Genomic DNA, 53455 nt, shown 5'->3' with positions numbered 1-53455 from the left:
CTCCCCGCGGCCCCCCCGGCCCCCCCCCCCCCCCCCCCCCCCCCCCGGGGGGGCGGCCCCCCCCCCCCGGGCCCCCCCCCCGGGCGGGGGGGCCCCCCCCCCGCCCCCCCCCCCCCCCGTCCCGGTGCGCGGATCCCGTGGGCTCAGCCGCGGCCGAGGACCCGGTCCACGGCGATCTCGATGACCACGCGGTCCGGGTTCACCCGCGGCTGGCGGTAGCGCTCGGCGTAGCGCCGCTCGGCGTCCGCGACCTGCTCGGGCTCGTCACGGACGACCGCGACGCCCTCCAGGGTCGCCCAGCGGGCGCGGTCCACCTGGCAGACCGCGACCCGCAGGCCCTGCGGCCCGGCCGCCGCGACGTTGAGCGCCTTGCGGCTGGTGCGGCTGGTGATCACCCGGGCGGTCGCCGTCTCCGGCTCGAACGTGACGCCGACCGGCACCACGTGCGGCGTGCCGTCCGGGCGGGTGGTGGTCAGGGTGGAGATGTGCCGTTCGCGCCAGAAGGCGAGCATGGCGTCGTCGAGGTCGCGCGGGTCATGGGCCATGATCGGGATCGTACGGCCCCCGGGGAACGATCAAGCCCCCGGGGGCCGTTCGCGTCGCACCCCGGTGTCCCCGGGGGCCGTACGGGCGGTGCCTCAGTGCCCGCGGGCGATCCACTCCGGCAGGGCCGGGGCCTCGGCGCCGATGGTGGTCGGGTCGCCGTGGCCGGTGCGCACCACCGTGTCGGCCGGGAGCGTCAGCAGGCGCTCGCGGATCGAGTCGATGATGGTCGGGAAGTGCGAGAACGACCGGCCGGTCGCGCCCGGGCCGCCCTGGAAGAGGGTGTCGCCGGTGAAGACGGTGCCCAGGTCGGGCGCGTACAGGCAGACCGCGCCCGGGGCGTGGCCCGGGGTGTGCAGGACGGTCAGCTCGGTGCCGGCCACCTCGATCCGCTGCCCGTCGGCCAGTTCGCCGTCCGGGAAGCGGTCGGGGTGGGTGAGCTTCCACAGCGGCAGGTCGTCCGGGTGCAGCAGGATCGGCGCACCGGTCCGGGCCGCGAGGGCCGGGGCCGCGTCGATGTGGTCGTTGTGCGCGTGCGTGGAGACGATCGCCCGCAGCCGGCGCCCGGCGAGCGCCGCCTCGATGGCCCCGGCGTCGTGCGCGGCGTCGATCACCACCGCCTCCTCGTCGTCGCCGACGATCCAGACGTTGTTCTCCACCTCCCAGCTGCCGCCGTCGAGCTCGAAGGTCCCGGCCGTCACCAGCCGGTCGACACGGGCGGTGGAGGTCACAGGATCACCACCGAGCGGAGCACGTCGCCCTGGTGCATGCGCGCGAAGGCCTGCTCCACCGCGTCGAGTTCGATCGTCTCGGTGACGAAGGCGCGCAGGTCCAGGCGGCCCTGGAGGTAGAGGTCGATGAGCATCGGGAAGTCCCGCGAGGGCAGGCAGTCGCCGTACCAGGAGGACTTCAGGGCGCCGCCGCGGCCGAAGACGTCGAGCAGCGGGAGCTCCAGCTTCATCTCCGGGGTCGGCACGCCGACCAGGACGACGGTGCCGGCCAGGTCGCGGGCGTAGAAGGCCTGCCGGTAGGTCTCGGGCCGGCCGACCGCCTCGACGACGACGTCCGCGCCGTTGCCGCCGGTCAGCTCCCGGATGGCCTCGACCGGGTCGGTGGTGCGGGAGTTGACGGTGTGGGTGGCGCCCAGCGTACGGGCGGTCGCCAGCTTGCGGTCGTCGATGTCGACGGCGATGATCTTCGCCGCCCCGGCCAGCCGGGAGCCCATCACGGCCGCCCCGCCGACGCCGCCGCAGCCGATGACGGCGACCGAGTCGCCGCGCCCGACGTTGCCGGTGTTGATCGCGGCGCCGATGCCCGCCATCACGCCGCAGCCCAGCAGGCCGGCGACGGCCGGCTCGGCCGCCGGGTCGACCTTGGTGCACTGGCCGGCCGCGACCAGGGTCTTCTCGGCGAACGCCCCGATGCCCAGCGCCGGGGACAGCTCGGTGCCGTCCAGCAGCGTCATCTTCTGCTCGGCGTTGTGGGTGTCGAAGCAGTACTGCGGACGCCCGCGCCGACAGGCACGGCACTGGCCGCACACCGCACGCCAGTTGAGGACCACGAAGTCACCGGGCGCGACCTCGGTGACGCCCTCGCCGACCGACTCCACGACGCCCGCGGCCTCGTGGCCCAGCAGGAACGGGAACTCGTCGTTGATCCCGCCCTCCCGGTAGTGGAGGTCCGTGTGGCAGACACCGCAAGCCTGGATCCGGACCACCGCCTCACCCGGACCGGGGTCCGGTACCACGATCGTGGTCACCTCCACGGGCGCGCCCTTGGCGCGCGCGATCACTGCCTTGACCTGCTGGGCCATCCGATTCCACCTCCGACGGCCGGTGCGGCTCTGCACCGGCGTGACCTGCGACGACACGACTGCAGTAGGACTGCAGAAGCACTGCCCACGAAGCGTAGCGCCCGCTCCGGCGGCCACCGGCGGAGCGGGTCGGCGATCCGGCGCGATCCGGCGTGATTCGCCTCACCGCACGTGCCGACGGCATGTTCCCGACGTTCCGGCAGCTCACGGCGCTTCATCCGGCACATGCCACGGGCCTACCCGCGGGACCGCCCGCCGACGGCCCGGCACGGCCCCGGAACGGGGGCGCACGGACGGCGCTGAGCGCTCGTCAGCGCGCCTCGAACCGCCCGGAAAGCACCGGTGTTGGCTGGAACTGCCGCAGACGGGCGCCCCGCGGCCCACGTACGGTCGTAGCTGAGACGGTCCACGCGACCACGCTCAGCACACCCGCCCCACCTGACGGTGCGCCACCGTGCACCGTCCGTGCCCGGCGCGCACCGAACGTACGCCCCCGCACATTTCGCGCCACCCCGCAGCAGATGCCCTACCCAGCCCCGGCACGTGTCGAGCCGCCAGCCGGCCGCACCACCCGTCCCCGCACCATCCTCCGATCCACCCCCCGTCGGGCCGCGCCGAGCGGCCCACCGCCCTGGAGTCTGGAGTACGGATGTCCACCGAGAACAGTGCGACCGGTGCCGGGCCCGGCACCGCCCCGCTCCCCCCGCTGCACTGCCTGCGCCACCTGGAACCCGGACCGCCGCGGCTCGCCGCGCTGCCCACCGGCACGCCGGTCTGGCTGGTCAGCCGGCACGCCGACGTGCGGCAGGTGCTGACGGACCCGCGCCTGGGCCGCGCCCCGCTCTACGCGCCGGACGCGCCGCCGGTCACGGTCACGCCCAACATCCTGGACGACCCGCAGAGCATGCTGAACATCGACGGCACCGAGCACCAGCGGCTGCGCCGCACGGTCCAGCGGGCCTTCACCCCGCGCGCGATAGCCCGCTGGAAGCCGTGGGTCGCCTCGGTCGTGGAGTCGCTCATCGACGAACTGATCGACCAGGGCTCCCCCACCGACATCGTCGCCGCCTACACCCGGCCGCTGCCGGTCGCGGTGATCAGCCGGCTGATGGGCCTGGACAACCTGGACACCAAGCGGCTCGCCCACTGGAGCGACCACGCGCTCTCCACCACCGCCTACCCGGCCGAGGCGATCGTCACCGCGATGAACGAGTTCTCCGCCTTCGGCGCCGGGGTGATCGCCGAACGCCGTGCCGAACCCGGCGACGACCTGGTCAGCAGCCTGCTGACGGCCGCCGCCGAGGACGGCTCGATCACCGAGGGACAGCTGGTCGCGCTGGTCGTCGGCCTGGTCGTGGCCGGCCACGAGACCACCATGACCAGCCTCGGCAACGCCCTGGTCTACCTGCTCCACGACGGCCGCGAGGCCTGGCAGCAGCTCGCCTCCGACGAGGCCAGCGCCGCCGCCGCGACCGAGCAGCTGCTGCGCGCCGTCCCGCTCGGCGACGCCCACGAGCACATGCCCGGACTGATGCGCCGCACCGTCGAGGACGTGGAGATCGGCGGGGTGGTCATCCCGGCCGGCAGCGTGGTCGCCGCCGACACCGCCGCCGCCAACCAGGACCCGGAGGTCTTCACCGGGGACCTGCGCACCGAGCTGTTCTCCCCGCTGGCCGCACCGATGCTCACCTTCGGGGCCGGGCCGCACCACTGCCTGGGCGCGTGGCTGGCCCGGATGGAGCTGGAGCTCGCCCTGCACCGGCTGGCCCGCCGGCTGCCCGCCCTGCGGATGGCCGACCAGGTCGAGCGGATCGACTGGCGGCGCGGCCTGCTCACCCGCAGCCCGAACTCCCTGCAGGTGACCTGGTGACGCGCGGGGCGGACACCGAGCCGGTCGTCGTCCGGGTCGACCGGGACCGCTGCATCGGCTCCGGGATGTGCGCCCTCAGCGCGCCCGACTCACTCGCCCTCGGCGCGGACGGACTGGCCGCGCCGCTGGCCGACTACGCCGACGGCGGTGCGGAGTTGACGGACGGGCTAGGCGAGGCCGTGGACTGCTGCCCGGTCGAGGCGCTCACCCTCCACTCGGCCCGCGGCGGCTACCGGATCGACCCGGCGGACTGACCCCGCCCCGGTGGCGCCCGCCGCCGCGACCCGCTCGGGCGGGTGCGCGGCAGGCGCCACCGGGAGCCGGGCCGCCGTACGCCCGGATCGATCAGCCGGGCTCATGGATCGATGCAGCCTCGGCGTCTCCGCCGGGGTCACCGGCCTCTCCCTCACCGTCGAACGGTCCTCCGGTCGCGCCGGGCGGGAATCCCCGCGACCGGCGCCGGTGCCCGGCGCTAGCCTGCCTTCGTGACGGAGCGATCGAGCACGGTGGTGCTGATGTGCGGCCTGCCCGGGGCGGGCAAGACCACGTACGCGCTGGGGCTGGTGCGGCGCGGCTACGTACGGCTGTCCATCGACGAGGCGGTGTGGCGGCGCCTCGGGGGGCGGGACGCCGGTGTGGTCCTGTCGGAGGAGGCGTTCGACCGGCTCAAGGAGGAGGTCCGCGCCGAACAGCGGCTGGAGCTGGTCGAGTTGGTGCGGGCCGGCACCGACGTGGTGGTGGACTACAGCTTCTGGAGCCGCGCCGCCCGCGACGACTACAAGGCGCTGGTGGAGAGCCACGGCGGCCGCTGGGAGCTGATCCACCTCAAGGCCGACCGGGCGACCCTGGAGCAGCGCCTCGCCGTCCGCAACGGCCGGGAGGGCGCCAACGCCGTCACCGTCGGCGCCGAGCTGTTCGCCCGCTACCTGGCCCACTTCGAGGAGCCGCGGGGCGAGGGCGAGCAGGTCCTGCTGCAGCCCTCGCCCTGACGGCACGCCGCCGCGTCAGCCGATCGCCACGCCCGTACCCGAGACCCGCACCCGCGGGTCCTCCGCCCGCAGTTCGACCCGCAGCACGCCGGGGCGGCCCAGGTCCTCGCCCTGGTTCAGCGTCAGCACCGTCGGGGCCTCCACCGCGCCCAGCTCCCGCAGGTACGCGCCGAAGGCGGCCGCGGCGGCGCCGGTGGCCGGGTCCTCGACCACGCCACCGACGGGGAACGGGTCGCGGACGTGGAAGACCTCGGGGGCCTCGCGCCAGACCAGCTGGAGGGTGGTGAGGTCCCGGGCCCGCATGTAGGCCGCCAGGCCGTCGAAGTCGTAGTCGAGGCGGGCCAGTCGGCCGCGGGTGGCGGCGGCGAGCACGAGGTGCCGGGCACCGGCGTAGGCGACCCGCGGCGGCAGGGCCGGGTCGAGGTCCGCGGCGGACCAGCCGAGCAGGCCGAGCGCCTCCTCGACGTCGGCCGCGGTGACCTCCTCGACCTTCGGCTCGACGCTGGTGAGCGTGGCCCGCAGCAGCCCGTCGGCGCCGCGCTCGACCTCGACCGGGACGTCCCCGGCCGCCGTCGCGAAGAGGTACTGCCCGGGGCCGGTGCGCTCGGCGAGCGCGACGGCGGAGGCGACCGTCGCGTGCCCGCAGAACGGCACCTCGGCCAGCGGGCTGAAGTACCGTACGCGGTAAGCCCCTTCGGCCGGTCCGGCGGTCAGGAAGGCGGTCTCGGAGTACCCGAGCTCGGCGGCGATGGCGAGCATCCGGCGGTCGGTCAGCCCGGTGGCGTCGAGCACCACGCCGGCCGGGTTGCCGCCCTCGGGGCGGGTGGCGAAGGCGGCGTAGCGGAGGATCTCGGGCGAGGGGGCGGCGGAGACTGCGGCGTCGTCGGTCATGCCCGGACGAACGCGTTCCGCCCGGCTGCTGTTCCCGGCCGCCCGGCGTTTGTTCCGGCTCGCCCGGTCACCGCTCCTGCCCGGCCGTTGTTCCCGCTCGCCCGGTCACCGCTCCTGCCCGGCCGCCGTCGGCCGTCCGCCCGGTCACCGCAGGACCGCCTCCAGGAAGTCCGAACCGAGACGGGCGCTGCCCGCCAGGTCGAGCTGGTAGAGCATGTACCGCCCGCGCCGCTGCGTGGTCAGCAGCCCCGCCTTCCGCAGCACCGCCAGGTGCCGGGACACCTCGGGCGCGCTGAGCTGCCAGGCGGAGGCCAGTTCGCCGGTGGTGTGCGGGCCGCGGGCCATGGTGCGGGCCAGCCGCAGCCGGACGGGGTGGGCCAGTGCCTCCAGGCGCTGCTGGACGAGGGCGAGCGAGACCGGTTCGGGCAGGCCGGCCTCGGCGACGGGGTACTGGAGGACGGGCCGCCAGCCGGGCGCGTGGACGACCAGGAGGTGGGGGCGGCCGAAGGCGGTGGGGATGAAGGTGACGCCCCCCTTGTCGGCGGCGCTGGTGGTGCTGTCCTGCAGCTTGTCGATGACGATCCGCCGCCGCCCGCCGCCCTGGTCGAGGCTGACGGAGGGTGAGACGGCCGCGAGCGTCTCACCGAGGCCCCGACGGGCCAGCAGGTCGGCCTTGCGCCGGGCGTCGGCGGCGAGGTCGGGCAGGACGCGCTGCCAGGCGTCGGCGAAGAACGCGGACACGCAGTCCTCCAGCATCCGCCGCACCAGCGCCCGCACGGCGGGCGGGTCGGCGAGCAGCCGGTCGGCGAAGGCGGCCTGCCGGGGGCCGCGGGCGAGGGCGAGTTCGCGGGCCCGCTCGCTCGCGGCGGGGTCGGTGAGCGGGGAGGTCTTCCGGAAGGTGAGCCGCGAGGAGCCGCAGGTGGTGATGAGGGCGCCGGCCACGAACAGCTCGTCGTCGAGCCGGTCGACGGCGTCGAGTTCCTCGGCGAGGGTCGCGCCGGGCAGGCCGGGGACGAGGAAGTCGGCGCGCGAGGAACGCCAGAGGAAGTCGGCCTCCAGCAGCCGCTCGGCCAGCTCCGGCGGGATCGCCGCGGTGGTGCTGCTCGCCCAGCCGCTCAGCGCCGGGTGGTGCGCCGGCTCGGCGAGGACGTGCAGCATGGCGTTCAGCTCGGCCAGCGGGGAGGGCGTGAAGAGCAGGCGCTCGTCGGACAGTCCGGTGATGTCGATGGTCACACTCACGCAGGAGATCCTGTCACCCGATCCGGTGACGCCTGCCGCCGATTGACGGGAACCGTCAATCCACGTGCCAGGCGGCCCGGCCAGGGCGGACGGTACCGGCCATGAGCCTGATCCAGGAGAAGTCCGTCCATGACCACGCCGCCGCCCGTACCGGCGAGCCGCCCGCCCTGCCGGTCGGCACCGGTCGCGGCGGCCCGTCCGCGCTGCTGAGCCTGCTGACCGCCGCCGGCGGGCCCCGGTACGCCGCCGCGCTCGCGGTGGACGCGGTGGGCGGCGGCATGCTGCGGCCGTTCCTGCTGCTGTACGGGATCGGCATGCTGCACCTGGGCGCGGGGGCGGTCGGGCTGGCGCTGTCCGCCGGGATGGTCGCGGGCCTGCTGGTGGTGCCGCTGACCGGCCGCTGGATCGACCGCGGCGCCCGGACCCTCCCCGCGGCCGTGACCCTGCTGCTGCGGGCGGCCGGCGCACTGACGCTGCTGCTCGCGGACGGCCTGCCGGTGTTCACGGCCGCGGCGGTGCTGTTCGGGGTGGGCAGCCAGTCCTGGCCGACCACGCACGCGGCGGTGGTGAGCACCCTGACGGAGGGTCGGCTGCGGGACGCGGCGCTCGCCGCCGGGCGGTCGGTGCGCAACGCGGGGCTGGGCCTGGGCGCGCTGCTGGCCACCGTGGCGGTGAGCGGCGGCGCGGGCGCGATCCGGCTGCTGGCCGGGGTGACGGCGGTGGCCTGCCTGGTCGCCGCCGCGCTGGTGGGCTCGCTGCGGGTGCGGGCGCACCGGGAGACGCCGCACAGGGCCGTACGGGCCGACGCCGACGCCCACGCCCACGCCGACACCGGGGAGCGGCGCGCACCGCTGCGCCGGATCAGCCTGCTGAGCCTGGCCAACCTGCCGTACGCGTTCTGCTTCGACGTGCTGGAGGTGGCGCTGCCCGCGCTGCTGGTGCTGCAGCTGCACGCCTCCCCGGCCTGGTCCTCGGGCCTGTTCGTGGGCAACACGGTGCTGGTGATCGCCCTGCAGCTGGCGCTGGTGCTGCGGCTGGCGGACCGTTCGCGGCGGGCCGTGCTGGCGGCCTCGGGCGCCCTGCTGTCGCTCTCGTACCTGGGCTTCTGGGCGGCCGGGGCGCTGGGCGGCACGCCGGGGGCGGCGGGCATCGCGGTGGTCTCGGTGCTGTACACGCTGGGCGAGATCCTCTACACCGGCTCGGGTACGGCACTGGTGGCGGCCGTCGCCCCGCCGCACCTGCTCGGGCGCTCGCTGGCCCGCTGGGAGCTGTCGATGGGCGTGGGCCGGGCGGCCGCGCCGGCCGTGGTGACGGCGCTGCTCGCCGCCGGTCCGGGCGCACTGTGGCTGCCGCTGGCCGCCGCCACCGCACTGGGGGCGCTGGCGGTGCTGCGGCTGGGCCCGGCGCAGTAGCCCCGGCCCGGTGGGATGATCGGCTCCATGGCCCTGACCCCGCACCAGCAGCACCTGCGCGACCGGATCCTGGCCGCCTCGGTGACCGCGCCGCCGGAGCCGTGGCGGCCGGTCGGCCGGGGGACGATCCCGGTCGGCGGGCTGCTCGGCATCGGCTTCGCCGTCCACCCGGAGAGCGGGCACGACCTGGTGCTGACCGTGTCGCACGGCGGGCACGGCCTGTTCGACGCCGTGACGGGCCTCAAGCTGGCGCGCGACCACGACCCGGCCGAGGACCCGGACGGCCCGGACCTCTGCTGCCCCGGGCTCGGCCAGGTCACCGATGTGCGGATCCCGGTGGCCGGGACGTGGGGCGGCGGCCTGCACGCCGACGCCGAGGGCGGCTGGCACGTCGAGGTCGCCGCCCCGGAGTGGCCGCACCACCGGGTGCTGCTCGCGACCGGCCGCGGGCCGTGGCAGGGCGAGCACGGCGAGAGCTGGTGGCAGGTCTTCGACTCCAGCTGGTCCACCCTGCGCGCCGCGGGCTTCTCCCCCACCGGCCGGACCCTCGCGGTGGCCACCAGCAGCGACCTCACGCTCTGGACCCGCGCCTGAGGTCCCGCCCTCCGGCGGCGGGCGCCGTACGGGCACGGATCCCGGGCGGACCCTGGCGCCGTACGGGCAGGGGCGCCGGCCGGCTGCGGCCGCCTTCCGGATGCGCCCGGGACGCCCAGCGCCGATGCTGGCGGCGAGGCGTGCCAGGCCCGAGGAAGGACACCCGATCCCATGAGTGCGCTCGACTTCGAGATCGTCGACAGCCCCGACAGCTCGCTCAACAAGACCTCCGTCCTGGTCACCGGCCCGCACGACGCCATGCTGGTGGACGCCGGGTTCACCCGCTCCGACGGCCGCCGCCTGGTCGAGCGGATCAGGGCCACCGGCAAGCGGCTGACCACCGTGTTCGTCAGCCACGGCGACCCGGACTTCTACTTCGGGGCGCAGGAGGTGCAGGACGCCTTCCCGCAGGCCCGGTTCCTGGCCACCACCATGACCGTCGACCACATCCAGGAGACGTGGGAGGACAAGCTGCGCGCCTGGTCCCACCTCGGCCCCGAGCTGGCCACCCGGCTGGTGCGGCCCGAGGTGCTGCACGGCGACGAGATCGTCTTCGAGGGCCACCGCTTCGAGGTGCGCGGCGCCGACTTCCACCTGCCGGACCGGCACTACCTCTGGCAGCACCACCACCGCGCCGTGCTCGGCGGGGTGCTGCTCTTCGAGGGCCTGCACGTGTGGACGGCCGACACCCCCACCGCTGCCCAACGGGCCGCCTGGATCGACCTGCTGGACGGCATCGAGGCGCTCCACCCGACCTGGGTGGCGGCCGGCCACCGGGTCGCCGACGCCCCCACCGACCTGAACGCCGTCGACCACACCCGCGCCTACCTGCGCGCCTTCGAGACCGAGATCGGCCGGGCCGCGGACGCGGCCGCCGCCAAGGAGGCCCTGGAGCGCCGCTTCCCGGAGCTGGGGCTGCGGATCGCGGTGGACATCGGCACCAAGGTCGTCATGGGCGAGATGGCCTGGGGGTGAGCGAGTCGTGATCGAGATCCCGAGGGACGTGGCCGGCTTCGCCGAGTCCTCCGCGCCCGCCGACGTGGTCCGCCGCCAGTACCTGGCCGCCGCCCGGGGCGACCTGGCCGCACTGCGCGCCACGCTCGCCGAGGACGTCGAGTGGACCGAGATGGCCGGTTTCCCGCTGGCCGGCACCTACCGCACCCCCAAGGGCGTCACCGCGAGCGTGATGGAGCGGCTGGCCGCCGAGTGGCACGACTGGACGGCGCACGACGACACCTACGTGGTGGACGGGGAGGAGGTGGTGGTCCTGGCCCGCTACACGGCCGTCCACAAGACCACCGGAAAACCGCTCGCGGTCCGGGTCGCCCACCACTTCACGGTGCGCGGCGGACGCATCGTCCGGTTCGAGCAGTTCACCGACACCGCGCTGGTCAGGGACGCGATGACGCCGTAGCGCCGCCCGGTCCCCCCGGACCCGCCGTTCACCCGTACGGGCGAGCGGGGCGCGACGCGCCCGCCACGGTCTCGACACACCACCCGGACGGCGTCAGGCTGACCCCGTTTCCACGGCCGGACAACGAGGAGTCGAGCATGGCGGGCACGGACATCGGCACCACCGGAGCGGGCGGCGGGCAGGACCGCCCGATCGTGATCGTCGGCGCTTCCCTCGGCGGCGCGAAGGCGGCCGAGGCGCTGCGCGAGGCCGGGTACGAGGGCGGCGTCGTCCTGATCGGCGAGGAGCACGAGCGCCCGTACGAGCGGCCGCCGCTGTCCAAGGGCTACCTGCTGGGCAAGACGCCCCGGGAGAAGATCTACGTCCACCCGCCGCAGTGGTACGCCGAGCACGACATCACGCTGCGCCTGGGCACGGCGGTGGCCGCGATCGACCCGGCCGGGCACACCGTGACGCTCGCCGACGACGGCCGGGTGGAGTACGCCAAGCTGCTGCTGACCACCGGCTCGGTGCCGCGCCGGCTGCCGGTGCCGGGCGCCGACCAGGACGGCGTGCTCTACCTGCGCCGGGTCGACGACAGCGACCGGATCAAGGCGGCGCTGCGGCCGGGCGCCCGGATCGTGGTGATCGGCGCGGGCTGGATCGGCCTGGAGGTGGCGGCCGCGGCCCGCGAGTCGGGTGCCGAGGTGACGGTGCTGGAGGCGCTCGAACTGCCGCTGCTGCGGGTGCTCGGCCGGGAGGTCGCCCAGGTCTTCGCCGACCTGCACCGGGACCACGGCGTGGACCTGCGCTTCGGCGTCAAGGTGGCCGAACTGACCGGCGACGGCACCACGGTGAGCGGGGTGAAGCTCGCCGACGGCACGACGGTGGCGGCCGACGCGGTGGTGGTCGGCATCGGCATCGCCCCCGCCGCCGGACTCGCCGAGGCGGCCGGACTGGAGGTCGACAACGGCATCAAGACCGACCGGCAGCTGCGCACCTCCGACCCGGACGTCTACGCGGCCGGCGACGTCGCGAACGCCTACCACCCGCTGTTCGACCGGCACATCCGGGTCGAGCACTGGGCCAACGCCCTCAACCAGCCGCAGACCGCCGCCCGCGCACTGCTCGGGCAGCCGGACGCGGTCTACGACCGGATCCCGTACTTCTTCAGCGACCAGTACGACCTCGGCATGGAGTACGTCGGCTACGTCGAACCCGACGGCTACGACCGGGTGGTGTTCCGCGGTGACCCGGCCGCCCGCGAGTTCATCGCGTTCTGGCTGTCCGGCGGCCGGGTGCTCGCGGGGATGAACGTCAACGTCTGGGACGTCACCGACCCGATCCGCGAACTGGTCCGCTCCGGTCGGGTGGTGGACGCCGACGCGCTGGCCGACCCGAAGGTCCCGCTCGGCGAGCTGTAGCCGTCCGGCGTCACGACCACCCGTGCACCCCGGCGTCCCGGTGCGGTCAGCCCACCGGGACACCGGGGTTCGCCACGCCCCGGCCCCCGGTGACGGTGTTGCCCGCGCCGATCGTCACCGGGCACGTCGCCGCGTCGTAGTTCGTCACGTCGATCGCGTAGCGGTCCGCTCCGGTGGCGCCGGTGAGGTCGGAGCGGTTGCCCCGGAAGACCGTGCCGCAGCCCCAGCCCGGCTGGACGCTGTGGGTCTGGTAGCCGTCGTCGGTGGTGCGCCTGCCGGTGTTGTTCTCGATGACGTAGCCGTTGCCCTTCACGTCGACCCAGGCGTCGTCGTAGTTGCGGCCGGTGAGGCCGTCGCCGTCGAAGGAGTTGCCGGAGACCAGGCCGCCGGTGGTGCCCTCCTTGAGGTCGACGTTCTCGGCGCCGATGTTCGGGCCGAAGGTGTTGCCGGTGATCTGCACGTGGTCGCTGCGGTCGGTGAGGGTGCCGGCGGTGCCGACGTACACGCCCTCGCCCAGGCCGTCCCGGTTCAGACCGGTGTCGTGGATGCGGGAGTTGCGCAGCGTGCCGTAGCCGCTGGAGTTGCGGAAGTGCACGCCCTCCATGGTGGTGTGGTGGACCGTCACGCCGTCGATCACCACGTGGTTGGCGGCATCCGCCATGATGCCCTTCTGGGCGCCGGTGACGGTCAGGCCCTGGACGGTCCAGTAGCTCGCGCCGTCGAGGTGGAGGCCGTAGCCGCCGCCGGTGGGGGTGGTGAGCACGGCCTTGGCGGAGCCGGTGAGGGTGATCCGGGCGGCGGCGGTGCCGGGCACGGTGGCCTTGAAGCTGCCGGAGTAGATGCCGTCGGCGAGCTGGATGGTCCGCCCGGGCACGGCGGCCGCGAGCGCGGCCTGGAGCTGCTTGGCGGTGCCGACCTTGACGACGGTCGCGGCCGGGGCGGCCGTCGCACCGGGGGCGGTGCCGACGGCGAGGGCGGCGACGGTGGCGACGGCGGTGAGGGTGGCGCCGAGGGCGCGGGGGGACGTCGGCTTCATGGACGGTGCTCCTTGCGGGACGGGTGGTGACAGGAACATGCCGTCGATCACACTGGACTGGACCATTCCGAAGCGTCAAGGGTGCCGCCGTCGGGCGATACTGGGATCCGGGGGGAGCCTCGGACGGCTTCGGGAAACCATCGGGCGGGGGCAGGGAGGCACGGTGGGCGGGACGGCCGGATTCGCCGTGGTGGTGTTCGGTGCGCTGGGCGGCGTCGTCGCCTACCTCGCCGGAGTCGTCGGGCTGCGCGAGCAACGCCGGCTGCGCCGGGTCGGCGTCCCCGCCTCGGCCCTGGTGCGCGCCCGCATCCGGGGGCCGGAGGACCACGCACTGCCGCCGCGTCCGCTGCTGCAGTTCGAGACGACCGACGGCCGGGTGGTCGAGATCTTCTCCCCAGTCCCCTCCACCACCCGCCACCCGCTGCCGGACGGCCGCTACGTGCCCGTCCGCTACGACCCGGCCGACCCCCGGCAGGTGCTGGTCGACGGGCGGGAGCGGACGGGGCTGGAGTACGGGTTCCTCGCCCTGGGGGTGCTGGCCGTCCTGGGCTCGATCACCATCGCCGCCACGGCGCTCTAGGCGGCCGGCGCGCTGCGCCTTCCGGGACGGGCCCTACGGGCGCTCCCGGCCCGCGCGGAGCCCCGCCGGGGTGAGGCCGGTGTGCAGGCGCATGGTGCGGGTGAGGTGGCTACACCACGCGCTGACCCTCCGGCCCGCGATCGGGTCCGCCCTGGCTGTCCTGACTGTCCTGGCCGTTGGGGCCGTTGGGGCCGGTGGGGCCGGTGTGGTCCCCCTCCCGGGCCGCGCCCCCGCCCAGGGCCTCGACCAGCCGCCGGGCCCGGGTGTCCTCGTCGAGCAGCGCCCGCACCAGTGGGCCGGGGGCCGCGCCCGCCAGGTAGGCCTCGACGGAGCGCGGATCGGCCGGGAGCGCGACCGTCCCGGCGGTGAGAGCCGCACGGGCACGGGCGTAGTCCAGCCCGACCCAGGCGAGCAGCTCGCCGCCGGTGTCGTCCACGTCCGGATGCGGCCGGTGGCCCAGGACTTCGTGGACGGCGAGGAGGGCCAGCAGGACGTGCTCGGTGCCCGGCGTCCGGCGGCCGAGGCGCAGCGCCTGGCCGTCCGTCTCCCGTCGGATCCAGTCCGCGGTCGGCGCCGCCGGGCCGGCCGCACCGGGCTTCAACAGGCGCTTCCAGAGCGGGAGTCGGTGCGACCGGCGGCCGAGCAGGGCGTCCCGGGTGGGATGCAGCAGCGGGTCCAGCGCGTCGGAGGCGCCGTCCGGGGCCGTGGCCTCGGGCGCGGGCGGTGCCGTCGGCGCCGGTGGGGCCGCCGGTGTTGCCTCCGGCGGGGTTTTCGGCCCGGGGTGCGTCGCGTCCAGCCGGTCCCGGACGGCCTGCGGCGCGACGCCCGCCGCGCGGAGCAGTTCGGCGGCGCGGGTGCGGTCGTCGGCCAGCAGGGCGCGCAGGACGTACTCCGCGGTGAGCTGCCGCCCGCCGCTGCGCCGCACCGCCGTCACCGCGGTGGACAGTGCGCGGGCCGCGGCGCCGGTCAGGACGAGGTCCGGGGCCCTGGTGGAGCCCAGGATCTCCCGGGCCGGCACACCGGCGTCGGCCTCGTCGTCCGCGGCCCAGCCCCCGCCGCGTTCGCGGCCGACGCCCCCGTCGCGCCCGCCGTGCCCGTGGCGGTCCCGGTCACGCAGCAGGGTGCGCAGCTCGCTCTCGGTGGCCCCGGCAGCAGCGAGGGCCGCACCGGCCGGGCCGCTCGACCCCACCACCGCGGTCAACAGGTGCTCCGTACCGAGCCGGCCGCCGCCCGTCGTGCCGAGCGTGCGCCAGTCCGCTTCCAGCGTGGTCTCCATCAGGCCCTCCCCGCACAGGTGGCTTTGCCCACACCATACGCTTGCTTTGCCTTCTCTTTGTAGTGGGCCGCCCGTCCGGACGGCATCGCGAGCCCGCGGCGGAAGCATCGGCGACGCAGCGTTGTTGGAAAGCGGGAGAAGCCGCGCCGGCGAAAAGGGGTGAGCACCGTGGCCGACACGCTCCCCGGGCCCGAGCACGTACCCGACGGCGGCACGACCGGCCCCGACGGCGGAGCCGCCGAGGCGCTGGACGCCTACTCGCGGATCGTCACCACCGTCGCCGCCGCGGTGACTCCGCGCGTCGCCGCCCTCCAGGTGCCCCGCCGCGGCCGGGGCGGCTGGTTCAGCACCGCGCTCGGCTCGGCGGTGGTCTTCACCGACGACGGCTTCCTGCTGACCAACGCCCACGTCGTCGGCCACGCCGACGCCGGGACCCTGGCCTTCGCCGACGGCACCACCTCCCCCTTCCACACCATCGGCGCCGACCCGCTCTCCGACCTGGCCGTGCTGCGCGCCGACGGCCCGACCCCCACCCCGGTGCGGCTCGGCGAGGCCACCGCCCTGCGGGTCGGGCAGCTCGTCGTCGCCGTCGGCAACCCGCTCGGGCTCGCCGGGACGGTCACGGCGGGCGTGGTCAGCGCCCTCGGCCGCTCGCTCCCGGCCCGCTCCGACACCGCCGTACGCGTCATCGACAACGTCATCCAGACCGATGCCGCCCTCAACCCCGGCAACTCCGGCGGCGCACTGACCACCGCGACCGGCGAGGTCGTGGGCATCACCACGGCCGTGGCCGGCAACGGGCTCGGCCTGGCCGTCCCGATCGACGCCACCAGCCGGCAGATCATCGCCACCCTGCTCACCGACGGCCGGATCCGCCGCGCCTACCTGGGCCTCGCCGGCGTGCCCGCGCCGCTGCCGCCCACCCTGCGCCGGCGCACCGGGCAGCAGACCGGCCTGCGGATCGTCGAGGTCGTCCCCGGCGCCCCCGCCGACCGCGCCGGACTGCACGAGGGCGACCTGCTGCTCACCGCCGCCGGCGAACCGATGACCAGCGCCCGCACCCTGCAGCACCTGATGCTGGCCGACGGCATCGGCCGCCCCCTGGCCCTGACGGTGCTGCGCGGCGCGGCCCTGGTCGACGTCATCGCCGTCCCGACCGAACTGCCCTCGGACGACTAGGCCGTGGTCCGAGCGCGACCACGGTGAACTCGACGACGGCGGGTCCGAAGCGTGAACGGCGCGGTCTCACGGGTGGTCGCGCGCGGGTTCGGCATGGGGCGAGAATCGGCGGGTGACCGAAGTGAACGTGGTGCACGTCTTCCTCTCGCGCGGCCGGTTCTCCTCGTACGACGACATCCGCGACCACGTCGACGAGGTGTGGTCGGAGAACGGGGACGCGGAGCCGTCCGCTCTCATGCGCGAGGTCGGGATCGCCGAGCTCGAACCGATGGGCGTCGAAGTCGTCCACGCCCGGGACGACGGCCACCCCGCGCCGGTCGCCCCCGAGGTGCTCCTGCACGGGGCCTCGTACGCCGACCAGTGGCTTCCCCAGGTGGAGTCGGCCGAGCCGGCCGACGCTGCGATCTGCGTCTTCGCCCCCAACGTGGTCACCGACCCGCGCGGCACCTCCCTGCACTACCTCGGCCGGTTCACCTACCGGGCCTGAGGGCCTTCGACCGGGACTGCCACCGCCACGCGTCGAGGCGGCCGGGCAGGGCGCGCGGAGCGGAACGCCGGGCCGCCCCTGACGGGTGGCCCCGGTCCGAACGTGCGCCCGCTCCGCGCACCCCGTTTCCTGCGGTCCACCGGTTCGGCGGGGGCTCCGGAGTACCGGCCGGAGCCCCCGGCCTCGCGGTGTGGTCCGCCGCCGGCGCACGGGGAGGCCGGCGGCGGACCGTTCGGGAGCGCCTCAGGGCCGGTGGTCGAGGCGCAGCGTCGACACCCGTACGGTGCGCCGTGGCAGCGCCGCGGGCAGGGCGACCAGCAGGGCGGTGGCGGTGAACACCGCGTAGTGCGCGCTCTCCGGCCAGGGGCCGGACCAGCCGAGTTCGGCGTGGCGGTGCTCGGCGAAGGCGTTGCAGCAGAGCCAGGCGGCCAGGCCGACCACCGGCGCGGCCCGGGGCCGGGAGAAGCCGCCGACCAGACCGCACAGCGCCACGTACGCCACGAAGGCGAGGCCACCGGAGTGCAGTTCGCCGAGCCCGCCGAGGCCGAGCGCCAACAGGCCGCCCGCGAGCAGGGCGACCGTGCCCGAGGTGCCGACCGGCAGCCGCTCCGGCACGGGGCGGAAGCGGCCGGCACCCGGTCGGGCTGTGTACATCCGCACCGCGGACTACCGCTTCGCCGCGAGGAGTTCGGGCGTCGGGCCGACCGGCAGGTGCCAGCGGGCGCGGCGTTCCCGCGCCTCCAGCTCGTGCAGGTCGTGGAGCAGTGCGGGCACCGGGACGGTCAGCACCGGGCAGCCCGCCCGCCGCGCGCAGTACGCGGACACCGAGCGCCGCAGCCGGCGGCGCAGCAGGCCGCCGCTCTGCCCGAGGACCAGCAGGTCGCCGGGCCGGTCGGCGACGTCGACCAGGGCCGGGCCGGTCTCGCCACGGATCACCACCGGGCGCAGCGGCACCGCGGGGTCGTTGCCGCCGAAGGCCTCGTCGAGGGCCTGGTGCAGGCGCTGTTCGGCGGCGTCCCGGACGGCCGCGAGCAGCGGCGGGCAGGGCGAGCGGCGGTAGCCGTGCTCACCGCCCGGGGGCTCCCAGGCCAGCACGGGCAGGAGTTCCGCGCCCCGCGCACGGGCCTCGGTCACCGCCCGGTGCAGCGCCGCCAGACTGCCCAGCGACCCGCTGACCCCGACCACCACCCTGGGTGTCCCGCCGTCCTCGTGCCGCTCGATGCCGTGCATGACCCGTCCTCGTGTCGTGGTGGCCGCACCGTGTCCCGGCGGCCGTACTCGTTCACCCAACCGCCGGTCCGGGCGCCCACCGGCACTTCTTGACGGCTCCCTGACGCCTGGTGCGGCGATCCCAACGCACTCCATACGGCGAGGGGCCGGGGTGGCGCGGCTCCCGCAGCCGGTGCACCGCCGACGGCCCACACTCCGCGGTCCGCGGCCCCCGCAGCCCCCGCAGCCCACGAGATGAATGGTGCTATCGTCAGTAGCACCATGTTGCTGAAGCTGGACGTCGGGGACACCCGACCACTGCACGAGCAGGTCGCGGGCGCGATCAGACGGGCCGTCGCCGAGGGCGAGTGCGCCCCCGGGGACAAGCTGCCGCCGGCCCGGGAGCTGTCCCGGGCGTTGGGCGTCAACTCCAACACCGTGCTGCGCGGGCTGCGCACGCTGCGCGACGAAGGGGTGCTGGAGTTCCGCCGGGGCCGCGGTGTCACGGTCGCCGCGGGGGCCGACACCCGCTCCGAACTGGTCGACCGGGTCAGGCAGTTGATCGAGGACGCGGCCCTGGCCGGCTACAGCAGGAACGATCTCGTGGACATGATCAGGGGGATGTCGTGACGGACGAAGGATCAGGAACGCACCGGCCGGGGGCCCGGAAGCGTGACGGCTGGGGCGGCCGGGGCGGCCTGTGGGCCGCGCTCGCCTGGTCAGTGGGGGTGCTGGCCCTGCTGGTCGCGCTGCCGCTGGCGGCCCGCCACCGGCTGCCGGACCCGCTGGCCACCCACTGGGGCGGGCGGGACCCGGACGGTTCGATGTCGCTGACCGGGGCCGTGCTGGTCCCGGCGCTCCTCTGGCTGGTCCTGGTGCTGGTCTCCGCGCTGCTGCAGCGGTACTGCGGCGAGCGGACGCCGGGCTGCGGGGCGGCGGCACTGGCGTCCGGCGGGGTACTGCTCACGGGGGCGCAGACCGCCGTGGTGCACGCCAACCTGGACCGCGCCCGGTGGCAGGACGCCGCGCCGATGGGCATCGAGGTGGTCCTGGTCCTGCTGGCCACGGCCGCTGCCGGCGTGCTGGCCTGGCTGGCCGGCCGCCGGTTCGGGGCCCGGACCGAGGCGCTTCCGGCGGCCGGGGCGCCGGCGCTGGACGTGCCGGAGGGCGAGGAGTTCGTCTGGCTCTCCTGGGCCACGAACCCGTGGCTGCAGCTGCTGGCCGCCGTGCTCGGACTGGTCACGGTGGCGGGTGTGCTGGCTGCCGCGAGCGGGCTGGCCGACCTGGACTGGTCGCTGGTGCTGCCGTTCGCGCTGCCCGCCGTCGCCGTCCTCGTCTGCTCCTCGGTGCAGGCGCGGGTGACCGCCCGCGGCCTGACCGTCGGCTTCGGCCCGTTCGGCCGGCCCGCCCGGCACTGGTCGCCCGCCGACCTCGTCTCGGCCCGCGTCGAGCAGCGCACCGCCGCGCAGGCGGGCGGCTGGGGCTACCGGATCAACGGGCTCGGGACCACGGTGATGCTGCGCGGCGGCACGTGCCTGGTGGTGCGCACCCGCCGGGGCACCGACTTCGCGGTCAGCGTCGACGACGCCGAGCGCGGGGCGGCGCTGCTCAACGCGCTGATCGCGCGCGCCGGGCAGCCGACGGGCTGAGCCCGGCCGCCGGCCGCGCCGGTCCGGTCGGCGGGTCCGGCGCCGGGTCCGGTCGGCGGACCGGTCCTGCCCGCCGGTCGTTCCCACCCGCCGGCCGGCCCTGCCCGCCGGTCAGTCCTGCCAGTGGAACAGCAGGGTGTCGACCTTCAGTGGCCCGCGCTCACCGAAGTAGTAGACGCAGAGCCCGGTGACGACGGTGTCCCTGGTGGCCTGGTCCACCCAGCGGAAGCCGGCCCCCTCCAGGACCGGGCGGGCCGGGGCGTCGTCCGTGTCCGTGCCGCCGGCGAAGGGGCCGAGGGTGCTGACGAACAGGCTGTCCTCGTCGAGCTCGATCACGTGGTACGTGCCCTCGCCCGCCCCGTTGTCCTCGTGTGCGGAGACCGGCGGGTCGAAGTCGATCCCGGCGGCCTCCAACGCCTCGGTGACGCGGCGCAGTCGGCCGTCCGCGTCGACGGGCGCGGGCGGATCGGTGCGGAGCGCCTCGACGCGCCAGCGCGGGTCGGTATCGCGCTCGCAGCGCGCGGCGTACTCGTGGACTATCGCGTGGCGCATCTCCTCGGGCAGGCCGGGGACTTCGACCCGGGGGCGGCCGAGGCGGTCGTCCCACGCGCGGGCCTCCGCGGTGTCGCCGGTGAGGCGGTGCAGCGCACAGACCGCCCACAGCGCGGCCTCGACGGGCCGGTCCGAGGCGAGGAGGGCGCGCAGCCGCTCGGGGTCGGCCGCGAGGGTGTGGGCCTGGTGGGCGACCAGGCGGTCCGGGTCGGCGAGGGAGTCGGTGACGTCCTGCCCGGCCCGGTGGCGCAGCCGGTCGCGGGCCAGCCGGTCCTCGGGGCGGGCGTCGCCGAGGTCGGCCAGCACGGTCGGGAGCCCGTGGCGGTCGGCCAGCGCGTCCAGCCCGGCCTCGCCGAACTCCCGCCAACGCGACCAGGGGTGGGCGGCGAGGGTGGCGAGTTCGGCCGTGGCCGTGCGGTCGCCGAGGACGCCGCGGGCCTTGAGGAACGCCTGGCACAGCCCGTACTGCCCGTCCCGGTTCCGGTCCGGGTGCCGCAGCCAGGGCAGCAGTTCGGCGCGGTCGGCGAACAGGTCGAGCAGGGCGACGCGCAGCTCGGCGGTCTCCCCGTGGTTCCTCAGGACGTCGAGCAGGGCGGGGGCGTGCGACTCCGATACCCGGTCGGCCAGGGCCTCGACGCAGGCGCGGCGGCGGTACCAGTGGCGCTCCGGATCGGCCGCGTAGCGGGCGAGCTCGTCGGCGTCGCGGGCGCGCAGGGCGGCCGCGTCGTACGGCCGCTCGAAGGGGATCAGGTCATCGATGCTGGTCACCGGGGGGATATTAGGCGGTCGGCGGGCGGTAAACCACTCAAATCAGTGGTGCTTCGAACGCCAATGCGGGTACATAAGTTGACGGTCACTCAGGTTCGGGCGGCGCCCCGTCGACACCGCCCCCGTCCTGTCCCCGGTGGCCGAGAAGTCAGCGGGCGCCCGCGCGCCCGCACCCAAGCAAGGAGGCGTCCGTGACTCACGACTCACGCGCGCAGGACTCCCCGGACACCCGGCGGGGCGTCCAGGACCAACGGACGGTCATGTTCCTCCGCCTCGGCGTCGGGCTGATCGGCATCCTGCTGCCGCCGGCCCTGCCGTTCGGCAACTGGCTGGCCGCCGAGGTGATGGGGCGCAGCACGGACGGCTTCTGGCCGGGCTCGATGAGCGCCTCGTACTACACCGACACACGGAACGTCTTCGTCGGCGCCCTGTGCGCACTCGGGGTGTTCCTGATCTGCTACCGGTTCGACCGCCGGGACGACCGCTGGAGTACGGCGGCGGGGGTCTTCGCGGTCGGGGTGGCGCTGTGCCCGACGTCGCCGGACGGCGCGTCGGACGTCCAGCGCACCATCGGAGTGTTCCATCTGGTCTTCGCGAGCCTGCTGTTCGTCATGCTGGCGATGTTCTGCCTCTACTCCTTCCGCAATCCCCGTTCCACCCAGCCGGCCCGGGTGGGTACGGCCTACCTGGCGGCGGGGGTGCTGATCCTGGTCGCACTGCTGCTCTCCGTCGTGGCCGGGGTGACGGGCATCGGCGACGACTGGTCGGTGCAGCCGCTGTTCCTCTGCGAGTGGCTGGCGACGTGGTCCTTCGGTGCGGCCTGGATCGGGGCCGCGCTCGAACTGGCGGCGCACCGCCGGGGCGGCTCCGAGACGGCGGCCGTGCCCCGGCAGCCGGGCGGGGCGCTGGTGGAACCGAGGCAGCCGGAGGCCCAGTCCTGAGGGCCTGAGGGCCTGAGCCCGTCGGCCTGGGCCCGTACCTCGGGCCCAGGCCCAGGCCCAGGCCCCGGCCCGTGCCCCAGACCCCAGGACTCAGACCCAGAGCCATACCCGAGGGTTCGTCATATCGTCGCACCGGCCGACCGTTACCATGCGCACCAAGGACCGCCACCGAGGCGGCCGGTGACGGATCCCCAGCAACGGGAGGACGAGCATGGCGAACGAGGTCGGGGCGCAGCGCGGTCCACAGGAGGACTACCCGTCGGTGGACCTGCGGATGGACGTTCCGCACTCCGCCCGGGTGTACGACTTCCTGATCGGCGGCAAGACCAACTTCGAGGCGGACCGGGTCGCCGCGCACGCCTCGGTGAAGGCCTGGCCGTCACTCCCGATCTCGATGCGCACCACCCGCGACTTCATGCAGCGTTCGGTGCGCCACCTCGCCGAGCAGTACGGCGTACGGCAGTTCCTGGACATCGGCACCGGCATCCCCACCTCGCCGAACGTGCACGAGATCGCCCAGGCGGTGGCACCGGATTCGCGGGTCGCGTACGTGGACAACGACCCGATCGTGCTGACCCACGCCCGGGCGCTGATGGACAGCACGCCCGAGGGCCGCACCTGTTACGTGGACGCCGACTTCCGCGACCCGGAGTCGATCATCGGCAACGCCCGGCTGCGCGAGGTGCTCGACCTCTCGCAGCCGGTGGCGCTGTCGCTGATCGCGATCGTCCACTTCGTGCTGGACGAGGACGACCCGCAGGGCATCGTGCGCCGCTTCATGGACGCGCTGGCGCCCGGCAGCTTCCTCGCGCTGACCGTCTTCACCGGCGACACCGACCCGGTCGGCGTGGGCGGCGTCGGCCGGGAGTACAACGCGCGCGGCATCCCGCTGCAGATCCGCGACAAGGCCGAGACGGAGGCCTTCTTCGACGGCTACGAGCTGCTCGACCCGGGCGTCACGCTGGTGCACCACTGGCGCCCGGACGCGGACGCCGCGCCCGTCCGGGACCAGGACATCGCGATGTACGCGGGCGTGGCGGTCAAGCGCTGAACCCGTCTCCCACTCCGGCCCACGGCGGGCCGCGGCGGCCCCGGTCACCCGGGGACGGAGACCAGGCCCGCCTCGTAGGCCAGGATGACCAGCTGCACCCGGTCCCGGGCGTCGAGCTTGGCGAGCAGCCGGGTCATGTAGGTCTTGACGGTGGCGATGCTGAGCACCAGCTCGGCGGCGATCTCGGTGTTGGACAGGCCCCGGCCGACCAGCGTGAGGATCTCCCGCTCCCGGTCGGTGATCGCCGCCAGCCGGCGCACGGCCTCGTTCCGCGCGCCGGGACCGGCCGGCCGGCCGGGAAGGGCGCCGGGCAGTCGGCCGTCCCGGGAACCGCCCCATGAGCCGGGCGGACGGCCGGCCGCGAAGGCACCGATCAGCCGCCGGGTGACGCTCGGCGCGATCAGCGCGTCCCCGGCGGCGACCACCCGCACCGCGCCGAGGATGTCGTCCAGTGCCATGTCCTTGACCAGGAACCCGGACGCCCCGGCGTGCAGCGCCGCGTAGACGTGCTCGTCCTCGTCGAAGGTGGTGAGCACGACCACCCGGGTCGGACCGCCGGCGGCGGTCACCAGCCGGGTGGCCTCGATGCCGTCCGTCCCTGGCATCCGGATGTCCATCACCACGACGTCCGGGCACAGTTCGGCCGCCAGCCGGACGGCCTCCGCCCCGGTGCCCGCCTCGCCGACCACCTCGATGTCGGTGGTCTCCGCGATGACCATCTCCAGCGCGGCCCGTACCAGCGGCTGGTCGTCGGCCAGGACGACCCGGATCACGCGCGCACCTCCCCCGCAACCGCGGGGACCGTGACCCCGACCGGGATCGCCACCGGCCCCGGGACCGGCAGCGTGGCCGCGACCCGGAAGCCGCCGTCGGCGCCCGGCCCGGCGTCGAACCGGCCGTGCAGCAGGGCGACCCGCTCGCGCAGCCCGGCCAGCCCGAAGCCGCTGCCCGGGTCGCTGCCGTGCCCCCGGCCCCGGTCGGTGACCTCGACGGACAGCTCCCCCGCCGTCCGGGAGTCGACCCGGACCACGCAGGCGTCGGCGTCCGCGTGCCGGACCACGTTGGTGACGGACTCCTGGATGATCCGGAAGGCCGCGAGGTCGATCTCCGGTGGCAGCGCCCGCTGTTCGCCGTGCCGCCGGACCTCCACCCGCACCCCCGCCGCTGTGGTCGCCCCGGCCAGCCGGTCGAGGTCCGCCAGGCCCTGCGCGCCGGTGCCCGGGCCGTCGCCGTCGGCCCGGCGCAGGACGACGAGCATCCGGCGCAGCGCGGCCAGGGTGTCCCGCCCGGCGGCCTCGATCTCGCCGAGCGCCGCCTTGGCGCGTTCGGGCCGGCGGTCGATGACCCGGCGGGCGGCACCCGCCTGGAGCGCGACGATGCCCAGGCTGTGCGCGACGGTGTCGTGCATCTCCCGGGCGATCCGGAGCCGTTCGGCGGTGACCGCCTCGGCGGCCGCCCGGCTGCTCAGCGCCTCGGCGTGCTCCCGGTTCTGCCGCACCGAGCGCCCGACCAGCCAGGCGACCAGCGCGAGCAGCGCGGCGCCGTCGGCGGAGCCGATGTGGGTGCCGGTGAAGATGCCGACGGTGTTGCCGCGCACCAGGCCGATGTGCAGCACCAGGAAGCCCATGACGAGGGCGAACGCGGCCCGCGAGGTGCGGCGCGGCCGGGTGGCGGTGATCAGGCAGAGCGCGGTGTCCACGGCCAGCAGCGCGCCGGGCGGCACCTGGGTGCCGCCGGACCAGCCGTCGGTCTCGGTCCAGGTGGCGAGCAGCAGCAGGACGACCGACAGCACCGGCAGCCGGCGCACCGACGCGGCGCCCGCGAAGGCCACCGCCGTGTCGGCCAGGGTGAACGCCCACCCGCCGTGCGCGGCGGCGCCGTGGTGCTGCGCGGAGCCACCGAGCCGGACGGCGGGGTAGGCGGCGGCCACGCACCAGGCGAGCCCGACCCAGATCTCGGGCGGGACGCGCCGGAACAACGGCGGGGTGGGGGTCGACGGCATGGTCCACGATCGTAACGGCGGCCCGACGAGCCGTCATCCGACCGTGGTTGTACGGCCGGGGGTGACCTGCGCGTACGGCCGGGGGTGACCCGCGTTGTCGACACCGGTCCGATGTGCGAGCCGCCGCTCCCCCGGCACCGTGGAACCCATGATCGAAGTCAACGAGTTGACGAAGCGCTACGGCCGCCGCACCACCGTGCGGACCGCCGTCGACCGCCTCACCTTCACCGTCCGGCCCGGCGCCGTCACCGGCTTCCTCGGCCCCAACGGCGCCGGCAAGTCCACCACCCTGCGACTGGTCCTCGGCCTCAACGACCCCACCACCGGCAGCGTCACCGTCGACGGCCGCCCCTTCCGCGGCCGACCGCGCGGGCTGCGGCACGTCGGCGCGCTGCTGGACGCGGGCGACGTCCACGGCGGACGCAGCGGCCGCGCCCACCTACAGGCACTGGCCCGCAGCAACCGGATCCCGGCCGCACGCGTCGAGGAGGTGCTGGAGGAGGTCGGGCTGGGCCGGGCCGCCGGGCGGCGGATCGGCGGCTACTCGCTGGGCATGAGGCAGCGGCTCGGCATCGCGGGCGCGCTGCTCGGCGACCCGCCGGTGCTGCTCTTCGACGAGCCGCTGAACGGGCTGGACCCGGAGGGCGTGCTGTGGGTGCGCGGACTGTTCCGCCGCCTCGCCGCCGAGGGGCGCACGGTGTTCGTCTCCAGCCACATGATGGCCGAGATGGAGCACACCGCCGACCGCCTGGTGGTCATCGGGCGCGGCCGGCTGATCGCCGACGAGGGCCTGGCGGAGTTCTCCGCCCGCAACGCGACGACCTCGGTGACCGTCCGCTCACCCGAACTCCCGCTGCTGGCCGAAGCATTGCGGACGGAAGGCGCCGACGTACAGCTCCACGAGCCGCAGTCGGCGATCGTCACCGGACTGCCCGCCGAACGGATCGGCGAACTCGCCCTGCGACACGGCGTGGTGCTCGGCGAACTGACCACCCGCACCTCGTCCCTGGAGACCGCGTTCATGTCCCTGACCGCCGACAGCGTCGAGTACCCGGCGACCGAACACCCGGCTGGAGACCCCCGATGAGCACCACGAGCACCACCCTCACCCCCCTCGCCCCGACCGCCCCGCACACCGCCGAACCCGCACCCCGCTTCACCGACCTGCTCGCCGCCGAGTGGATCAAACTCCGATCACTGCGCTCGATCCCCTGGGTGCTCGGCCTGAGCGCCGTAACCATCGTCGCCGCCAACCTCAAGTCCGCCCTGTACACCCGCGACCACTACACACCGGGCAGCGGCGATCCGGCGGCCATGGCGCAGGCGGCGCTGAACGACGCCTTCAACCTCGCTTCCGCCGACATCCTGCTGCTCCTCGGAGGCGGCCTCGGCGCGATCGTCATCGCCGGCGAGTACGCGACCGGGCTGATCCGCACGACGCTGGCCGCCGTGCCCGACCGCAGGGCGGTGCTGGTGGCCAAGGCCTGCGTCCTGGCCGCCGTGATGCTCGGCTTCGGCGTGCTCACCGTCGGCGTGTCCTTCGGCCTCAGCCAGGCGGTCCTGTCCGACTCCGGCATCGGACAGTCCCTCACCGACCCCGCCGCCTTCCGGTACGTCGCGGCGGCCACGCTGTTCGGCCCGGTCTGCGCGCTGGTCGGGCTCGGGATCGGCACCCTGATCCGGCACAGCGCGGGCGCGGTGGTGGGCACCGTCGTGGTGCTGTTCTTCCTCCCGTCCCTCGTCACCGAGCGCTACCGCTGGACGGCCGACCTGCTGCACGCCCTGCCGCTGCCCGCCTGGCAGCGCCTGGCCCGGATCAGCCTGGCCGGCTGGCGCCCCAGCGCCTACCCCGCGACCGTCGCAGGCTCCTGGATCACCCTCGCGGCCTGGTCGTTCGCCTCGGTGGCGATCGCGGCACTGGTGATCCACCGCCGGGACCACTGACGGCCGGGGAAGGCCCGAACAGCCGGCCACTGCCGCCACGACCTGCCACGGCTCAGAACGCCGCGATGCTCCCCGGTGCCCGCTCGGCCCGGCTGAGCCCCCGCAGCACGCCCACCCACCCGTGCCGCCGGACCGCCAGCCGGGCCAGCAGTGCGGCCACCGAGTCGGCGGTCTCCGGCGGGAGTCCGGGGGTCGGGACGCCCACGCTGACCGCCAGGTCGTCGGCGTGGACGGCCAGTTCCATCGTCCGGGTCGCCAACAGGTCGTCGAGCGTGAGCGACCACGGCCCCCAGAACGGCAGCCGGGCCGGGCGGGTGCCGTCCGCCGCCGCCAACGCGGTCGTCAGCTCCGCGACGGCGGCGTCGACCCGGCGGTGCAGGGCGGCCGGACCGTCGGCGGCGAACGCCTCACTGCCCTGCCGGATCCGGACGTTGATGTCCGCGTCGAGCTCCGCGCCGACCCACGCGACCCGGGCGTAGTGGTCCAGCAGGCCGATCGTCGTCTCGGTCGGCGGCGCGGCGGCCAGGGCCTCGGACACGCACAGGACCTGGAAGGCCAGGTGCCCGGCCAGCCCGCCGACGCTCCACTCCGCCAGCGCGCTCGGCCGCCGCCAGGCCTCGGCCACCTCGGGCACGCGGAGCAGCTGTTCGGCCGCGCGGGCCGCGGCCAGGAAATCCGCTCGGGAATCGCTCACGATCCGCTCCCTACCGCACCACGGAGGCCCGGAAACCGGACCCCACCGACCGCACCGGACCGCACCGTCGACCGCTCCACCGCCGCACCGCCGCACCGCAGCCGTTCACGAGCCACCGCCGCCCGGTCCACCGGACCCGCTGGATCCGTCCGACCCACCCGACCCGGCCGAGGTGGGCGGCGCTCCCGCCACGGTGTCCACCAAGGCCACCAGCAGAGCCGTCAGCACCAGCCCCGCCGCGACCGTCACGCCCAGCTGGAAGGCCGTCGCCCAGTCCGGGTGCCGACCGCGCGCGTGGGCGAAGAACACCGACCCGACGACCGCGATGCCCACCGCCGAACCGACCCGCTGCGCGGTCTGCAGCACGCCGCCCGCACTGCCCGCCCGGGCGACCGGCACCTGCTGGAGGGTCAGCGTCTGGTTCGGGGCGATCACCAGCCCGCTGCCCACCCCGGCGACCAGCAGCGGCAGCGCCGTCGTCCAGCCCACCCGGGGCCCCGACCACAGCTGCACCGCGAGCGCCGCGGCCAGCAGGCCGGCCAGCACCAGCAGCAGCCCCACCACCACCAGCCGCCTGCCGAGGCGGCTCACCAGCCGCCCGCCCACCGCCGCGGCCGCTCCCGAACCGATCGCGAACGGGGTGATCGCCACGCCCGCCGCAAGGGCCGAGTAGTGCAGGCCGACCTGCAGGTACAGCGTGAAGATGAAGAAGATCGCGGTGAACCCCGCGAAGTACGCCAACGACAGCAGCACCCCCGCCGCGTACGGGCGCACCGCGAACAGCGCCATGCTCACCAGCGGCTCGTGCCGCCGCCCGTAGTGCACCTCCCAGCCGACGAAGGCCCCGAGCAGCACCGCCGACACCGGCAGCAGCAGCCACCGCGCCGGGCTGTGCCACTGCTGTGCCTGGACGAACGGCAGCAGCAACGCGACCGTGCCGGCGCCGAGCAGCACCACGCCGACCGGGTCGAAGTCGCGGTGCCCGGCGCGCTCGGCGGCCGGCGGGGGCGCCGGGAGCAGCCGGTGGGCGATCGGCAGGGCGGCGACGCCGATCGGCAGGTTCACCAGGAACACCCAGCGCCAGCCGTCCTGCGGGCCGGACAGGTGGATCAGCAGCCCGCCGAGCAGCGGTCCGACGGCGGTCGACAGCCCGATGGTGGCGCCGAGCGCGCCGAAGGCCCGGCCGCGGTCGGCGCCCCGGAAGAGGGTCTGGATGAAGCCGGACACCTGCGGGACGAGCACGCCACCCGCCGCGCCCTGGAAGAGCCGGGCCAGCACCAGCCACTCCTGGCTCTGCGCCGCGCCGGCCAGCGCGCTGGCCGCGGTGAACAGGGCGAGTCCGGTGAGGAAGACGGCGCGCCGGCTGCGCGCGTCGCCGAGCCGTCCGGCCGGGACGAGCACCAGGCCGAAGGCCAGCGCATAGCCGCTGAGCACCCACTGCAGGCCGCTCTCCGACATGTGCAGCCCGGCCCGTACGGTCGGCAGGGCGACGTTGACGATGCTGACGTCCAGCAGGGTCATGAAGCCGGCGACCAGGCAGACCGCGAGCGCCCGCCAACGCCGCGTGTCGGCCCGGCCGCCCGCGGCGGAAGCGCCGGGCGGGTCCGGGTGCGCGGTGGCGGACGGGGCGTCGGGGGTCATGGGAGCCTCTTCCCGGTGTCCGGGGCGGCTTGCTCGCTGCCCGGCCGGTGGTCGGCGGGCTTCGCTCGGCTCATCGTCGCCCCGCCCTCCGGGTACCGCCACCCGGGTCGTACCCGGGCAGCGCTCCCTTCCGCTCCCCCGGCCGCCTCACCCGGCAGCTTCCCCCGCAGCCTCACCCGAACGGTCGAACCGGATCGCGATCGGTGCCCGGACCCCAGAGGCTGACGGCATGACCGTCGCCACCGAGAACCCGCCGCTCGCCCCACCGGTGCTGGACGTTCGGCAGCGGAACGTCGTCTTCGCCACGATCGTGCTCGGCATGCTGCTGGCCGCCCTCGACCAGACCATCGTCGGCACCGCGCTGCCCACCATCGTCGCGGACCTCGGCGGGGCCGCGCACATGTCCTGGGTGGTGACCTCCTACCTGCTGGCCGAGACGGTGGCCACCGTGCTGGCCGGCAAGTTCGGCGACCTGTACGGACGCAAGCTGATCTTCCAGATCTCGGCGGTCGTCTTCGTCGCCGGCTCGTTCCTGTGCGGGCTGGCCACCGACATGACGCTGCTGATCGCCTGGCGGGCGGTGCAGGGCGTCGGCGCGGGCGGGCTGATGGTCACCGCCATGGCGCTGATCGCGGACGTCATCCCGCTGCGCGAGCGCGGCAAGTACCAGGGCGCGATCGGCGCGGTGTTCGGCGTGGCCACGGTGATCGGGCCGCTGCTGGGCGGGCTGTTCACCGACCACCTGTCCTGGCGCTGGGCGTTCTACGTCAACGTGCCGCTCGCGGTCGTGGTGGTGATCGCGGCCGCCCGGACCATCCCCTCGGTGCGCTCGGCGACCCGCCCGGTGATCGACTACCTGGGCATCGCGCTGGTCGCGGTCGGCGCCGGCGCGCTGATCCTGGCGACCAGCTGGGGCGGCAACCAGTACCCCTGGGGCTCCGGGGTGATCATCGGCCTGTTCGTCGGCGGCGCGATCGCCCTCGGGCTGTTCTGCTGGACCGAGACCCGGGCCGTCGAACCCATGCTGCCGATGCGGCTGTTCCGCAACCCGGTGTTCACGGTCTGTTCGGTGCTCAGCTTCATCGTCGGCTTCGCGATGCTCGGCGCGCTCACCTTCCTGCCGACCTTCCTGCAGTACGTCGACGGTGACTCGGCGACGGTCTCCGGCATCCGGATGCTGCCGATGGTCATCGGCCTGCTGCTCGCCTCGATCGGCAGCGGCACCGCGGTCAGCAGGACCGGCAAGTACCGGGTGTTCCCGATCGTCGGCACGGCCGTCATGGCCCTCGGCCTCTACCTGCTCTCCCGGCTCGAACCCGGCACCGGCACCGCGCTCGCCTCGCTCTACATGTTCGTGCTCGGCGTCGGCATCGGACTGAGCATGCAGGTGCTGACGATCGCCGTGCAGAACACCGTCGACTACGCGGACCTCGGTACCGCCACCTCCGGGGTCACCTTCTTCCGGACCATCGGCAGCTCCTTCGGCACCGCCGTGTTCGGCACCATCTACACCAACAGCCTCACGACCGAACTCCGCGAGGGCGTCGCCACCGCCGCCCGGCTCACCGGCGCCGACCCGGCCGTGCTCGCCCGTGCCGCCGAGAGCCCCCAGAGCCTGCACGGGCTGCCCGCCGACCAGGCCGCGCCGATCGTGCAGGCCTACTCCGACGCGCTGCACACCGTGTACCTGTGGACGATCCCGGTGGCCGTGATCGGCTTCGTCGTCGCGCTCTTCCTCAAACAGGTACCCCTGCGCGACACCGCCCGGGCCGGCTCCACCGACATGGGCGAGGGCTTCGCCCAGCCGACCACCGCCGACTCCGACCCGCACCTGGAGTACGCGGTCTGCAAGATCGTCCGCGGCGTGGACCTCGACACCGTCCGGGCCATCGTCTCCGACGCCGACACCCGGGTGGACCTCGGCGGCGCCTGGGCGCTGATGGAGGTCGCCCAGCACACCAAGGTGATCGGCCGCGCCGACCTCGACCTCATCGCCGCCCGCAAACGGATCCCGCCCGAGGTCCTGGAGCCCGTCTTCGACCGGATGGCCGCCGAGGGCTACCTCGTCCGCGACGGCGGCGTCCTGGTGAACACCGAGACCGGCACCCGCGAGGTCCGGGCCCTCGCCCGCGCCTGGTCCGACTGGCTCAACGCCCGCCTCGACGCCGACGCCGGCCGACCGCGCAGCCCGCAACTGCGCACCGCCGCGGACGCCATCGCCTGGCGCCTCCTGGTCGAGGACCTCGCCAACGGCCTCCCCGCGAAGGCCCGTTCGACGGACAGCGCACGGGTCTAGACGGTCCGCCGGCGGCTACAGGCGGGTGGTGTCGAGATCGAGGCCGAAGGGCGCCGGGAGGTGGACGGGCGTGCCGAACGGATGCGGGCCGCTCTCACGGGCGTACCCGAGGCGGGTCGGTTCGCTGTACAGCGTGCAACTGACGCCGCGTCGTCGGGTGACGCGGTCGGCGTCAGCCGGCCAGCCAGGGGGCCTCGGGGAGCTTGGCGGCGGCGTCGTGGCCGGAGAAGTCCGCCGTGGTCGGCGTGCCCAGGCCGGCCATCCGCATCGTCACCCGCCGCAGCGCGCCGTCGCCGTCGACCCAGTAGGTCAGTGGCGAGCGCCCGCCATCGGGTGCGGAGCCCTGGGCGCGCGGGCCGGCGATGCGGTCGTAGCCGCGGCCGTCGATCCGGTCGCGGCCCAGCCAGCGCGCCCCGGACTGGGCGAGCAGCAGCGGGTTGTCGGGGCGGTCCGCGCCGAGCTGGACCACCAGGCTGAGCCCGGAGTCCAGGGGGTCCGCGGTGTAGGAGCGCGGCGACCAGCCCTGCCGCGGCACGTGCTCGGCCTGCTGCCACGCCGGGCCGTCGACGCCGGCCGGTTCCGGGGCCAGGCCGAGGCCGCCGGTGTCCCAGATGATCAGCCCGTGGTCGAGCGGGCCGCTCGCCCCGGTCGTCCGGTAGCGGCCCACGCCGCGGTGGGTGCGGTAGTCCACGACGCCCTCCACCCGGATGGTGACGCCTCCGCCCTCGGCGGCCGTGAGCGTCACCCCGACCGGAGCGGCCTGGTAGAGGTTCAGCCGCGACAGGGCCAGCCGGGAGGCTTCGTCGCTGGTCACCGGCCGCTCGTCGGCCTCGTCGGAGACCGTCCGGTAGACGACCAGACCGCCCGCCGCGGTGCCGCACACCGCGATCGCGGCCAGGGTGAGGAGCCAGCGGCTCCGCCACGGCCTGCGGGTGTCGTCCTTCGTCCTCCGGGCCATGCGGGTGCCTTCTCTCGTGGGTCGGTGTGCGGTCGGTGTGCTGTAGGTGAGTGGTCTGCGTGGGACCGGGCTGCCCGCGACGGGGGCCGGTCACGACAGTCGGGCGGGTTCGGGGACCAGTGGTCCGCGAACCCGCCCGATCCGGCACCGGCACGGATCGCCGGTGCCGGTCTGCCCGGCCGGGGGTTACCACCCCTGGCCAGGGTTGCCAGCCCGGCCTGGGGTTGCTAGCCCTGCCGGATTGCCCTGCGCCTACGGACCAGCAGCACCAGCGCCGCACCGAGGGTGATCAGCGCCGCCGCTCCGGCTACGGCGAACGGGATCGCCGCGCCCGCACCGGTGTTGGGCAGGTGCCCGGGTCCGGGAGCCGGCGGGGCCGGGGGTGCGGGGACCGGGGTCGACGTCGCCGGCGGTGTCTCGGTCGGTGTCGACGTCGGGGTGGGTGTCGGCGTCGGCGTCGGGATCAGCCGGTTGACGGCCGTCACCTCGACTCCGTCGTCGAGGTTCCCGCTGGTGAGCACCAGCGGCCCGAGCACCGTGACCTCCGGCGCCGAGTAGCCCGCCGGCGGGCTCAGTTCCTGCCAGTAGTACGTGCCCACGACGCCCTTGCCCTGGCAGAGCCCGTCGGCGCCGGTGGTGCACGGTTCGCCCACCTTGGTGTCGGGCTTGTCGCCGGTCGGCTGCAGCCCGTCCGTGCCGTTCGTCTCGTGCCACAGCTGGAACTTGGCGCCCGCCAGCGGCTTGCCGTCCTGGTCGTGCTTGACCAGGCGCAGCGCGCCCTCCTGCTGGCGGAAGCCGAAGTCGTAGGTGTGGTCGTTCTGGCCCGGTCCGCCGGTGGTCAGCCCCCGTTCCGGGTACTTGCCGCCGGCCGGGACGATGCCCTTGGAGTCGATGAAGTGGTTGTCACCGACGTCGTGTTCGGTGGGCGCCCACTGGAACAGCGGGCCGTCCTTGGCGTAGTCGGCCGGGTTGTCCAGCTTGATCGTGTACGTGGTCCTCGCCTTGAGGCCGCCCTCGACGTTGCTGTCGTCGAAGTAGTACTCGCCGCGCGCCGTCGTCTTCGTCGTACCGACGAGCTTCCCTGACTCGTCGTACAGGTGGACGGTGACACCCGGCACCGGGCGCTGGCCCGGCAGCTGGAGGCCGCTGCGCTCGGGGTCGTACCAGACCCGGTTGCCGATCTGCAGCGGCGCCTGGTCGCAGAGCACTTCGAGGTCGCCCATCGCGGCGCCCTTGCCGAACGGCGGGATCGGCCCGACCGGGTTGAGGCGCAGGCCGCCGTCGGCCTTGCCGTCGCGCTTGTCGAAGCCGGCGCCGTAGCCGTAGGCCATGCCGTTGGTGTCGTAGCCCGAGGTCGCGATGGAGTCCTCGACCTTGGAGAACGCCATCCCGGCGTTCAGGGCGTTGTTGTGGCCGATGCGGTTGTTGTCGAAGAACCGGGTGCCCCGGGTCGTGGCCCCGCAGCCGTTGTTGGTGTCCAGCACGTAGGTGCCGTTCACCAGGCAGGCCTTGTTGAGGTCACCGCCGGGCAGGACCTTGGCCATCGTGCCGCCGGTCGGTGCGGCCGCCGACTGGTCGCCGAAGCGGTCCCGGAAGGCGAGCACCATCGAGCCGTCGGTCTCGAACGCGATCTCGGCCAGGGCCGGCTCGGGGTTGGCCAGGTAGTCGGTGCAGGCGTGGCCGTTCTGCGTGGTCGGGAAGGTGTCCTGCCACGGGAACCAGCCGGTGCCGGGGCACGCGGTGCCGACCGTGCTGCCGCGCGGGTAGTCGAGCTTCTGGTCCAGCACGGCCTTCTTGAACGTGCCGGTGTCCGGGTCGAAGGGCAGCACCACGGCCCGCAGGTCCGCGGTCTTGCCGGTCGACTCGCCCGAGCAGACGCCGCCGAGGTAGCCGGTGCCGTCCTGCAGGCCCAGGCCGTACGGGCGCCAGTCCCCGGCCGCCGGGCAGCCCGGGTCGGGGATCGGGTAGGCGGCCTTCGGCTCCGCCGCCGTCGGCCCGGTGGCGTCGTAGCGGTAGAGCTTGCGGTCGTGGAGGTTGACGACGAACAGGTCCTTGCCGTCGTCGGAGATCTTGACGGCGCCCAGGCTCTCCTTGCCCACCGCGGGCAGGAAGGCGTCGTCGTTGTCCGGGCCGTGCGGTGTGCTGCCGGCGTCCGGAACGGTCGTGAAGAGGGCTGTCGTCTTCTTCACCGGGTCGGTCACGTAGATCGCGCCCGGGCCGCCGGGGCCGTACGCCGTGGTGCGCTTGGCCGAGGCGGCGGAGAAGATCCGCTTGTCCGCCCGGTTCCACGCGATGCCGTAGATGTTGCCGGTCTGCTCGGCCGTGGCCAGGTCGGTCACGGTCGCGTCGGTGCCGGCCACGCCGCGGGCGCTGTACGGGAAGGAGACCAGTGTGCGCGCCGATGCGCCTTCCCGGGGCGCCGGCTGGCAGGTCGACACCAGCGGCGCGTTCTTCTGGCAGTAGTCACCCGGGCTCCACAGGCCCGTGGTGAGCTCGACCTTCTTGCCGCCGCCGAGGTCGACGAACTCCTCGTTGCTGCTGAGCTGGTTCGGCGCGCCGGTCAGGCCCTGGCGCGAGGCGAAGGCCGGGAACAGCACGCCCGGCTTCGGGTTCACCACCTGGATCCGGTACTTGCCGCCGGTCGCCTTGCTGGCGGCCGGTGCCAGTGTCACCGTGCCGTCGGCCGCGGTGGTGCCCTCGATGCCGACACCCGCGTCGTCGGTGAGCGTCACCTTCACGCCCGCGATCCCGGGTTCCAGCACGGGGGTCCACACCCCGGTGGTGTCCACGGCCCGGATCACCCGGACCGTTACGGTGCCGTCGCCCGTCTGCGGAAACGCCGACGGGGCCGCGGCCAACGAGCAGGCGCCGATCGCGACGGCGACCGCCGCCGCGCCGCCTGCGGTGCGGCGGCCGAGCCGAGCCGGTCGCCACCGGTCCGGGTCGCGCGCCGCGCCGACTGTTCGTTCACTTGTCGTCGTCATCCCTGCTCTCATCGTCACGTTGGGCATGCGTCCGGTGGGGGCCTGCCGCCCGACCTCGCACGGGGGTTCGCGAGTGGCGGAAAGCCGCCATTGTTAACGGGAGCTTAAAGCGGACGCGAGAAGTTCGCAGGAAAACAAGGAACCTTGACGGAGCGTCAGACGTTTCGACGGCGGTCGCACCAACGCGCCACCCTTCCGGAAGCAGGCCGCTGACCTGCGCGGGAGCGTCACCAGGGGGTCCGTCGCCCCCCGAGAAGCATTGCATGAACCTGTCGACAATCGAACACAGTTCCTGCCGAACCTGCACACACCGTGACCCAAATCGCCTACCCCACCGACAACTTCCGTACCGCCCCGGCCTCCCCCATCCGGCCGAAACCCCCCTGGCGCAACGGCCCCCACCGCCCACACGACTGGGCGCAGCCCGAGCTGCCCCAGGCTGCGCCCAGTCGAGCGGGGACGGCCCTCGAACCCGGTCCGCGCCGTGGGTCAGCCGGCCATCGGCGGGTCGAGGCGGGCGAAGGCCGCCTGCCGGCGGTACGGGAAGTACGGGTACGGGGCGGTGCGGGCGCTGGCGGCGTCGAGGCGGGCGATCTGGTCGTCCGTCAGCGACCAGCCGACCGCGCCGAGGTTCTGGCGCAGCTGCTCCTCGTTGCGGGCGCCGATGATCACCGAGGAGACGGTCGGGCGGCGCAGCAGCCAGTTGATGGCGATCTGCGGGACGGTGCGGCCGGTCTCGGCGGCGATCTCGTCCAGGGCGTCGACCACCCGGTGGAGCAGCTCGTCCTCGACCGGCGGGCCGTAGTCGGCGGTGTCGTGCAGGCGGCTGCCGGCCGGGAGGGGCTGCCCCCGGCGGATCCGGCCGGTCAGACGGCCCCAGCCGAGCGGGCTCCAGACCAGGGCGCCGACGCCCTCCTCCCGGGCGAGCGGCATCAGCTCCCACTCGTAGTCGCGGCCGACGAGGGAGTAGTAGACCTGGTGGGCGGCGTAGCGGGGGCGGCCGTGGCGGTCGGCCAGGGCGAGGGACTTCATCAGCTGCCAGCCGGAGAAGTTGGAGACGCCGGTGTAGCGGATCTTGCCGACCCGGACCAGGTCCTCCAGGGTGGCGAGCACTTCCTCGATCGGGGTGTCCGCGTCGTAGGCGTGGAGCTGGAAGAGGTCGAGGTAGTCGGTGTCGAGGCGGCGCAGCGCGTCGTCCACCGAGCGGACCAGGCGTGCGCGGGAGGTGCCCGCGTCCTGCGGGCCGTCGCCGGTGGGCAGGCCGGCCTTGGTGGAGACGAGGACCTGGTCGCGGCGGCCGCGGATCGCCCGGCCGAGCACTTCCTCGGAGGCGCCGTCGGAGTAGACGTCGGCGGTGTCGAAGAGGGTGACCCCGGCGTCGATGGCGATGTCGAGCAGGCGGCGGGCCTCGTCGACGTCGGTGGTGCCCCAGGCGCCGAACAGCGGGCCGCGGCCGCCGAAGGTGCCGGTGCCGAGGCTGAGCGCGGGGACCTTGAGTCCGGATGCGCCGAGTCGGCGGTATTCCATGTCGGTGGTGGCGGTGCCCATGGTGTTCTCCCCTCGAAGCCCCTAATGGGACTCCCGTTCCGTTAGGATGCTCTGAACCTAGCAGACCCCTCGCGACTAATGGAACAGGAATCCCGTTAATGGCTGCCAGATCCGTCGACCCCGGCGAGTCCGTCGACCCCGCCGAGCCCGCCGAGCCCGCGAGCACTCCCGAGCCCGTGGGCACCGCGGAGTCCGTGGGCACCGCCGCGTCCGTGGGCACCGCCGAGCCCTCCACGCCCGGTACCGTCCGCCCCGGCGGCCGGACCGCCCGGGTGCGCACCGCCGTCCTGCGGGCCGTCGAGGACGCCCTGGTCGAGCACGGCTTCAGCGGTCTCGACCTCGGCGACATCGCCCAGCGGGCCGAGGTCGGCCGCACCACGGTCTACCGCCGCTGGGGCAGCACCACCGCGCTCGTCGCCGACCTCCTGGCGGACATGGCGGAGCAGTCGCTGCCGCGCACGCACACCGGCTCCCTCGCCGAGGACCTGCGGGCCAACGCCCGGCTCGTCCGGCGCACCCTGGCCGACCCCCGGCAGGGCGCGCTGTTCCGCGCGGTGATCGTGGCGGCGAACTGCGACGCGGACGCCGCCGAGGCGCTGCGGCACTTCTACCGGCGCCGGGTGGAGGAGTGGGCGCCGTGCGTCACCGAGGCCGTCGAGCGCGGCGAGCTCCCGGCGGACACCGACGCGTCGGAGGTCGTCCGGGCCGTGTCGGCACCGCTCTACTACCGGATGCTGACCACCGTCGAACCGCTGGACGAGGCCGCCGCCGACCGGGCCGCGGCCGCCGCCGGGGCCGCCGCCCGCGCCGGGGCGTACCGGCTGCAGGGTCCCTGAAACGCGAACGGCCGCACAACGCCTGCGCGTTGTGCGGCCGCCCGGTGCGGAGGGGACGGAGGGGGTCAGTCCTCGTCCAGCTCCTCGTACTCCTCCCGCAGGTTCACCGCGATCTGGCACCAGAGGTCCGACTCGTCCGGCCCCTGGCCCAACTGCTCGACCAGGGCCTCGAACTCGTCGAGCGCGGCGTTCGCGTCGCCGCCGACGACCCGCTCCTCGAAGCCGGCCAGCAGCCCCAGGGCGCCGATCACCGCGGGCAGCGAGTCGGCCGCCCAGCCGCCGTAGCCGCGCGCGTGGTCCCAGCCGTCCGCGTTGTAGATCTTCACGGCGCCGGATCCGGCGTCGACCATCAGGTGCCACTCGTCGAACGTCCCGACGCAGTACCCCCAGTTGCTCGGCGGGGTCTCGTCGTCCGGCGTGCGGTTGCCGAACAGGTCGTCCAGGTCCGCCTCCCACATCCCGCGCTTGGGCAGGTCCGTCGCGTCGAAGCCGACGAAGTCGAGCCCGACGGCCGGCAGGCCGACCTCGGTCAGGAACGCCCGGGCGGCGGGCGACTCCAGACGCTCGGGCAGCACCTCGGGCCGCCACAGCGTGCCCGGGCCGAAGCAGGACTCCAGCCAGGCCGCGGTGGGATGGCGGGCGGCATCGAGCAGCTCGGCTTCGGACGTGGTCATCGGTGCGTCTCCCCCGGTCAGAACGTGTGGCGACGACCATTCAAACGCACGGCACCGACAGCACGGGCCGCCGGGGTGGTCCCCGACGGCCCTTCAGGAGCTGCGCTTCCCCGCTGCCTGACGGCTCGCCCGGCGGTTCGCCCAACGGTCTAGAAGAGGCCGTCGTCCTCGTAGTAGTTGTTGACGACGACCTCGGGCCCGTCGTCGTCGAAGGCCTCGTTGAGCAGCGCGCCGCCGACCAGGCCCGCCGCGCCCGCACCGATCAGCGCACCGGTGCCGAAGCGCCGGCCGCCGCCCTGCGCCGGCTGGCCGGGCGCCTGCGGGTAGCCCTGCTGCGGGTAGCCCTGCTGCTGGACGGGCTGCGGGTACCCCTGCGGCGGGGTGTAGAACGGCGGGACGGTCGTCTGCACCCGCTGGGCACAGGCGGCGCAGGTCTCGATCTGGCGGGGCACGCCCCACTGCGGCGACCACAGCACCGCCGTCGTGCCGGCGCCGTGCGAGGGGTCGAAGAAACACGTCACGGGGGAACTCCCTGTTGCCGGTGGGGTCTGCGGTACGGGGGGCAGTGCGGCGGGCACCGCCGGCGGGGCGGCCGGCACGGCGGGCTTCACCGGAGCCGGAGCCGGCGCCGATGCCGGAGCGGGCGGGACCGCGGGAGCGGGCTGCAGGACGTCGACGCCGAAGTCCGTCGCGATGCCCGCGAGCCCCGCGGCGTACCCCTGCCCGACCGCCCGGAACTTCCAGTCCGCGCCGTGCCGGTACAGCTCGCCGAACACCATCGCGGTCTCGCTGCCCGCCACGGACGCCACGTCGTAGCGGGCCACCTCGGCGCCGCCGTCCGGGTCGGTGACGCGGACGTACGCGCCGCGGACCTGCCCGAAGTTCTGCCGTCGCTGCGCCGCGTCGTAGATCGCCACCGCGAAGACGATCTTCTCCACGTCGGCGGAGACCTCCGCGAGCCGGACCTCGATCTGCTCGCGGTCGGGCCCGCCGCCGGAGCCGCCCTGGTGGCGGACCGAGCCGTCCGGGCTCCGCAGGTTGTTGAAGAAGACGAAGTTCCGGTCCGAGCCGACCTTCCCGTCCGCCCCGCACAGCAACGCGCTGGCGTCCAGGTCGTACCCGGCCGCGGCCGTCCAGCCGAGGCCGATCCGGACCACCTGCAGTCCGGGTGCCTGCTTGCCCAGGGAGACGTTGCCGCCCTTCGTCAGGGCCACACTCATGGGACTTCCTCCACGACCGTACGAGTACCGCTGTTCGACTACGACAACGCTGTAGAAGTCGAGCCGGTTCCCGCTCCCGCCGTCAGGATCGCGTCAGCCCCGGACGCCCCCGGACCGGCCCGAACGCCCCCCGAGCCGCCCCGGCGCCATCCCCCGGGGGCGTCCCCGAGCCGCCCCGGCTCAGTACCGGACGGGCAGTTCCAGCAGGCCACGAGCCCGCAGGGTGGGGCGGTGGCGCAGCTGCTCGACCGGCACGTCCAGGGCCAGGTCGGGGAAGCGGCGCAGCAGGGCGTTCAGTGCGACGGCGGTCTCCATCCGGGCCAGCGGCGCGCCGAGGCAGTAGTGGATGCCGTGGCCGAGGGCCAGGTGGCCGGTCTCGCGGCGGCGCAGGTCGAGCCGGTCGGGGTCGGTGAACTGCGCGGGGTCGCGGTTGGCGGAGCCGAGGGCGAGCAGCACGGTCTCCCCCGCCGGGACGGTGACGCCGCCGATGGTGACGTCCTCGCGGGGGAAGCGGCGGATGGCGAGCGGGGCGGGGCCGTCGAAGCGGGCGAACTCCTCGACGGCGCCGTCGATCAGCTCCGGTTCGGCGCGCAGGGCGGCGAGTTGCCCGGGGTGGGTGAGCAGGGCGAGGACGGCGTTGGCGATGAGGTGGACGGTGTTCTCGTAGCCGGCGAAGAGGATGAGGAAGGCGAGCGAGGTCAGTTCGTCCTCGGTGAGGCGGTCGCCGCCTTCCGCGCCGCCGCGGACGGACTCGTCGCGCACCGCGGTCAGGTCGGACAGCAGGTCGTCGCCCGGCTGGGTGCGCTTGCGCTCGATCAGGCCGGTGAAGAAGCCGAGCATCGCCTTGACGGCGGCGCGGGTCGCCTCCGGGCGGTCGGGGTCGGGGGTGATGAGGCTGTCGGTCCAGGCGCGGAAGTCGTGGCGGTCGTCCTCGGGGACGCCGAGGAGGTCGCAGATGACGGTGATCGGCAGCGGCGCGGCGTAGGCGGCGAGCAGGTCGGCGCGGCCGGCCGGGGCCATGGCGTCCAGCAGTTGCCCGGCGACCTTCTCGATCGGGGCGCGCAGTGCGGCGATCCGGCGCGGGGTGAAGGCCTGGGAGACCAGTCGGCGGATCCGGGTGTGGTCCGGCGGGTCCATGTTGAGCAGGTTGGCGTCCAGCGCGGGCGGCAGGGCGAAGCCGCGGTAGTTCCCGGGCGCGGCGTGTGCCTTGTCGAGGGCGAGCCGCGGGTCGGCGAGGGCCTGGCGGACGTCCGGGTAGCGGGTCACCAGCCAGAAGGGCAGGCCGTCCGGGCCGACGACGCGGTGGACGGGCGCGTCGGCGCGCAGCCGCGTGTAGCCGCCGTACGGGTCGGCGATCAGGGAGGCGAGGTCGAGGTCGGGCGCTGTCACCGGGCCAGCCTACGGGCATCGCGGCGGCACCCTGGCGGGGTGTCAGGTCTGAACCTATTGTCAGGTGACATGACATTACTTCGCCGTACCGCCGGACTGGCCGCCGCCCTCACCGGAACGCTCGCCGCCCTGCTGGCCCCGGCCGCCGCCCAGGCCGACCCGGCCGGCTGCCGCACCGCCGCCACGGTGTCGCTCGACGCCGAGCAGGCCCGTCTCCAGGACGCCCGCACGGCCGCCTTCACCGAACGGTCCGGCCTGGGCGACCTGCTCCGGGGCTTCCCGGCCGCCCTGTGCTCCGCCCGCACCGCCCACCGCGCCGAACGGGTGGTGGACGCCTGGGGCCGGGCGCTGTGGCAGGCCGGCGTGGACCGCGCCCAGGGCCGCCGGCCCGGCGGCGAACTGCCCGCCGCGGACGACCGCCCGCTGTACTGGACCAGGCTCGCCATGACCGTCCGGCTGGCGCAGTGGCAGCCCGGGTTCGCCGTCGACCGGGCCGGGCTGCGGGCCCGCTTCGAGGACGCCTCGCGCGGACTGGCGGACGGCTTCAGCGCCGCCCACGGCCTGCGGCGGATCTTCGTCAGCGGCTTCGACCCGTACGGCCTGGACACCGAACCGCGCCGCGCCAACCCCTCCGGCTCGGCCGTCCTGCAGCTGAACGGGCGGCGGATCACCCTCGCCGACGGCAGCACCGCCGAGGTGCGGGCCGTCGTCCTGCCGGTCCGCTACGGCGACTTCGACGGGGGGATCGTGGAACGCGCCTTCGGCCCGCACCTGGTGCCCGGCCCGCAGTCCGCCGACCTGATCACCAGCATCAGCCAGGGCTACCCCGGAAAGTTCACCCTGGAGGACTGGGCCGGGCGCGCCCGCTCCGCCGACCCGGCCACCGACAACGTCGGCGCGCTCTCCGGCGGCACCACCCGGCACCCGGTCGACGCCCCCGGGCTGGCCGCCGGGCCCCAGTTCGTCCGCACCACCCTGCCCACCGAGGCCATGACGGCGGTGCAGCAGCCCTACCCGGTCCTGCTCAACACGCCCGTCACCGAGATCCCCGCGGGCGCCACCGACCCCGTCGTCCGCGCCGACGGCCCCACCCCCGGCTCCCGCGCGGTCGCCGGCGGAGGCGGCGGCTACCTCTCCAACGAGGTCGCCTACCGCTCCAACCGCCTGCGCCTCGACCTCGCCCCCGGCCTGCCCGGCGGTCACCTCCACACCCCGGTCCTCACCGGCCTGCCCGCCGACGGCGACCTGCTCACCGCACCGGAGTTCGAGCAGAACGAGGCCGCGATCGCCGACCAGGTCCGCGCGATCCTGAGCAGCGCCCGCCTCTGAACAGCCCCGCCTCCGAGCACCCACCGGGGCGGGCCGACACCGGCCCCCAGCGGCCCGCCCCGCCCGGACGCGCTCCGAAACAACGCGCTCCGAGAACAGCCGCCTCCGTTCGGCGGAGTCCACCGGGACGTACCCGACGGTTCGCGTCGCGCTCGGCGGGAGTTGTCGGACACGCCCTACCATCCGGACCATGGGCAGCTGGCACGTCACGGTCACGGACCACCATCGCAGGAGCGGCGGCCGGCCGCAGGGACGCCCGGAAGGGCCGCTGGCCCGGCGGGACGGGCTGGAGGTGCACGGCCGCGACGGCGAGCTCCGCTGCGTCGACGCCACCGGCCGGGTCCGCTGGCACCGGCCGTGCCCGGGCCGGCCGAACGCCGCGCACGTCTCCGCCGACCGGGTCCTGGTCACCACCGACTCCTTCGACTACACCCCCCGGGGCCACCTCGGCCCCGCCCTCCTGCTGGACCTCGCCGACGGCGCGCTCGTCGCCGAACTGCGCGGCGAGCGCGGAGCGGCCCTCGGCGGCGGCCGCTTCGTCCTCGGCCTGCAGGGCTACGACGCGTTCGACACCCGGGCGTACGACCGGGACGGCACCCCGGTCGACTCCTGGCGCAGCTACGGCCACTACGTCGTCGGCAGCGGCCTGCGGGTGGTCGAGACGGACCGCCGCCACCCGACCGGGAGCCGGGTGGTGCGGCTGCTGCCCGGCGGCCGGATCGAGCACGGCCCGCTGCTCGCCGACCCGCAGGCCCCCGAGCCGCTGGTGCTGCCCGACGGCACCCTCCTGGTGCTCGACGCGGGGACGCTGCGCGCCGTCGGACGCGGCCTCGACGACACCGTCCTCGCCGAGCTGCACCCCCTGGCCCCCGACCGGCAGCACCGCTTCACCGGCTCGCTGCGCCGCACGGCCGACCGCCTCGACGTGACCCTGGTCGAGCGCCACCCGACCCGCATGGGCTCGTACACCACGCACGCCTGGACCCTCGAACTGCACCCCCCGCAGCCGGCCCGGAACCCCTCCCCACCTCGCCAGGTCTCGATTGGGCAGCGGAACTGACGGGGTGACGATCCGTCGCCCGCGATTCCCCTACGGTGACGCCTACCTGCACGAATCGTCACCTGCAAGAGGGGGCACTCCATGTCCCGGAGCCGGAAACTCCACCGCCTCGGCAACCCCGACGCCGACGAACGCCGCGCCCAGCGCGTGCTGTTCCGCCACCTGCGCGACGACACCAACGCCAACCGCGGCCGGATGGCCAGGCGCGTCCGCGAGCTCCAGCTCCTCATGGCGATGGACCCCGTCGAGTTCGAGCAGCTCGTGGCCCGGCTGATGGAGGCCATGGGCATGAAGGTCGAGCTGACCGCCCGCTCCCGGGACGGCGGCGTGGACGTCCGCGGCATCGACACCGACCCGTTCCGCGGCGGGAACGTGATCGTGCAGGTGAAGCGGTACCGCGACACCGTGCCGCCCTCGGCGGTGCGGGACCTCTACGGCACGCTGCGGCACGACGAGGCCGCGACGAAGGCCGTCCTCGTCACGACCAGCAAGTTCGGCCCGAGCGCCCACCAGTTCGTCACCGGCAAGGCGGTCACCCTGATCAACGGCGCCGAGCTGGTCGGGCTGCTCAAGCACCACGGCTTCCACGAGGTGTTCGCGGCCGCCCAGGAGGACGCCTCCGCCGAGGCGGCCGGCCTGGACGGGCTGCCCGCGATCGAGGTCGCCGCCGAGCCCGCCCGGCTCCTCCTGCACTGGACCGGTGCGGAGGAGTACGACATCGCCGCCCTGGTCTGCCGGGGGAACGTCGCGGTGTCGGACGACCACCTGGTGTTCTACAACAACGCCTCCACGCCGGACGGTTCGGTGCGGCTGGTGACCGGCTACGAGGACGCGAACGCCTGCCTGATGGTCGACTTCGACGCCCTGCCCGCCGACGTCGACCGGCTCGTGGTCATCGCCGCGGCCGACACCGGGAACCACCCGGACGCCACCATGGCCGGATTCGCCGGCCCGGCACTGATCCTGGAGACCGGCACCGGCCAGGACGCCGCCGTGATGCACCTCGCGGACGGCGCGGAGACCAACACCGCCATGCGGCTCGGCCGCTTCGACCGCGACGCCCACGGTGACTGGGAGTTCACCCCGGCCCTCGCCGGCTACCCGGGCGGGCTGCACCAGGCCGTGGTGGCGTACGGCCTGGAGGTCGACGACGCGTAGCCGGGCCGGCCGGCCCGGCCTGCCTCAGCGGACGGTCGCCCGCCAGGGGCCGTCCTCGGGGCGGGCCTCACCGTCCGTGCCGGGCCAGGGCGGCACGGTGACGGCGGTGATCCGCAGCGGCCCGTCGGAGTCCTCGTCCGCCCGGAACTGGAAGGCGGTGCCGAGCGGTATCGACGCGGCGGTGCCGGGCACGAGCCGTACGGTCTCCTCCCGTGCGCCCTGGCGGCGCCACAGCGCGCCGCTGCCCGCGGTGACCTGCCACAGCTCCTGGACGGTGGCGTGCGACACCGCGTGGGTCACCTGCCCGGGAGCGAGCGTGAACACCGCGAGGCTCCCCCGCCCCTCCAGGACCAGCAGCGGGTACACCGCGGCTCCGTCCGGCGCGGTGACGACGGGGGCGTCCGCCAGGCGCGCGGTGCGGAAGGGGTCGTGCTCCGGCTGGTTGCTCATCCGACGACCTGGCCTCTCCCGCGACCGGTCCCGCGACCGGTCCCGTGACCGAACGACGTGTTCCCCCCACCGTCGATGGGAACACGACCGCGCGGCCGCCCGCCAGAGCGCCTCAGCCCGATGCCGCCCCGAGCCGGTCCTGCCCGTCGCCGAAGTCGCGCACGGCTTCGGTGACGATCGCCTCCAGCCGGGCGTGGTGGGCGCCGCGCCAGTAGGCCTGGCCGCACTCGGTGCACTGGGCGAAGGCGTCGTAGGAGCGCTCGGTGCCGTCCCGCAGCTGCTCGCGCACCGAGGTCTTGGTGACCGTGCGCAGTGTGCCGTTGCAGGTGGTGCAGCGGCTCCAGGGAGCGAGCGGCGGGGCGAAGCGCGAGAGCACGTCGCGCAGTTGCTCGGCAGGGCGGTGGCTGTAGACGTAGGCGCCGGCCCACAGTTCGCGGCGGCGCAGCAGGCCGCGGTCGCGCGAGAGCAGGACGCGCTGCTCGGCGGCGGAGCGGGCGGCCAGCGCGGCGTCACCGATGTCGGGGTTCTCGTACGCGGCGTCCACGCCGAGCAGGCGCAGGCGGCGGGTGAGGGTGCCGAGGTGGACGTCCAGGAGGAAGCGCGGCGGGGTGGCCGAGGGCTGCGGCCTGGTCACCGCGCGGACGTCGATGTGCTCGCCGTCGGCCGGGACGTACGCGTCGGGCACGGCCCGGCCGTCCACCAGCAGGGCGCCGACCTCGGTGAGCGGGACGCCCAGGGACTCGACGACGTGGCCGAGGGTGGAGGTGCCGTCCGTGTGCAGCGCCGTGCGGCCGGCCCGCCGGGGCGCGGAGACGAAGAGGTGCAGCTCAGGGGCGAAGTCGAGCCATATCCGGGGTCTGTCCACGCGGCCAGCATGCCAGTGGGCGGTGGGCCGGTGCCAGCGGTTTCCGGACGGTCCGGCTGCTCGCCCGCCGCTCCCCGGGTGCCCCGCGCGCCGGCCCGGCCGCCGCTGCGCCGCTGCGCCGCTTCGGCCGTTACGCCGCTTCAGCCGCCGTGCCGGCCGTGCCCGTCCCGACCGGCGTGGCCGTCACGACCGGCGCGACCGGCTCCGACGGTGACAGCGCGTGACCGCGGTCCCGCTCCGCCCAGCGGGCCACCGGCCCCATCGCGAACCCGGCCGCGAGGAACACTCCGCCGAGGACCAGCCAGCCCGCCAGGCCCCCGTCCAGCAGCAGCGCGGTGAGCAGCAGCGGCCCGAGGGTGCGGGCGACGGCGACGCCGGTGCCGAAGAAGCCCTGGTACTGCCCGATCCGGTCCGGCGGAGCGAGGTCGAAACCGATCTGCCAGGAACCCGCCGACTGCCGCATCTCGCCGGCCACCTGCAGCACGGACGCCACGACCAGCAGCGCGCCGACCGCCCACACCGGGACGTCGAGCGCGGACAGTCCGAAGACGGCGCAGCAGGCGAGCAGCAGCACCCCGGCCGAGCGGACCGCCCGCGCCGCCGAGTCCAGCCCGGTGACGTCACGGGCCGCCCGGACCTGGAAGGCCAGCACCGCAAGGGTGTTGAGCACGAACAGTGCCGAGCCGAGCCAGCCGATCCCGGGGGCGCGCTGGGCGATCCAGAGCGGGATGACCAGGCTGAGCAGCGGCATCCGCAGCAGCAGGACGGCGTTGACCAGGGTGACGGCGGCGTACCGCCGGTCGCGCAGCACGGCCAGGCGCGGTCCGGTGCCGGACTCCTGGGCGGCGGGCGGGACTTCGGGCAGTCGCCGGAGCACCAGCGCGCCGACGAGGAGGCCGATCGTGGTGACGACGAAGGCGCCCAGGTACGCGGCCCGGGTGCCGACGCTCAGGGCGATGCCGCCGACGGCCGCCCCGACGGCCAGGCCTCCGTTGAGGGTCGACTGCAGGTGGGCGAGCAGGCCGGTCCGCTCGCCGGCCGGCACCAGACCGGCGACCAGAGCCTGCCGGGCCGCGGTCAGTCCGGACTGCGCGGTGGCGTAGAGGCAGACCGCCAGCAGGAACGACGGGTAGGAGCGGATCACCAGGAAGGCGACGACCACGGCCGCGGCCGCGAGCCCGAGCGCCACCGCCGTGCGGCGCGGGCCGCGCCGGTCGGCGAGGTGGCCGAGCGGGACGGCGGCGACGGAGCCGAGCGCCCAGCCGATCGCGAGGCCCAGGCCGAGGGCGGTCGGTGACATGCCGACGACGCGGGTGAAGTAGAGCGCGGAGCAGGTGTAGTAGGCGCCGTCGCCCACCGCGCTCGCCAACTGGGCTGCGGCCAGGGTCCGCTGGGGGCCGGCGGGCGGGAGGAGGCTGCTCCGCCGGGCGGCTCGGTCGGTCGGCACGTCTCTCCTCCACGGGGTGACCGACCGTCACTGTCCGCCCGACGGCTGACCACCCACCCACGGACGGGCGACATCACCGATTCGACGAGCGGCGCGCGGGCCGGGAGTTCACAACCGTCGGCGACGGTTCGGCTCCTACCCTAGGCCGGAACTGGCCCATCCGACAGGTCCAATGATCAAGGAGTTCCTTGGGCCACTTCCGCGGGCCGCCGCACCGCCGACCGAGCGCTGAACCCTCGTGCGACAGTGGGTCGTTGGGCTCTCCAGGCCCTTCGGGAACGTTCCGGCCGAGCTGTTCCCGCGCCCCCGCAGCGCCGTCCGTACCCGTTCCGAATCCGCGCCCGCCGAACGCTGCAAAAGCCCGATCGCCCAAGCCGGGGGCCAACTTTGACCGTGTTGACCCGTCAGTAGCGCCCTTTTATGCTCAACGGCGTTCGCGATCCGGCACCGGGGCCGGGGCCGCCGTGCCCGCCCGATCCGGCGCCGTCTCCGGCACGAAGGGTTCCTCCCATCAGTACCTCCGTCGCCCCCTCGGACTCCACCGGCCACCCGGGCGATGCCGGCCCCCCCGCCGAACCCGCCGACCGACGCCGCTTCCTCACCTACCTGCTGGCCGCACCCACCCTCACCGTCGCCGCCCGCCTCGGCCTCGACGCCGCCGCACCCGCCACCGCGCGGGCCGCCACCCCGGGCGCCGGACAGGCCGCCGCGCAGGCCGTCCACGCCGCCGCGGCCGCCGGGTCCGCCGCGCCCCCGCAGCTGCTCGGCCTGCCCGGCATCCCCGACATCGTCGACCTCGGCGACGCGATGATCCTCGCCGGGCTGCCGACCTCGCACCTGCTGGTCCTCGAACTCACCCCCGCCGGACGCGCCGTGCTGTACCTGCCGCGGCTGGAGGTCGGCCAGGGCCTGACCACCGCGATCGCGATGCTGGTCGCCGAGGAGCTCGACGCCCGGCTCACCGACGTGGACGTACCGCTCTCCGACGGCCGTCCCGAGCTGCTCTTCAACCAGCTGACCGGCGGATCCAACTCCATCCGCTCGCTGTACGACCCGGTGCGCGGCGCGGCCGCCGCCGCCCGGGCCCGGCTGGTGACGGCCGCCGCCAGGCGCTGGAACGTTCCGGCAGCCACGCTGCGCACCGCCGACTCCGCCGTCCTCGCCCCCGACGGCCGCCGGCTCGGCTACGGCGACCTCGCCGCCGACGCCGCCGCCATCTCCGCGCCCGCCGTCCCCGCCGTCCCGAAGGCCGCCGACCGGCTGCGCCTGGTCGGCAGGCCGACCGGCCGCATCGACGCCCGCGACATCGTCACCGGCCGCGCCAAGTACACCGGGGACCTGCAGATCCCGGGCGCCGTGCCGACCGTGGTCGCCCGCCCCACCACCGTCAACGGCACCCTCAAGTCCCTGGACGCCTCCGCCGCCCGCGCCATGCCCGGCGTGCTCGGCGTGGTGCAGGTGCCGAGCGGCGTCGCGGTCCTCGCCGAGACCTTCGACCAGGCGCTCAAGGCGCGCGACGCGCTGCGCACCACCTGGAACCCGGGCCCGGTCGCCGGGCTCTCCACCGACGACGTCAGGAGCCGGCTGCGCGCCGCCCACGCGCCGTTCCTCCCCCCGCCGCTGCTCGCCCAGCACCTGGACGCCGAGTTCGACTTCGCCTTCGTCAACCACGCCCCGATGGAGGTGCTCACCGCCATCGCCGACGTCCGGCCGAACCGCGCGGAGTTGTGGTTCGCCGCGCAGAGCCCGATCGTCGCCCAGCAGACCATCGCCGCCGAGCTCGGCCTGCCGCAGAACGCCGTCACCGTCCACGTGGTGCGCGGCGGCGGCTCGTTCGGCCGTCGGCTGTTCTTCGACGCCGCCCTGGAGGCCGCCCGGATCTCCAAGGCCGCCGGCCGCCCGGTCAAGCTGATGTGGACCCGCAACGACGACATGCGCCACGGCCGGATGCGCCCGGCCAGCCACCACCGGATCCGGGCCGTCTACGGCCTCGACCACGTGCTCGGCTGGGAGCACCGCGCCGCCGGCGTGCAGACCGACTTCGGCCACGGCCTCGGCGAGGCCCTCACCGCCGCCGGCTACAACCTCCCGCTGGCCGGGCTCACCACCTCCGAGGCGTTCTTCCTGCTCACCGAGAAGAACCCGTACGACGTCGGCGTCCCCGTCCAGTTGCTCGCCGAGGTCCCGCTGGAGCTGCACACCGGCAGCTGGCGGTCGGTCTACTCGGGCACCGTCCGGGTCTCCGACGAGATCGTGATGGACGAACTGGCCCGCCGGATGGGCCAGGACGAGGTCGCCTTCCGGCGCGCCCGGCTGCGCAGCGCCGCCGGCCGGACCGTCCTGGACACCGTCGCCGCGAAGGGCGGCTGGGGCCGTCCGATGCCGCCCGGCCAGGCCCAGGGTGTCGGCTACCACGAGGAGAACGGCGGCACCGCCGCCTACCTGGTCGAGCTGGACGCCACCGACCGGGCCAACCCCCGGGTCACCAAGGCGGTGATCGCCGCCGACGTCGGCCGGGTGATCAACCCCACGGGGCTGGAGGCCCAGTTGACCGGCGCGCTGGTCGACGGCATCTCGGTGATCCTGCAGGCCGGCAACCACCTCGACAACGGCGCCTTCCGGGAAGGGAGTTACGGCGACTTCCACTACGCCCGGCAGCGGCACACCCCGCCGGTGGTCGAGATCCACCTGATGCCGCCGAGCGGACCACCCGGCGGCGCGGGCGAGTTGGGCGTCCCGGCCGCCTCCGCCGCGGTCGCCAACGCCTACGCCCGCGCCACCGGCACCAGCCCGCGCTCCTTCCCCGTCAACTTCTGACCACCCGGAACCACGCACGCCCGGCACCGCATCCGCCCTGAGCCACGAACGTCAGGCACCGCGAACGTCCGGCACCGCGAACGTCCGGCACCGCGAACGTCCGGCACCGCGAACGTCCGGCACCGCCTCCCGACCACCAGAGCCGAGGATCCCGACTCCCCATGCCCACCCACACCTTCCTCCTCAACGGGCAGCCCGTCACCGTCGAGGCCCCGGACGACATGCCGCTGCTCTGGGTGCTGCGCGACAAGCTCGGCGTCACGGGCCCCAAGTACGGCTGCGGGGTGGGCGTCTGCCGCGCCTGCACCAGCCACCTCGACGGCCAGGAGTTCCAGCCCTGCACCCGGTCCGTCAAGGACTGCGCGGGCCACACCGTCACCACCATCGAGGGCCTCGCCGACGGCGACACCCTGCACCCCGTCCAGGAGGCCTGGCTCGCCTGCGACGTCGCCCAGTGCGGCTTCTGCCAGCCGGGGCAGATCATGGCGGCGGTCGCCCTGCTGCGCCGCACCTCGGATCCGACGGACGCGGACATCGACCGGATCCAGAACGTCTGCCGCTGCGGCACCTACCCGCGGATCCGGGAGGCGATCAAGCAGGCGGCGGCCGCACGGCCGGCCAAGCCGTGACCGTGGTGCGCCCCCGCCCGGTCGCGGGCGGGGGCGTGCGCACCCGTCGGCCGGTCCGCCGCCCCCGCGCTACCCGGTGACCGGCGCCGCCGGATCGCGCCCGAAGAACGCGGCGAGCCGGTCGTACGGCGGCGCGTCCTCGGGCACGGCGACGGCCGGGCCGAAGGCGTGGTGGTCCTCCTCCGTGCCGCGGTACTCGGGCTTGAGCGCGCCCTCGGCCCAGGCCAGCGCGGCCAGCGCCACCTCGTGGTCCAGCCCCTCGGTGGACTGGCCCGAGGACCGCGCCAAGTCCCAGCCGTGGACGGCGAATTCGGCGATCTGCTGGTCCACCGGGAAGCGGGCCGGCAGGGTGCCGAAGCCGGGCACCTCCAGCGTGCCGCCGAGGTCCCCGGCCGCACGCCAGGCATCGACCAGTTCCTCGGCCCCGGCCTCGAAGGCGTGCAGCCAGTCCTCCTCGACCCGCGCGAAGGGCTGCGACCAGTCCGGCTGCCCGCCCTTCGCCCGGACGGTGAACTGCCGCAGGTCGTGGAGCAGATGACTGACCAGGTCGCCGACGTCCCAGGAGCGGCAGGGAGTCGGGTGGCCGGCCAGCTCGACGCCGGTGCCGTCGATCAGCCCGGCGGTCTGCGCGAGGGCCCGGGCGAGCAGTCCGATCGGGTCTTCCGCTGCGGTCATGGCACACCTCTCGGTCGGGGGCACATCGGTCGGGGCACGGGTCGTGCCGGGCGATCGTAAGCGCGTGCGCCGACAACCGCCCGGCACGACACCGCGCCGGGCCCCGCTCCCACCGGGTGCCGGACGCCGGCCGGCGGACCGGCGGCTACCGGACCAGCGGGTCACCGACCACCGGCCACCGGCCACCGGCCACCAGGACCGTCAGGCCCCGACGCCGCCGTCCACCGCCAGCTCCGCACCCGTCACATAACGGCCGTCCTCGCCGACCAGGTAGGCGACGGCCGCCGCGACCTCCGCGCCGGTGCCGAAACGGCCGAGCGCGGTGAGCCCGCGCTGGAACTCCGCCGACGGGCCGTCGGCCGGGTTCATGTCGGTGTCGATCGGGCCCGGGTGCACCAGGTTGGCGGTGATCCCGCGCGGGCCGAGCTCGCGGGCCAGCGCCTTGGTGAGCCCGATCAGCGCGGACTTGCTGGTCGCGTACAGCGTGGCGCCGGGGAAGGCGACCTGCTTGGCCACGCAGCTGCCGATGGTGACGATCCGTCCGCCCTCGACCAGGTGCGCGGAGGCCGCCTGCGCGAACAGGAAGGGCGCCCGGACGTTCACCTCCAGCACCCGGTCGACGTCCTCCAATGCCGCCTCGCCGATCGGGCCGACGGCGCCGACGCCGGCGTTGTTGACCAGGACGTCCAGCCGTCCGAACCGCTCGACGACCGCCGCCACCACGGCCTGCACCGCCTGCGGATCGGCGCTGTCCGCGCGGACGGCCCAGCCGGCCCGCCCCATCGAGGTGATCTTCGCGGCGACCTCCTCGGCCCGCTCCGCGCCGCCCTGGTAGGTCAGCACCACGTCGGCGCCGTCCTCGGCGAGCCGCAGCGCGACCGCCGCTCCGATCCCCCGGCTGCCACCGGTCACCAGGGCCACCTTGCCGTCGAGCACCGCGGTTCCGTTCATCGTCATATCTACAGAACTCCTCGTTCCGATCTCGGACATGACTCGATCCTGGTCCGCGGCGCCGCGGACCTCCGGCGGTATTCGGACGTTGCGTTGAACCTTCAACGATGCCACGCCGCGCGCCCTGCCCACGCCGCGCGCCCCGGCGTGCGCGCCGCCTACCGGTAGTACGAACCGACGGCCGGCTGCCCCGTGTAGTTCGGCCCGGCGCCCGGGTCGGCCCCCGCGTAGACGAAGGGCAGTTCGACCGGCCGGCCGCCGTCCAGGACGAGCAGGTGCCGCCGCGCCCGGTACCCGAACCCGGCCGCCCGCAGCGCCGCCACCACCGGGCGGGCCGCGCTGCTCCCGTCCGTCCGGCGCACCGACTCGGGGTCGAAGTGGGCGGCGAACCGGCCGTCCGGAGCCAGCCAGGAGGCGGCGCGGGCGATCGCGCCGAGCTGGTCGCCGAGGTAGTGCAGGCCGTGCACACAGGTGATCAGGTCGTACGGCCGCTCCGGCGCCCAGTCCGCGACCGCCGCGGTGACCAGCCGCAGGTGCGGCAGGGCCGCCCCGTCCGGCAGCGGGGACATCGGGCCGACCAGGTCGACCCCGGTCAGCTCGGCGCCGCCGGGCGGCAGCTGCCGCGCGGCCTCCGCCAGCGCCCGGCCCTCACCGCTGCACAGGTCCAGCCAGCCCGGCACCGCGGCGGCGCGCTCCCGCAGCCAGGCCAGCGGGTCGAAGCCGAGCGAGCGGGCGTAGCTGTTCACGCCGCTGAGCCCGCGCTCGCGGTTCATCGTGCTGTTCGCCACCACGGAGGTGGCGATGAGCTCGTCGTCACTGATCAGTCGGACCATCAGCCGACCCTACCGGCGCCCGTGGAGTCATCGGACGGCCGGGAAACGCGTCGCGGGGGGGGGGGGCCCCCCCCCGGGGGGGGGGGCGGCGGGGCGCGGGGGGGGGGGGGGCGCCCGCGGGGGGGGGGGCGGGCCCCCCGCCGGGGGGGGGGGGGGCGG

General features: G+C 75.0%; 49 protein-coding genes and 1 pseudogene. 24 read left to right on the top strand and 26 right to left on the bottom strand.

Annotated elements, in window-relative coordinates:
- Positions 1–143 precede the first annotated feature (143 nt).
- From ACIRST_RS17920 to ACIRST_RS17910, 3 genes are all read right to left on the bottom strand, one after another.
- Positions 144–545, bottom strand: a complete 402-nt coding sequence (locus ACIRST_RS17920; protein WP_350521001.1) for a TIGR03618 family F420-dependent PPOX class oxidoreductase — start codon at positions 543–545, stop codon at positions 144–146.
- 93 nt (positions 546–638) lie between these two features.
- Positions 639–1274, bottom strand: a complete 636-nt coding sequence (locus ACIRST_RS17915; protein WP_402803076.1) for an MBL fold metallo-hydrolase — start codon at positions 1272–1274, stop codon at positions 639–641.
- Positions 1271–2356, bottom strand: a complete 1086-nt coding sequence (locus ACIRST_RS17910) for an S-(hydroxymethyl)mycothiol dehydrogenase (protein ID WP_350521003.1) — start codon at positions 2354–2356, stop codon at positions 1271–1273. The genes ACIRST_RS17915 and ACIRST_RS17910 overlap by 4 nt, the downstream gene beginning before the upstream one ends.
- A 649-nt stretch (positions 2357–3005) precedes the next feature.
- Between ACIRST_RS17910 and ACIRST_RS17905 the strand changes: the two genes are divergently transcribed.
- The 3 genes from ACIRST_RS17905 to ACIRST_RS17895 all read left to right on the top strand — a co-directional run bounded on the left by ACIRST_RS17905 (position 3006) and on the right by ACIRST_RS17895 (position 5215).
- Positions 3006–4226 (top strand): cytochrome P450, encoded by a 1221-nt coding sequence (locus tag ACIRST_RS17905; RefSeq protein ID WP_350521004.1) that lies wholly within the window; start codon positions 3006–3008, stop codon positions 4224–4226.
- Entirely contained in the window at positions 4223–4480 is a 258-nt protein-coding gene (locus tag ACIRST_RS17900) for a ferredoxin (RefSeq protein WP_402803075.1), read from the top strand. Before ACIRST_RS17905 ends, ACIRST_RS17900 begins: the two co-directional genes overlap by 4 nt.
- 231 nt (positions 4481–4711) lie before the next feature.
- The gene (locus tag ACIRST_RS17895; RefSeq protein ID WP_402803074.1) at positions 4712–5215 is read left to right on the top strand and encodes an AAA family ATPase; all 504 of its coding nucleotides are present in this window, start codon (positions 4712–4714) and stop codon (positions 5213–5215) included.
- A 15-nt stretch (positions 5216–5230) separates the two neighbouring features.
- Here the strand turns inward: ACIRST_RS17895 and ACIRST_RS17890 are convergent, their stop codons facing one another.
- Positions 5231–6106 carry a PhzF family phenazine biosynthesis protein gene (locus ACIRST_RS17890; protein ID WP_402803073.1) on the bottom strand — a complete coding sequence of 292 codons (876 nt, stop codon included), beginning with the start codon at positions 6104–6106 and terminating at the stop codon, positions 5231–5233.
- A 144-nt stretch (positions 6107–6250) separates the two neighbouring features.
- A complete protein-coding gene (locus tag ACIRST_RS17885) occupies positions 6251–7345 on the bottom strand; it encodes a DUF5937 family protein (RefSeq protein WP_402803072.1) in 1095 nt (364 codons plus the stop codon).
- Between the two features lie 101 nt (positions 7346–7446).
- Here ACIRST_RS17885 and ACIRST_RS17880 point away from each other — a divergent pair, with 101 nt between their 5' ends.
- The 5 genes from ACIRST_RS17880 to ACIRST_RS17860 all read left to right on the top strand — a co-directional run bounded on the left by ACIRST_RS17880 (position 7447) and on the right by ACIRST_RS17860 (position 12168).
- The gene (locus ACIRST_RS17880) at positions 7447–8757 is read left to right on the top strand and encodes an MFS transporter (RefSeq protein WP_402803071.1); all 1311 of its coding nucleotides are present in this window, start codon (positions 7447–7449) and stop codon (positions 8755–8757) included.
- Positions 8758–8784: 27 nt separating this feature from the next.
- Entirely contained in the window at positions 8785–9351 is a 567-nt protein-coding gene (locus tag ACIRST_RS17875) for a hypothetical protein (protein ID WP_350521010.1), read from the top strand.
- 171 nt (positions 9352–9522) lie between these two features.
- Positions 9523–10326, top strand: a complete 804-nt coding sequence (locus tag ACIRST_RS17870) for an MBL fold metallo-hydrolase (protein ID WP_402803070.1) — start codon at positions 9523–9525, stop codon at positions 10324–10326.
- A gap of 7 nt (positions 10327–10333) precedes the next feature.
- A complete protein-coding gene (locus ACIRST_RS17865; protein ID WP_402803069.1) occupies positions 10334–10765 on the top strand; it encodes a nuclear transport factor 2 family protein in 432 nt (143 codons plus the stop codon).
- Between the two features lie 137 nt (positions 10766–10902).
- The gene (locus tag ACIRST_RS17860; protein WP_402803068.1) at positions 10903–12168 is read left to right on the top strand and encodes an NAD(P)/FAD-dependent oxidoreductase; all 1266 of its coding nucleotides are present in this window, start codon (positions 10903–10905) and stop codon (positions 12166–12168) included.
- Between the two features lie 46 nt (positions 12169–12214).
- Here the strand turns inward: ACIRST_RS17860 and ACIRST_RS17855 are convergent, their stop codons facing one another.
- Positions 12215–13204, bottom strand: coding sequence for a right-handed parallel beta-helix repeat-containing protein (locus ACIRST_RS17855; protein ID WP_402803067.1), 990 nt, complete (start codon positions 13202–13204; stop codon positions 12215–12217).
- A 163-nt stretch (positions 13205–13367) separates the two neighbouring features.
- Here ACIRST_RS17855 and ACIRST_RS17850 point away from each other — a divergent pair, with 163 nt between their 5' ends.
- On the top strand, positions 13368–13784 hold the full coding sequence (locus tag ACIRST_RS17850) for a DUF3592 domain-containing protein (RefSeq protein ID WP_396551948.1): 417 nt from the start codon (positions 13368–13370) through the stop codon (positions 13782–13784).
- Positions 13785–13893: 109 nt separating this feature from the next.
- Here ACIRST_RS17850 and ACIRST_RS17845 read toward each other — a convergent pair whose 3' ends face one another.
- Positions 13894–15060 (bottom strand): Clp protease N-terminal domain-containing protein, encoded by a 1167-nt coding sequence (locus ACIRST_RS17845; protein ID WP_402803066.1) that lies wholly within the window; start codon positions 15058–15060, stop codon positions 13894–13896.
- A gap of 168 nt (positions 15061–15228) precedes the next feature.
- On the opposite strand from ACIRST_RS17845, the gene ACIRST_RS17840 reads away from it, so the two are divergent.
- Positions 15229–16239: a S1C family serine protease gene (locus ACIRST_RS17840; protein ID WP_402803065.1), complete on the top strand. Its 1011-nt coding sequence runs from the start codon at positions 15229–15231 to the stop codon at positions 16237–16239.
- 112 nt (positions 16240–16351) lie between these two features.
- Positions 16352–16726, top strand: coding sequence for a hypothetical protein (locus ACIRST_RS17835; RefSeq protein ID WP_350521017.1), 375 nt, complete (start codon positions 16352–16354; stop codon positions 16724–16726).
- Between the two features lie 243 nt (positions 16727–16969).
- Here ACIRST_RS17835 and ACIRST_RS17830 read toward each other — a convergent pair whose 3' ends face one another.
- The gene (locus ACIRST_RS17830) at positions 16970–17380 is read right to left on the bottom strand and encodes a hypothetical protein (protein WP_402803064.1); all 411 of its coding nucleotides are present in this window, start codon (positions 17378–17380) and stop codon (positions 16970–16972) included.
- A 12-nt stretch (positions 17381–17392) separates the two neighbouring features.
- On the bottom strand, positions 17393–17956 hold the full coding sequence (locus ACIRST_RS17825) for a universal stress protein (RefSeq protein WP_402803063.1): 564 nt from the start codon (positions 17954–17956) through the stop codon (positions 17393–17395).
- Positions 17957–18217: 261 nt separating this feature from the next.
- On the opposite strand from ACIRST_RS17825, the gene ACIRST_RS17820 reads away from it, so the two are divergent.
- Both ACIRST_RS17820 and ACIRST_RS17815 read left to right on the top strand, forming a co-directional pair.
- Positions 18218–18565: a GntR family transcriptional regulator gene (locus tag ACIRST_RS17820; protein WP_350521020.1), complete on the top strand. Its 348-nt coding sequence runs from the start codon at positions 18218–18220 to the stop codon at positions 18563–18565.
- Complete coding sequence (locus tag ACIRST_RS17815; protein ID WP_402803062.1) at positions 18562–19584, top strand: DUF1648 domain-containing protein; 1023 nt, start codon at positions 18562–18564, stop codon at positions 19582–19584. The genes ACIRST_RS17820 and ACIRST_RS17815 overlap by 4 nt, the downstream gene beginning before the upstream one ends.
- 111 nt (positions 19585–19695) lie before the next feature.
- On the opposite strand, the gene ACIRST_RS17810 is transcribed toward ACIRST_RS17815, so the two are convergent.
- On the bottom strand, positions 19696–20904 hold the full coding sequence (locus ACIRST_RS17810) for a hypothetical protein (RefSeq protein ID WP_402803061.1): 1209 nt from the start codon (positions 20902–20904) through the stop codon (positions 19696–19698).
- Between the two features lie 191 nt (positions 20905–21095).
- On the opposite strand from ACIRST_RS17810, the gene ACIRST_RS17805 reads away from it, so the two are divergent.
- Positions 21096–21845, top strand: coding sequence for a hypothetical protein (locus ACIRST_RS17805; protein WP_402803060.1), 750 nt, complete (start codon positions 21096–21098; stop codon positions 21843–21845).
- 211 nt (positions 21846–22056) lie between these two features.
- Positions 22057–22896 carry an SAM-dependent methyltransferase gene (locus tag ACIRST_RS17800; RefSeq protein WP_350521024.1) on the top strand — a complete coding sequence of 280 codons (840 nt, stop codon included), beginning with the start codon at positions 22057–22059 and terminating at the stop codon, positions 22894–22896.
- A 44-nt stretch (positions 22897–22940) separates the two neighbouring features.
- Here the strand turns inward: ACIRST_RS17800 and ACIRST_RS17795 are convergent, their stop codons facing one another.
- Both ACIRST_RS17795 and ACIRST_RS17790 read right to left on the bottom strand, forming a co-directional pair.
- Positions 22941–23615 (bottom strand): response regulator, encoded by a 675-nt coding sequence (locus tag ACIRST_RS17795; protein WP_402803159.1) that lies wholly within the window; start codon positions 23613–23615, stop codon positions 22941–22943.
- Between the two features lie 50 nt (positions 23616–23665).
- On the bottom strand, positions 23666–24898 hold the full coding sequence (locus ACIRST_RS17790; protein ID WP_402803059.1) for a sensor histidine kinase: 1233 nt from the start codon (positions 24896–24898) through the stop codon (positions 23666–23668).
- A 148-nt stretch (positions 24899–25046) separates the two neighbouring features.
- Between ACIRST_RS17790 and ACIRST_RS17785 the strand changes: the two genes are divergently transcribed.
- On the top strand, positions 25047–25985 hold the full coding sequence (locus ACIRST_RS17785) for an ABC transporter ATP-binding protein (RefSeq protein WP_402803058.1): 939 nt from the start codon (positions 25047–25049) through the stop codon (positions 25983–25985).
- Positions 25982–26842: an ABC transporter permease gene (locus ACIRST_RS17780; protein ID WP_402803057.1), complete on the top strand. Its 861-nt coding sequence runs from the start codon at positions 25982–25984 to the stop codon at positions 26840–26842. The genes ACIRST_RS17785 and ACIRST_RS17780 overlap by 4 nt, the downstream gene beginning before the upstream one ends.
- A gap of 52 nt (positions 26843–26894) precedes the next feature.
- On the opposite strand, the gene ACIRST_RS17775 is transcribed toward ACIRST_RS17780, so the two are convergent.
- Entirely contained in the window at positions 26895–27536 is a 642-nt protein-coding gene (locus tag ACIRST_RS17775) for a maleylpyruvate isomerase N-terminal domain-containing protein (RefSeq protein ID WP_402803056.1), read from the bottom strand.
- A 105-nt stretch (positions 27537–27641) separates the two neighbouring features.
- On the bottom strand, positions 27642–29177 hold the full coding sequence (locus ACIRST_RS17770; protein WP_402803055.1) for an MFS transporter: 1536 nt from the start codon (positions 29175–29177) through the stop codon (positions 27642–27644).
- Between the two features lie 229 nt (positions 29178–29406).
- Between ACIRST_RS17770 and ACIRST_RS17765 the strand changes: the two genes are divergently transcribed.
- Positions 29407–31473: an MDR family MFS transporter gene (locus tag ACIRST_RS17765; protein WP_402803054.1), complete on the top strand. Its 2067-nt coding sequence runs from the start codon at positions 29407–29409 to the stop codon at positions 31471–31473.
- A gap of 172 nt (positions 31474–31645) precedes the next feature.
- Here ACIRST_RS17765 and ACIRST_RS17760 read toward each other — a convergent pair whose 3' ends face one another.
- The 3 genes from ACIRST_RS17760 to ACIRST_RS17750 form a co-directional block, all read right to left on the bottom strand.
- Positions 31646–32431, bottom strand: a complete 786-nt coding sequence (locus ACIRST_RS17760) for a hypothetical protein (RefSeq protein ID WP_350521033.1) — start codon at positions 32429–32431, stop codon at positions 31646–31648.
- Between the two features lie 227 nt (positions 32432–32658).
- Positions 32659–35415 carry an SdrD B-like domain-containing protein gene (locus tag ACIRST_RS17755; protein ID WP_402803053.1) on the bottom strand — a complete coding sequence of 919 codons (2757 nt, stop codon included), beginning with the start codon at positions 35413–35415 and terminating at the stop codon, positions 32659–32661.
- A gap of 489 nt (positions 35416–35904) precedes the next feature.
- Complete coding sequence (locus ACIRST_RS17750) at positions 35905–36942, bottom strand: aldo/keto reductase (protein ID WP_396552003.1); 1038 nt, start codon at positions 36940–36942, stop codon at positions 35905–35907.
- A 119-nt stretch (positions 36943–37061) separates the two neighbouring features.
- On the opposite strand from ACIRST_RS17750, the gene ACIRST_RS17745 reads away from it, so the two are divergent.
- Positions 37062–37799 carry a TetR/AcrR family transcriptional regulator gene (locus ACIRST_RS17745; RefSeq protein ID WP_402803052.1) on the top strand — a complete coding sequence of 246 codons (738 nt, stop codon included), beginning with the start codon at positions 37062–37064 and terminating at the stop codon, positions 37797–37799.
- 65 nt (positions 37800–37864) lie between these two features.
- On the opposite strand, the gene ACIRST_RS17740 is transcribed toward ACIRST_RS17745, so the two are convergent.
- The 3 genes and pseudogenes from ACIRST_RS17740 to ACIRST_RS17730 all read right to left on the bottom strand — a co-directional run bounded on the left by ACIRST_RS17740 (position 37865) and on the right by ACIRST_RS17730 (position 41082).
- On the bottom strand, positions 37865–38473 hold the full coding sequence (locus ACIRST_RS17740; protein WP_350521036.1) for an SUKH-4 family immunity protein: 609 nt from the start codon (positions 38471–38473) through the stop codon (positions 37865–37867).
- A 668-nt stretch (positions 38474–39141) separates the two neighbouring features.
- Positions 39142–39693: pseudogene (locus tag ACIRST_RS17735) on the bottom strand (TerD family protein); the annotation flags it as partial.
- A gap of 180 nt (positions 39694–39873) precedes the next feature.
- Entirely contained in the window at positions 39874–41082 is a 1209-nt protein-coding gene (locus tag ACIRST_RS17730; RefSeq protein ID WP_350521037.1) for a cytochrome P450, read from the bottom strand.
- A 69-nt stretch (positions 41083–41151) separates the two neighbouring features.
- Here ACIRST_RS17730 and ACIRST_RS17725 point away from each other — a divergent pair, with 69 nt between their 5' ends.
- From ACIRST_RS17725 to ACIRST_RS17715, 3 genes are all read left to right on the top strand, one after another.
- Complete coding sequence (locus tag ACIRST_RS17725) at positions 41152–42411, top strand: pyroglutamyl peptidase (RefSeq protein WP_402803051.1); 1260 nt, start codon at positions 41152–41154, stop codon at positions 42409–42411.
- A gap of 190 nt (positions 42412–42601) precedes the next feature.
- Entirely contained in the window at positions 42602–43471 is an 870-nt protein-coding gene (locus ACIRST_RS17720) for a hypothetical protein (protein ID WP_402803050.1), read from the top strand.
- A gap of 81 nt (positions 43472–43552) precedes the next feature.
- Positions 43553–44629: a restriction endonuclease gene (locus tag ACIRST_RS17715; protein ID WP_350521040.1), complete on the top strand. Its 1077-nt coding sequence runs from the start codon at positions 43553–43555 to the stop codon at positions 44627–44629.
- A 24-nt stretch (positions 44630–44653) separates the two neighbouring features.
- Here the strand turns inward: ACIRST_RS17715 and ACIRST_RS17710 are convergent, their stop codons facing one another.
- The 3 genes from ACIRST_RS17710 to ACIRST_RS17700 all read right to left on the bottom strand — a co-directional run bounded on the left by ACIRST_RS17710 (position 44654) and on the right by ACIRST_RS17700 (position 47391).
- The gene (locus ACIRST_RS17710) at positions 44654–45079 is read right to left on the bottom strand and encodes a cupin domain-containing protein (RefSeq protein ID WP_402803049.1); all 426 of its coding nucleotides are present in this window, start codon (positions 45077–45079) and stop codon (positions 44654–44656) included.
- A 112-nt stretch (positions 45080–45191) separates the two neighbouring features.
- Complete coding sequence (locus tag ACIRST_RS17705) at positions 45192–45944, bottom strand: Mut7-C RNAse domain-containing protein (protein WP_350521042.1); 753 nt, start codon at positions 45942–45944, stop codon at positions 45192–45194.
- A 130-nt stretch (positions 45945–46074) separates the two neighbouring features.
- Positions 46075–47391 carry an MFS transporter gene (locus ACIRST_RS17700; protein WP_402803048.1) on the bottom strand — a complete coding sequence of 439 codons (1317 nt, stop codon included), beginning with the start codon at positions 47389–47391 and terminating at the stop codon, positions 46075–46077.
- A 420-nt stretch (positions 47392–47811) separates the two neighbouring features.
- Between ACIRST_RS17700 and ACIRST_RS17695 the strand changes: the two genes are divergently transcribed.
- Both ACIRST_RS17695 and ACIRST_RS17690 read left to right on the top strand, forming a co-directional pair.
- Positions 47812–50208 carry a molybdopterin cofactor-binding domain-containing protein gene (locus ACIRST_RS17695; RefSeq protein ID WP_402803047.1) on the top strand — a complete coding sequence of 799 codons (2397 nt, stop codon included), beginning with the start codon at positions 47812–47814 and terminating at the stop codon, positions 50206–50208.
- Between the two features lie 161 nt (positions 50209–50369).
- A complete protein-coding gene (locus tag ACIRST_RS17690; RefSeq protein WP_350521045.1) occupies positions 50370–50837 on the top strand; it encodes a (2Fe-2S)-binding protein in 468 nt (155 codons plus the stop codon).
- 69 nt (positions 50838–50906) lie between these two features.
- Here the strand turns inward: ACIRST_RS17690 and ACIRST_RS17685 are convergent, their stop codons facing one another.
- The 3 genes from ACIRST_RS17685 to ACIRST_RS17675 form a co-directional block, all read right to left on the bottom strand.
- Positions 50907–51512 (bottom strand): TIGR03086 family metal-binding protein, encoded by a 606-nt coding sequence (locus ACIRST_RS17685; protein WP_350521046.1) that lies wholly within the window; start codon positions 51510–51512, stop codon positions 50907–50909.
- A 201-nt stretch (positions 51513–51713) separates the two neighbouring features.
- Entirely contained in the window at positions 51714–52469 is a 756-nt protein-coding gene (locus ACIRST_RS17680; RefSeq protein WP_402803046.1) for an SDR family NAD(P)-dependent oxidoreductase, read from the bottom strand.
- 152 nt (positions 52470–52621) lie between these two features.
- Positions 52622–53296, bottom strand: coding sequence for a class I SAM-dependent methyltransferase (locus tag ACIRST_RS17675; RefSeq protein ID WP_402803045.1), 675 nt, complete (start codon positions 53294–53296; stop codon positions 52622–52624).
- Positions 53297–53455: the final 159 nt, after the last annotated feature.

Source organism: Kitasatospora sp. NPDC101447 (assembly GCF_044767225.1).
GTDB lineage: Bacteria > Actinomycetota > Actinomycetes > Streptomycetales > Streptomycetaceae > Kitasatospora.
The sequence above is the reverse complement of the archived record's forward strand: the minus strand, read 5'-3'. Positions and strand labels throughout refer to the sequence as shown.

What these genes read in the sequence shown, in the direction of transcription:
- ACIRST_RS17920 (WP_350521001.1), bottom strand. Translation starts at nt 545, where the DNA reads ATGGCCCATGACCCGCGCGACCTCGACGACGCCATGCTCGCCTTCTGG.
- ACIRST_RS17910 (WP_350521003.1), bottom strand. Translation starts at nt 2,356, where the DNA reads ATGGCCCAGCAGGTCAAGGCAGTGATCGCGCGCGCCAAGGGCGCGCCC.
- ACIRST_RS17905 (WP_350521004.1), top strand. Translation starts at nt 3,006, where the DNA reads ATGTCCACCGAGAACAGTGCGACCGGTGCCGGGCCCGGCACCGCCCCG.
- ACIRST_RS17890 (WP_402803073.1), bottom strand. Translation starts at nt 6,106, where the DNA reads ATGACCGACGACGCCGCAGTCTCCGCCGCCCCCTCGCCCGAGATCCTC.
- ACIRST_RS17880 (WP_402803071.1), top strand. Translation starts at nt 7,447, where the DNA reads ATGAGCCTGATCCAGGAGAAGTCCGTCCATGACCACGCCGCCGCCCGT.
- ACIRST_RS17875 (WP_350521010.1), top strand. Translation starts at nt 8,785, where the DNA reads ATGGCCCTGACCCCGCACCAGCAGCACCTGCGCGACCGGATCCTGGCC.
- ACIRST_RS17870 (WP_402803070.1), top strand. Translation starts at nt 9,523, where the DNA reads ATGAGTGCGCTCGACTTCGAGATCGTCGACAGCCCCGACAGCTCGCTC.
- ACIRST_RS17860 (WP_402803068.1), top strand. Translation starts at nt 10,903, where the DNA reads ATGGCGGGCACGGACATCGGCACCACCGGAGCGGGCGGCGGGCAGGAC.
- ACIRST_RS17855 (WP_402803067.1), bottom strand. Translation starts at nt 13,204, where the DNA reads ATGAAGCCGACGTCCCCCCGCGCCCTCGGCGCCACCCTCACCGCCGTC.
- ACIRST_RS17845 (WP_402803066.1), bottom strand. Translation starts at nt 15,060, where the DNA reads ATGGAGACCACGCTGGAAGCGGACTGGCGCACGCTCGGCACGACGGGC.
- ACIRST_RS17830 (WP_402803064.1), bottom strand. Translation starts at nt 17,380, where the DNA reads ATGTACACAGCCCGACCGGGTGCCGGCCGCTTCCGCCCCGTGCCGGAG.
- ACIRST_RS17825 (WP_402803063.1), bottom strand. Translation starts at nt 17,956, where the DNA reads ATGCACGGCATCGAGCGGCACGAGGACGGCGGGACACCCAGGGTGGTG.
- ACIRST_RS17820 (WP_350521020.1), top strand. Translation starts at nt 18,218, where the DNA reads ATGTTGCTGAAGCTGGACGTCGGGGACACCCGACCACTGCACGAGCAG.
- ACIRST_RS17800 (WP_350521024.1), top strand. Translation starts at nt 22,057, where the DNA reads ATGGCGAACGAGGTCGGGGCGCAGCGCGGTCCACAGGAGGACTACCCG.
- ACIRST_RS17795 (WP_402803159.1), bottom strand. Translation starts at nt 23,615, where the DNA reads ATGGTCATCGCGGAGACCACCGACATCGAGGTGGTCGGCGAGGCGGGC.
- ACIRST_RS17790 (WP_402803059.1), bottom strand. Translation starts at nt 24,898, where the DNA reads ATGCCGTCGACCCCCACCCCGCCGTTGTTCCGGCGCGTCCCGCCCGAG.
- ACIRST_RS17785 (WP_402803058.1), top strand. Translation starts at nt 25,047, where the DNA reads ATGATCGAAGTCAACGAGTTGACGAAGCGCTACGGCCGCCGCACCACC.
- ACIRST_RS17780 (WP_402803057.1), top strand. Translation starts at nt 25,982, where the DNA reads ATGAGCACCACGAGCACCACCCTCACCCCCCTCGCCCCGACCGCCCCG.
- ACIRST_RS17770 (WP_402803055.1), bottom strand. Translation starts at nt 29,177, where the DNA reads ATGACCCCCGACGCCCCGTCCGCCACCGCGCACCCGGACCCGCCCGGC.
- ACIRST_RS17765 (WP_402803054.1), top strand. Translation starts at nt 29,407, where the DNA reads ATGACCGTCGCCACCGAGAACCCGCCGCTCGCCCCACCGGTGCTGGAC.
- ACIRST_RS17760 (WP_350521033.1), bottom strand. Translation starts at nt 32,431, where the DNA reads ATGGCCCGGAGGACGAAGGACGACACCCGCAGGCCGTGGCGGAGCCGC.
- ACIRST_RS17755 (WP_402803053.1), bottom strand. Translation starts at nt 35,415, where the DNA reads ATGACGACGACAAGTGAACGAACAGTCGGCGCGGCGCGCGACCCGGAC.
- ACIRST_RS17750 (WP_396552003.1), bottom strand. Translation starts at nt 36,942, where the DNA reads ATGGAATACCGCCGACTCGGCGCATCCGGACTCAAGGTCCCCGCGCTC.
- ACIRST_RS17745 (WP_402803052.1), top strand. Translation starts at nt 37,062, where the DNA reads ATGGCTGCCAGATCCGTCGACCCCGGCGAGTCCGTCGACCCCGCCGAG.
- ACIRST_RS17740 (WP_350521036.1), bottom strand. Translation starts at nt 38,473, where the DNA reads ATGACCACGTCCGAAGCCGAGCTGCTCGATGCCGCCCGCCATCCCACC.
- ACIRST_RS17725 (WP_402803051.1), top strand. Translation starts at nt 41,152, where the DNA reads ATGACATTACTTCGCCGTACCGCCGGACTGGCCGCCGCCCTCACCGGA.
- ACIRST_RS17720 (WP_402803050.1), top strand. Translation starts at nt 42,602, where the DNA reads ATGGGCAGCTGGCACGTCACGGTCACGGACCACCATCGCAGGAGCGGC.
- ACIRST_RS17715 (WP_350521040.1), top strand. Translation starts at nt 43,553, where the DNA reads ATGTCCCGGAGCCGGAAACTCCACCGCCTCGGCAACCCCGACGCCGAC.
- ACIRST_RS17710 (WP_402803049.1), bottom strand. Translation starts at nt 45,079, where the DNA reads ATGAGCAACCAGCCGGAGCACGACCCCTTCCGCACCGCGCGCCTGGCG.
- ACIRST_RS17695 (WP_402803047.1), top strand. Translation starts at nt 47,812, where the DNA reads ATGCTCAACGGCGTTCGCGATCCGGCACCGGGGCCGGGGCCGCCGTGC.
- ACIRST_RS17690 (WP_350521045.1), top strand. Translation starts at nt 50,370, where the DNA reads ATGCCCACCCACACCTTCCTCCTCAACGGGCAGCCCGTCACCGTCGAG.
- ACIRST_RS17685 (WP_350521046.1), bottom strand. Translation starts at nt 51,512, where the DNA reads ATGACCGCAGCGGAAGACCCGATCGGACTGCTCGCCCGGGCCCTCGCG.
- ACIRST_RS17680 (WP_402803046.1), bottom strand. Translation starts at nt 52,469, where the DNA reads ATGACGATGAACGGAACCGCGGTGCTCGACGGCAAGGTGGCCCTGGTG.
- ACIRST_RS17675 (WP_402803045.1), bottom strand. Translation starts at nt 53,296, where the DNA reads ATGGTCCGACTGATCAGTGACGACGAGCTCATCGCCACCTCCGTGGTG.